The organism is Nocardia sp. NPDC004415 (genome assembly GCF_053602435.1).
Genome location: NZ_JBSGDP010000021.1, coordinates 1 through 55,799, shown reverse-complemented (window position 1 = coordinate 55,799; position 55,799 = coordinate 1). Strand labels below are relative to the sequence as shown.

The following is a 55,799-nucleotide window of genomic DNA, read 5'->3' as shown; positions in this document are numbered from 1 at the left end:
ACGACGCTCGCGCCGCAACCGACCGTGTGGGACATCATCGCCCGGTTGGCGCACGAGGCAGAGCAGCAGGGGCAGCCGTCGCCGGTGCTCAACCACAGCACGCCGAGCGGCCCGCTGACGACCGAGCGGGCGCACACCGTGATGCAGATCCATCGGGCGTGCGAGCGGTGGCAGTGCAGGCAGAAGGCGGCAGCGTGGACGGTGCTGGTCGCGGCGGGCCGGATCGTGCCGCGTCCGGCGAACGGGCAGCTGGCGCCGGGGGTGGCGTGAGCGTGGGCCACCTCGACGACATCAGTCGGCAGCTCGACGAACTCCACGCTGACGCGACGGCAGCGCTCGCCGCGGTCACCCGAGTGGCAGGCATCGAACCCGGTCCGGTCCTGCTGTCCAACGGCCACTGGGCGCACCAGCGGAAACCGCACTGGTGGACTGTGACGACCGACCAGGCGGGCCGGGATCCGCTGCCCCCGTACTGCGGGTCGAGCCTGGCCGCGTGCGAGCGGTGGGCAGGGCGGCACCCACGAAGGCCGAAACCGCCTGCTGCATAACCGCCTCTCGCCCGCCCGGCGCATGATCGGCCGGGCGGGCGAACGGGTCAGATTCCGTGCTGTTTGATCGCGATCTCCGCGGCGCGGCGGCCGGAGTCGATATCGACGTCCACCTCCACCGGCGCGCCGGTCTGCTGTCCGGCGATCAGTTCGTCCAGCTTCTCTCCGAGCAGCTCGAACCCCTTCTCCAGCCCGGCAGTGAACGCGGCCGGTGAGTTGCTGGAGGTGTCGAACCCCTGGAACGTGCCATCCTCCGACCAGCCAGAGGCAACCGCGCTCGCCGCACCGGCCGCGAACGCTGCCGCCCGGTACGCCGACGAGCCCCACGCCGCCGCGGGCACAGCGCGGCCCGGCGTAGACAGCGGGACGCCGTCCCGGTCGCCGAGCTGCGACACCTCCCACGAGCCGAGATGCGCGCCGCTGTTGCCGTCCTGGCCGAGCCCACCGAACCCGCCCATCCCGTACGCCTCGATACCGTCGAGCCCGAACCGCTGGGCGACCTCGGCGAGGATGGACAGCGACCGGGCGCGCTTGGCGGGTGCGAGCGGGATGTACGCCTCGCCGCCGGTGGACGGTTCGGCCCACTGGATGAGGCGGCCGGTCGCCGGTTTGATCTCCGCCTGGTCCGGCAGCTTGCCCACACCGAGCCGGTCGAGGTCGATGCCGCCGTCAGCGCGCCACTCGCCGGGCGCCATCGGCACCGGCCCCTGCTTCTGGGGGCCGGTCGGGCTGCCCGTCCACTCGGCGCGCCGGTCCTGGATCTCGTTCACGGTGTAGGTGCGGATCTGGCGGCCGTCGTTGGCCTTGACGAAATCGTCGATGAGCTGTTGCGCGGCAGCGGTTTCCGCGGTGATCGTGGTCTGTTTCGTGCCGGGGATGTCCTCGACCCGGAACCCGAACTCGCGCAGGCGGGCCTTCGCGTCCTCGGTGACGGCCTCGACTACCAGCGACTTGCCCGAGGGCAGTGCGTCCACCGCGCTACCGAACAGGCGGGTCATTTCCGCGGCGTTGACCGCGGTCTGTCCGGCGTCGGCGACGTGGTCGCGCATGCCCTGGATGGTCGGGCGGGTGCGGTCCAGGGCGTCGGCCATGCCGCGTGCCCGGTCCGCGGCGTCGTCCATCGCCGAGCCGAACCCGTTCGCCATCTTGCCCGCGGACTCGATGGCCTTGCCGATGCCCTCCATGCCGGGGATGTGCTTGATGATCCCGCCGGCCTTTTCCGCGAACGCGCCGAGCGCTTCGATGCCCTTGCCGACTGTGTCGCCGATGCCTTCCTGTAGATCGGCGAAGGCGCGCAGGGCGCCGCTGGTGAATCCGATGATCCCGTCCAGGGTGGCGAACCCGGCGTCCGCCAGGGCGACGAAAAACCCGATGATCTCAGGTTTGTGCGTGGACACCCAATCCGCGGCCTTGGAGATGGTCGGGCCGAACGCTTCGGCTATCGCCAACTTCACGTCGTCCATGCTGGCTGTGATGCTGTTGCGGGCGGCCTGGAGGTGTGCGGCGCTGTTGTCGCCCATCGTCTGCATGGCCTGGTCGACCTCGCCCGCCACATCACCGAAGTCCTTGAGCGCTTCGGACGGGTCCATGTTGGCGAACACGTCGTAGAAGTCGCCCGCGGTGTCGCCGAGCAGGGCCAGGATGGCGGCGTTGCGTTCGGCCGGGTCCTCGATCTCACGGAGCTTGTCGAATATCTGGTCGAGGGTGTCGAATGCGGCCGGGCCGCCAGCTTTGAGCGCGTCGTACATTTCCTGCCCGGACAGGCCGATCGCGTCCAGCCCCTCGACCATCGCCTCCCCCTCTTCGGAGATGCGGCGGCCCAGCTCGCGCAAGCCATCGGCGGCCCGGTCGGTGGAGTCGGCGCCGAGCTTGGCCGTGGACTGGGCGAGCAGGGCCATGACTTCCTGACCGGTCAGACCGGCGTTCTTCCATCCGGAGCTGTACTCCTTAATGGAGTCGATGAGGTCGTCACCGGCCAACCCGACCTTGCGGGAGCCCTGGAGGATGAGGTCGAACGCTTCGTCGGCATCGGCCGCGAGCCCGGTTTTCAGCATGATGCTCGCGGCTTTGGTCGCCTCGACCATGTCGGTGCCAAGCAATTCCGTTACAGCTGTGAGCTTTTCGATGAGCGGTTGCATCTGGCCGGCCGATTCGGTGCCGTCGAGCAGCCCGGATTGCATGAGGGTCTGGGCGGTGTTCAGGTTCTCCGTGACCGACTCGCCCCAACCGTTGGTGAAGGCGTCCCCGGCCGCAGCACCGATGCGCGCCATCGTCTCATCGTCGAGGTCCAGGCGGGCCTGGATAAGGTCGCGGTCGGCTTCCATCTGCATGCCGTCGCTGAGCGCGTCAGCGAGCACGGCACCGGCGGCGACACCAACCGCGGCGACACCGACGAGGGCCATGGCGATCGGGCCGCCCTTGCCGCCCAATCCCTTGATCTTGTCGGCGAAACCGGATTTGAAGTTGCCGCCCGCCTGGCCGCCCGCGTCGCCGACTTCCTCGGCGCGGTCGCCGATCTCGCCGACAGCCTCCGCGGCGCGGCGGGCGTCGGCGGCGAGACTGCTCGGAACCTCGATGCGGCGGGTTGCCTGCCCGGCCTCGTCTGCTGCGCGTTCCATCCGGCGGACCGAATCGCCGGTGTCCCGGAACGACTGGTCGACCTGCTGCCCGGCCCGTTGCGCGGTTTGCCGCAGGGTGGCGAACTGGCGCTCCGAGTTGTCGAGCGTCTTCTTGAATCTGCTGTCATCGAGCGACAATTCGGCGTAGATCTCGCCGACTTTCGTGGACATGGGGCAGACCTCCAGGGGTCAAGAATCGGGGTGTCAGATGGCGCCGTTCGGGCCGCGCCCCGCCCGGATTCTGACCGCCGATAAGTGAGCCTTATCGGCGGTCAGAACATCGGCAGTGTGCCGAAAGCTCCGTCCTGCGTGGGCAATTCGATCGCCGCTCAGGACGCGAGCAGGACTAGATGCCGAACTTGAAGCGGTGCCCGGCGCCACCCAGGCCAAGGGCGTGTCTGCCGAGATCGACGAGCGCGTTCGTGTAGGCACCCGGGCTGTAGGTAGTGCCGTCGATCACGACGCAGGGGGCGTTGCGCAACCCGTGGTTGTCCCAGTCCATGGCGGCCTGCTCGTCGGCAGTGTTGCCGCCGCTGGCGTCTCGCTCGATGACACCGCCGTCGGCCAACACCTGCTTGGCCTCCTGGATCGTGGCAGCGTGCGCCCGGCTGGCGTTGACGATCGCGGCCAGCGCATCGCGGGCAGCCTGGACAAGGGTGGCGAGTTCGTCGGCGGGGAGAACCGGCAGGTTCTGCCGTACGGCGGCCTTCGCGGCCTCCTGCCGCTTGGCGAGTTCCTTCGCGGCCTTGTCCCGCTCTCGTGCGCCGCGGGCGGCCATGTCGACGATGTCGGCTTCGGCCTGGGCGAGGGCGCGGGCTTCGGCGAGCGCGGTCGCGGGGATGTCCTTGCCTGCCAGGATCTCGGTTTCGAGGATGGCGACGCGGGCGTTCGCCTCTTCGAGCTTGCCCCGCGGGGCGGGTTTGGTGTGCACGATGTCGATTCCGGCGCTCTCGGCGATGTGTCGTTCCTGGTCGCTGAGGTCGTGAGTCCAGAGCTGGTTGTCGACGGCGCGGGCTTTGAGGTTGGCGATGGCCTGGTCTCGGGTCATGGTCAGTTCTCCTGGGTGGCGGGGTTGAAGATGTTGGCGAGGCGGCCTGCGCGGCCTGCGGCTACGCGGTCTTCGGCAGGCATGGACCGGTATTCGGTGAGGGTGAATTGGTGGTCGTCGGAGTAGTCGCTGAGTCGTGTGGCGGCAGTGTGGACGCGGCCGAGGACGGTATCGGCGCGACCGTCGCGGACGGCAGCGACACGTTCAGCGGGGGGCAGGGCGGTGTACTCGTCTCGGGTGAGCTGACGGGGAGGGGTGTACATGGGCGACTCCTGTTCGGATATTCGGGTGTTTCGTTGGCTGTTCGGGGTCCATGTGTTCGGCAGGTTCGCCCGAACACGGGTCGGGTCACCGGGGTTTGTTGCCGGTGACCCGGACGCGACGGCGCGAGCGCTTCGCGGCCTGCTTACGTTTGGCCTTGGCGCGGTGGGTGGGCCACACGTCGCCGCGGCTGTAGATAGCTGCGGTGGCGGGGCGTTTGCCGATAAGGAGGCGCGTCGCGGTCAGGTGAGGTTCATGGCGTGGGTTGTCCGTTCGGGGTTGAACCGGCCGGTTCAGGTTGACTCCCTCAACCGGTCGTGACCTGCGGGGTTGACCGGTTGAGGGCTGGCAGAGAAGGGGGGTCTACGCGCGGGAGAGCCGGGATGACGCCGCACGCGGGCTGTCCTTCGGGGCTACGGGACCGTTTCGGGGGCACCGCGCTGCTCCGCCTGCCATTCGCGGTGCATACGAGCCGCCTTCTCCTGCGGGGTTTCGGCGGTCCCGAACTTCGCCCGGCACTCGGACATCAGCCGGGAGCGAATCTCCGCAGATGCAGGCGGGCGGTTAGTGGACGGTGCGGCGGTGAGTTCCCGTGCGGCGCGGGTGCCGCCGCAGAGTTCGGCCAGGCGCTCGTCTCGTTGGTCCTCGCGGTTCTGGCGGTAGTCGCGTGAGACGCTGGCGCGTTCGACGTGATCGTTCGCGGCACGCCGGGCGATGTCGAGCACGTGGACCGGGCGGATCCTGTCCGCGCTGGTTCGGTAGTGCTCGATCACGGCCGCCTGGGCGGCGGGGTAGTGCAGGGTGCCGACGGCGGAGTACCAGGCGAGGATGTCGGATTCGCCGACTGTGCGCTGATCGAAGGACGCCATGATGGCAAGCAGCCTGGCTACGTCGTTCTTCTTCATGACGGAATTGCCTTCTGGGAGTTGAACTTTGCGGCGAGGCCGATCGCTGGCCGGGCGTGAGCGGGGTCGGGTTCGTCGTCCCACTCCGGGCGCCGCTGGGCAAGGGCTATGTGCACGCGTTGGTCGCTCGTCGACATCGGCGGCGGTGCGGTGCGTGCCTTTACCGCGTCGCCGACGAGATGCGGTAGCAGGCCCGGCCCGGCCCCGACGCGGCCCTGCCACGACATCAGGCCGGTCACGATGTCGCGGGGTGCCGTGCCATCGTCGAGGAGCTTGCCGACGATCCGCGCCAGGGACTTCTTCACATCGTCCGGCAGTTCCGGGCTGATGTTCTCCCGGACGAGCTTCCGCGCTTCGAATGACACGGTCGGGTTCACGGTCGCGCGCGCTGCCTTCGGTTCTGGACGGTTCAAGGACGGTTCAAGGGCGGTTTGTATGACATCTGCGTCATGCCGCTCGGTCACCGGTGTCATGTCGTTCGGTCGTGGGTGACATGCCGTTCGGTCATCGGTGTCATGCCGTTCCGGTGACGGGGTGTCACTGGTGTCATCCCGTTTGGTCGACGGGGTGTCAGTGGTGACATGCCGCTGTTCCTGCTCGCCGCGGCCGTCCTGCCGGTCTCGCACGCGGTCGAGCCGGAGGTTCCAGACCACCGGCCGCCGGTCGGGCGGCAGGTGGATCACCAACAGCTGGTCGCCGCGCTCGATGAGCTGTTTGCCTTCGAGCGATTCGATGGACCGGCCGACCGTTCGCACCGTGCAGCGCGCGTAGTTGGCGAGGGTTGCCCAGGACGGGTACGCACCGGTTCCGTTCGCGTCCGCGTGATCGGCGAGCCCGATGAGCACTACCTGTTCACGTCCGCTCACGTCGGGCGCCAGCTTGAGCGCCCAGACGATCGCTTCTACGCTCACTGCTTGGCCTGGCGGCCCGGCGCGGCCAGGTGCTCCGTGGTGGGGGTGAGCGGGTAGCTGTCGTTGTCGCCAGCGCAGGCGAACAGCTGCCCGTGCGGGCCGAACCCGTCCGCCGCCGCAGCGACACCGGACCCGTCGAAGTCACGCCCGCAGCGGTGGCATGCGGTGCCGTCGAGCTGCGCCGCGGTCAGGACGTGTTCGACGGGCTGTTCGTCGGCGACCTTTGCGGGCTTGCCCTCGATGGTGTCGGCCAGCTTGATCAGCGCGGCGGCCACGGCACGGGCTTCCGTGGGGGTCAGGTAGGCGCTGATACCGCGCTCGCTGTCCTCGCCGATATGGTCGATGCTCGCGACCACCTCGCCGTCCTCGGCGCCGACGCTGACCATTTCGCGCTCGGGGCCGACCGTGCGTTCGGTGATCGTCTCCCACGTGGGGGTGAGGTCGACCAGCGACTCACGGGGGGTGAAGGTGAATGCCTGGCCGGGGGTGCTGTCGATGTTCGGGGTGAGGTCGAACATGGACGACGTCGCGGCGCGGGTGATCTGAGCGCAGGTGGGTACGATGGACATTGGATCGCTCCTGACTTGGCAGTGGGGAGATTGATTCGCTTGGGCGGGTCGGTGTTGGTAGCACCGGCCCGCCTGTTCTATTCGCGGCCCTCGATGGCGGAGGAAACTAGGGCCGCTGGGGTTTCTCAGGCCGCAGCGATGAGCCGTTCGAGGTCAGCCGAGACGACGCGGTAGCTGGAACCAGCCTGGATCACCTTGCACGGAAACTGGCCGTTTGCGATGAGGCGGTAGGCGGTGGAAGTCCCGATTCCGAGAATGGCGGCGGCCTGAGGGACACGCAGGGTTGCGGGGGTGGCAGTGGGGAGGGTTGGCACGGCGGGCCTTTCGTTGAATGTCGACCAGTTGGTAGCTGGTCTGTTCACACCGTACCGCACCTGATGGATTTTCCCACCGCTAACCGATACTCTCGGGCTATCTGATGGATAGTCCATCATGACTGGAGATGCCGCGAGGTTCCGTGAGATGACACGAGGTTCCGAAAATTGACCGAAAATTGTGATGCTGATCACGTCCCCTGGAACGAGGGGACGATTCGACGTGTTGTCGACGAGATTCGCCGGTTGCGCGGCGAGCGGTCCACTCAGTGGGTGTCCGACCGCACCGCCGAATTGGGGTGGCGAGTCGGCCGGTCGACGATTGCCGATTTGGAGGCCGGCCGCAGGGCAAAGCTGGAGGTCCCGGAGTTGATAGTGCTCGCCGAGGCATTGGGAGTGCCTCCTGCTGTCCTGCTCTACCCAGACACCCTCGATGGGGCAGCAGAAGTTGAGTATCTGCCTGGTGAGCGACATCCGGCGCGCTGGGCACGTGAGAGGTTCGCTGGCGAGTTTCCCGCGCTCTATCCGGCTGCGAACGTCGAGAATCTGAGGCTCGCGCAGCAGGAGAAGGTACTCACCCACGAACTGAGGCTCAGGGAACGGGCGTACCACGCGGCGGCGCGCAACTTGGAGCATCTGCCCGAAGGCGAAGACCGAAAGTCCTTCGAGGATCTAATCACGATGGCCGCTGTCGTCGTCGAGGATCTCCGCGGTGAACTCATGGTTCTGCGCCATCGATTCGCCAATCCCTCGACAGATGCTTCGAGCCCCGAGGATGGCGAGGCATGACCGACCAGCCTCCGAAGACTCGCCGCGCCGAGCCGATCAACACCCACACCGCCAAGAACGGCACCGTCACCTACTGGTTCAACGCCGACGTAGGCAGCAAACCAGACGGCACCCGCGACCGGCGCCGCTTCACCTACGCCAGTAAGACCGAAGCCCGTCGCGAATACCGGCGCATCACAACCGAAGTCGCCGCCGGACGATACGTCCCACCCACGAAAACCACTGTGGAGGAGTACCTGACTGCCTGGCTCGCCGGGCGCCGCGACGTACGCCGGGTCAGCCGCGAAGGCTACAGCCACGCACTGAAACCCGTGATCACTCGATTCGGCGGCCTGCCCATCCAGAAACTCACCAAGGAGCACTTGGACGAACTCGTGAACTGGCGCCTCACCGAGGGGCGCCAAACCCGGCAGAAGCCAAGCGAACTCGCAGACCAGGTGTTGGCGTTCGTTGCCGAACACCCGGGCGGCGTGCGGTACGTGCAGATCACCGAGAAGTTCGGGGAGAAGGGCGGCCGACACCTCGACCGCCTACGCGCCGCGGGCCGTGTCGAACGGCCGAAGCGCGGCGTATACGTCGCCACCGGTGCTGAGGTCACCGTGCCCGAACCTGCCGGAGTGTCTGCGCGCACCGTGAACACCATGCTCATCCACCTCACCGACGCACTCGACGATGCGCAGAAGCAGGGCCTGGTGGTGCGCAATGTCGCCCGGCTGGTGAAGCGGCCCGACATGGAGGATCCGGAGATGCAGGTGTGGAGCCGCGAACAGGCCGCGATATTCCGCACCTACGTCCGCGAACACCGGCTCCACGCCCTGTTCCTGCTCGCGCTGTGCGGGCTGCGCCGCTCGGAGGTGATGGGGCTGCGCTGGTCGCGCATCGTCGACGGCAACCTGACCGTGTTCCGTGGTCGGGTCGCAGTCGGCAAGGACGTGGAGGAGGACGACCCGAAGTCACGGCGCAGTAAGCGAACCCTGCCGCTACCGCCGGACGTGGCCACTGCGGTGCACCGGCTCAAGCTCAAGCAGAAGGCCGAAGCGCTCGCGGTCGGTGTTTCGTGGTCCGACGATCGGTTGGTGGCCGTGCACGAGGACGGTACTGAGATCCGGCCGGAGTGGTTCACCGACGAGTTCCAGCGGCAGGCGCGGGCGGCCGGGCTGCCTGTGATCCGGTTGCACGATGCCCGGCACACCGCGGCGACGATCTTGCTCGACTCCGGGGTGCAGGTTGCGGTGGTGGCGAAGTGGCTCGGCCACGATCCGGCCGTCCTGCTGCGTCGGTACGCGCACGTCTACGACGAGGCGATGGAAGCGGCGGGCGCGGCGTTGTTCTCGGAGCCGAAACCGGCCGCCGGGGAGTGATCTGACCGGCCGTTGGAGAGTTCTTGGAGAGTTCGCCGGGTGATCCGGTAGCGGGGGATGGGGTGAATGCGGGTGAATAGGTATCTGACCTGCTGTGTCGAGGGTGGGCGCAGAGGGGTTCGAACCCCCGACCGCTGGTGTGTAAAACCAGTGCTCTACCGCTGAGCTATACGCCCGGGCACCGCCGGGGAACCGGCGGTGACGGTTTATGAATCTAGCGCGGCGAGCGCTTTCTCCCAAGCCGCCTGGTCACGGGCCTCTCCGGGGCTGTTCATCTCGGCGAAAGTGATGTAGCCGGACTTGTCGATGACGTAGGTGCCGCGGTTGGGGTAGCCGGACTTCTCGTTGAAGACGTCGTAGGCCTGGGTGACCGCGCCGTGCGGCCAGAAGTCGGACAGCAGGGGGAACAGGTAGCCCTGTTCGGCCGCCCAGATCTTGTGGGTGGGTGGGGGGCCGACGGAGATCGCGAGGATCTCGGCGTCGTCATTCTGGAATTTGGGCAGCTCGTCGCGGACCTTGCACAGCTCGCCCTGACAGATGCCGGTGAAGGCGAGCGGATAGAACACCAGCAGGACATTCTTCTTGCCGCGGTAATCCGACAGGGTGACAGGCTGGTTGTTCTGGTCCTTGAGCGTGAAGTCCGGCGCGAGCGTGCCAACCTCTAGCGGCATACGGGGATCCTGTCGTCGTGTCGGGTCTCAGCCGAGCGTTCTCGTCCGGCTGAGACCTTAGCGAACGCCGGGATCAGCGCTGCTTGGACGGTGCCTTCGGCTGGACCAGGCGCGAGCCCGTCCAGCTGCCGAGGCTGATGGTGGATGTCTGGGTCAGGCCGGCCGTGGGCGCGGCTTCGGCGATCTCGCTCGGATCGACATGGCCCGGATGTCCGGTCTTGGGGGTGAGGACCCAGATGAAGCCTTCGTCGGACAACGGGCTGATGGCGTCCATCAGCTCGTCGGCCAGATCGCCGTCTCCCTCTCGCCACCACAGCAGGACGGCGTCGACGACCTCGTCGGAGTCGACGTCGACCATCTCCGCGCCGCTGACCTCCTCGATCTCGGCGCGCAAAGCGTCGTCGGTGTCTTCGTCCCAGCCCAATTCCTGAACAACCAAGCCGTGAGAAATGCCAAGCTTCTGAGCGTAGTTCTGCGCGTCCGCCGCGGCGACCACGGTGGTGTCCTCCCTAAACTGCCGACAATAAGATAGGTGCAAGCGAACATGGTTATCGGCCGTAGCGCAAGCCGATCGGATGAATCGGTACCGTATGCCGCGTGTCGGAGGGGTGGATTCAGCGGCTCTGGCAGGCGTCGTGCACGGCGGTCCGGGCCTGGTTGATCGCCCTGCTGGCGGCGTTGAGCTTGTCCACCTGGGAGCTGTAGGTCATCTTCCTGGTTTCGGCGGCCAGGGCGCGCGCGGCGATCACGTAGTCGGTGAATTTCGCGGCCAGATCCGCGGGCAGGGCGGCGCCCGCGGCCGTCACCCCGGACTCGACCTCGGTGGCGGCGGTGTCGAGGGTGCTCGCGGCGGCCTCGCGCTTGGCGGCGTAGTCGGCGGCGTTGTTGTCGTGGGCGGTGACGAACTCGTTGAAGGCGGTGACCGCGGCGCCGGTGGTGGTGGGGAAGCGGGTGCAGTTGTCCTCGATCGCGCGCTCCTGCGCGGCGGCCGCCTTGGACGAGGCCGCCGCCGAGGACGAGGCCGCGGCGCTGGTCTTGTAGGCGGCCACCTCGGCGGGATCGGTCGTGGGCGTACCCGGGATCTGCTCGGCGCACCCCGCCACCACCGTGCCCGCGATCACCGCGGCGGCGGCGCAGGCCAGTCCCAACCGGCGCGCGTCCAGCAGCCTCATCGTCGTGCCGATCCCTCTCACTCGCTCCATCGGTGTTTCCCCCGCTGAACTTAGTTGATCACCGACATGCGGTCGTCGGCGGAATACCCGGCAGTACCCGCGGGAGAGGATGACCTGTGCCACCTTTTCGGTAAGGATGGTGGGGCGCCCGAAACTTTCGTGACGGGTGGCCCGCACACCAAGCGGGCAGGCCCGGGGATAGCGACGCCAACAAGCAGTTCAGCCCCCTGTACGAGGAGCAGATTTGACCGACCTGATCCACCCTGTCTCAGCGAATTCCGCGCAGGAGCCGCCCCCGTCCGACGCCGGACCCACCACCGGAACCACCGGCGAGCGCGTTCGGGTGATCCGCGAGGGTGTGGCGTCGTATCTTCCCGACATCGACCCGGAGGAGACCAGTGAATGGCTGGAATCCTTCGACGACATGCTCGACCGGGAAGGCCCGGGCCGCGCCCGCTATCTGATGTTGCGCCTGCTCGAGCGCGCGGGCGAACGCCGCGTCTCGATCCCGGCCCTCACCTCCACCGACTACGTCAACACCATCCCCACCGAGAACGAACCCTGGTTCCCCGGCGACGAGGAGGTCGAGCGCCGCTACCGCGCCTGGATCCGGTGGAACGCCGCGATCATGGTGCACCGCGCGCAGCGCCCCGGCATCGGTGTGGGCGGGCACATCTCGACCTACGCGTCCTCGGCGGCGCTCTACGAGGTGGGCTTCAACCACTTCTTCCGCGGCAAGGACCATCCCGGCGGCGGCGACAGCGTCTTCATCCAGGGCCACGCCTCGCCCGGTATCTACGCCCGCGCGTTCCTGGAGGGCAGGCTCGGTGCCGACCGGCTCGACGGCTTCCGCCAGGAGTACAGCCACGGCGGACTGGGCAAGGGCCTGCCGTCCTACCCGCATCCGCGCCTGATGACCGACTTCTGGGAATTCCCCACGGTCTCGATGGGGCTGGGCCCGATGAACGCCATCTACCAGGCCCGGTTCAACCACTACCTGCACGATCGCGGCATCAAGGACACCTCCGACCAGCACGTGTGGGCCTTCCTGGGCGACGGCGAGATGGACGAGCCGGAATCGCGCGGGCTGATCCAGGTGGCCGCCAACGAGGCCCTGGACAACCTGACCTTCGTCATCAACTGCAACCTGCAGCGCCTGGACGGGCCGGTGCGCGGCAACGGCAAGATCATCCAGGAGCTGGAGTCGTTCTTCCGGGGCGCGGGCTGGAACGTCATCAAGGTGGTCTGGGGCCGCGAGTGGGACGCGCTGCTGGGCGCCGACCGCGACGGCGCGCTGGTGAACCTGATGAATACCACCCCCGACGGCGACTACCAGACCTACAAGGCCAACGACGGCGCCTACGTGCGCGATCACTTCTTCGGCCGCGACCCGCGCACCAAGGCGCTGGTGCAGCACATGTCCGACAACGAGATCTGGAATCTCAAGCGCGGCGGGCACGACTACCGCAAGGTCTACGCGGCCTACGCGGCGGCGATGGCGCACAAGGGCCAGCCGACGGTGATCCTGGCCAAGACCATCAAGGGCTACACCCTGGGCAAGCATTTCGAGGGCCGCAACGCCACCCACCAGATGAAGAAGCTGGCGCTGCAGGACCTCAAGGACTTCCGCGATCTGCAGCGCATCCCGATCACCGACGCGGAGCTGGAGAAGGACCCGTATCTGCCGCCGTACTACCACCCCGGCATGGACAATCCGGCCATCCAGTACATGCTGGCCCGCCGCCAGGCGCTGGGCGGTTTCGTGCCGGAGCGGCGCTCGCCCGCCAAGCCGCTGACGCTGCCCGGTGACGAGGCCTACCGCTCGGTGCGCAAGGGCTCGGGCAAGCAGAAGGTCGCCACCACGATGGCGCTGGTGCGGCTGATGAAGGAGCTGCTGCGCGACAAGGAGATCGGCAAGCGGATCGTGCCGATCATCCCGGACGAGGCCCGCACCTTCGGCATGGACTCGTGGTTCCCGACGCTGAAGATCTACAACCGCAACGGCCAGCTCTACACCTCGGTCGACGCGGAACTGATGCTCGCCTACAAGGAGAGCACCGTCGGCCAGATCATGCACGAGGGCATCAACGAGGCCGGGTCCACCGCGTCGTTCACCGCGGCGGCCACCTCCTACGCCACCCACGGCGAGCCGATGATCCCGCTCTACATCTTCTATTCGATGTTCGGTTTCCAGCGCACCGGCGACAGCTTCTGGGCCGCGGCCGATCAGCTGGCGCGCGGGTTCGTCCTCGGGGCCACGGCGGGGCGCACCACGCTCACCGGTGAGGGCCTGCAGCACAACGACGGGCAGTCGCTGCTGCTGGCCTCGACCAACCCGGCGGTGGTCACCTACGACCCGGCGTTCTCCTTCGAGATCGCGCACATCGTGCGCGACGGGCTGCGCCGGATGTACGGGGGCGGCACGGCGGCGCCGAGCAAGCTGCCGGGCGCGCATCCCCAGCCCACCGGCACCTTCGGCGGCGAGGACATCTTCTACTACATCACCCTCTACAACGAGCCCTACCAGCAGCCGGCCGAGCCGGAGGGGCTGGATGTGGCCGGGTTGCTCAAGGGCCTGTACCTGTACCAGGCCGGTGGTGAGGGCGAGGTGCGCGCGCAGATCCTGGTCTCCGGTGTCACCGTGCCCGACGGGTTGCGGGCCCAGGAGATCCTGGCCGAGCAGTGGGGTGTGGCCGCGGACGTGTGGTCGGTGACCTCCTTCGGCGAACTGCGCCGCGAGGCGCTGGACAAGGAGATCGCCGCGCTCGAGCGGCCGGACCAGGAGCCGGGCGTCCCGTACGTCACCGAGGCGCTGGCCCCGGCGCGGGGACCGGTGGTGGCCGCGACGGACTGGATGCGTGCGGTCGCCGACCAGATCCGCCAGTGGGTGCCCGGTGACTACACCACCCTGGGCACCGACGGGTTCGGCTTCTCCGACACCCGGCCCGCCGCGCGGCGCGTGTTCAAGGTCGACGCCGAGTCGATCGTGGTCGCGGTGCTGGAGGGCCTGGTGAAGGACGGCACGTTCGACAAGGCCAAGGCGGTGGAGGCGGCCGAGAAATACCGCATCCACGACGTGGCCGCCGCGCCGAAGCCGAGTGCGGACGCGGGCGAGGAACTCGCGTAGCGGACTATTGGACTGTGGAGCGTAAACCGCCGCGGCCCCGCCGGATCACCGAGGGAACCAGCGAGCACGAGGTCTATCTGCCGACCGGGGCACTGTCCCCGAACCGGCAGACCCGTGATCCGCTGCCCGACACGCTGCTCAAGCGGGTCAAACAGTTCTCGGGACGGCTGTCCACCGAGGCGGTGGGGTCGATGCAGGACCGGCTGCCCTTCTTCGCCGATCTCGACGCCGCGCAGCGTGCGGGCGTGCAGATGCTGGTGCAGACCGCGGTGGTGAACTTCCTGGAGTGGTTGCAGGACCCCGACTCCGATATCCGCTTCAGCCTGGACGCGTTCCAGGTGATCCCGCAGGATCTGGCGCGGCGGCTCACGCTGCGCCAGACCGTGGACATGGTGCGGGTGGCCATGGACTTCTTCGAGCAGTGGCTGCCCGCGCTGGCCCGCAACGACCGGCAGCTCGTGGCGCTCACCGAGGCGGTGCTGCGCTACGGGCGTGAGCTCGGCTTCGCGGCCGCCTCGGTGTACGCCAGTGCCGCCGAATCGCGAGGCGCGTGGGACACCCGCCTGGAGGCCCTGGTGGTCGACGCGGTGGTCCGCGGGGACACCGGCCCGGACATGCTCTCCCGGGCCGCCACGTTGAACTGGGACGCCACCGCGCCCGCCACCGTGCTGGTCGGTACACCCCCGCCGGATCAAGGGGTGTCCACGGTAGGCGCGGTGCACACCATCGCGAGCAGACACGGCCGGGCCGCGCTGGCAGTGGTGCAGGGGGCGCGGCTGGTGATGGTGGTCAGCGGGCACCTCGGTGACGCGGGCATCGGCTCGGCGTTCCTCACCGATCTGCTCATCGATGTCTTCTCCGACGGGCCCGTGGTGATCGGGCCGACCATGCGCACCCTGGGCGCCGCGCACGCCAGCGCGATCGAGGCCTTGGCGGGCATGGAGGCCGTGGTGGGCTGGCGGGGCGCGCCAAGGCCCGTTCACGCCTCGGAATTGCTGCCCGAACGCGCCCTGCTGGGCGATAGAGCTGCGGTGGAGGCGCTGAACGAGTATCTTGTCGTCCCGTTGGCCTCGGCCGGATCTTCGTTGTCCGACACACTCGACGCCTACCTGGATTGTGGTGGAGCAGTAGAAACGTGCGCGCGTCAGCTGTACGTCCATCCAAATACCGTTCGGTACCGACTCAAACGAATCGGCGAGATCACGGGACGGGATCCGATGAATCCGCGTGACGCTTATGTGCTCCGAATCGCGGCCACAGTGGGCCGTTTGACACGAACGCATAACGAATCGTCACCCCCCGTCACAGAAACCCCGCCTGCCCCAGTGGGTCAAGAGCCCCTGTAACGCGATCGGGGAATCGGTCGATCAGGACAGCCCACCTCGGATTTTGTGGAACCCCTACAAAACCCATCGGAAAGCTTCATTCGCGCCGACATCTCGTGCGGCGGGGGTCACAGTGTTTTCTTAGGGAGTGATCGCGTTGTTCACCCCTGGACAGGGGTCCCAGACTCCCGGCATGCTCGCGCCTTGGCTCGCCCTTCCCGGTGCGACCGACCGTCTCGAGCTGTGGTCGAAGGCCGCCGGCCTCGACCTGGTTCGTCTCGGCACCACCGCGACCGCGGAGGAGATCGTCGACACGGCGGTCACCCAGCCGCTCGTCGTCGCGGCCGCGCTGCTCGCGTTCGCCGAAATCGCCCCGGAAACGCTGCCGGCGGATACCATCGTCGCCGGACACTCGGTCGGCGAATTCGCCGCAGCCGCTGTCGCCGGCGTCATCACCGCCGACGAGGCGGTCTCTCTCGCCGCCATCCGCGGCCGGGAGATGGCCAAGGCGTGTGCGCTGGAACCGACCGGCATGTCCGCGGTGCTCGGTGGCGACGAAGCCGCCGTGCTCGCCCGGCTCGCCGAACTCGATCTCGTCCCGGCCAACCGCAACGCGGTCGGCCAGATCGTCGCAGCGGGCCGGATGGACGCTCTGGCGGAGCTCGCCGCGAACCCGCCGGAGAAGGCACGGGTCCGCGCATTGCCCGTCGCCGGTGCGTTCCACACCGCCTTCATGGCCCCGGCGCAGGAAGCTGTCGCCGAGGCCATCGCCCAGATCACGCCGCACGACCCGGCGCGCACCCTGCTGTCGAACTTCGACGGCAAGCCCGTCACCTCGGGCGCCGACGCGATCGACAAGCTCGCCGCGCAGGTCACCCGCCCCGTGCGCTGGGACCTGTGCACCGAGACCGTCCGCGCCGCCGGTGTCTCGGCCGTGGCCGAACTGCCACCGGCGGGCACCCTCGTCGGTATTGCCAAGCGGGAGCTGAAGGGCACGCCCAATCTGGCCCTGAAGACTCCGGAAGACCTCCCCGCGTTGGTCGAACTGACCACCTCCGGCTAGCTTTCCCCCCGGCGGTCACGCACGACGAAGTGCCGACCGTCCACGACCCCTATCAATGAGAACAAGAAGGGAGCCACCAAAGTGGCCGCTCTGACCCAGGAACAGATCGTCGAAGAACTCGGCAAGATCATCGAAGAGGTGACGGGTATCGAACCCTCCGAGGTGACCATCGAGAAGTCCTTCGTCGACGACCTGGACATCGACTCGCTGTCCATGGTCGAGATCGCTGTGCAGACCGAGGACAAGTACGGCGTCAAGATCCCCGACGAGGATCTGGCCAGCCTGAAGACCGTGGGCGACGCCGTTGCCTACATCCAGAAGCTCGAGGCGGAGAACTCCGACGCCGCCGCGGAGCTCAAGGCCAAGTTCGACGCCGAGTAGGGCCGACACTGTGACCACTCCTTCCACCTTGAACGGGAATTTCCCCAACGTCGTCGTCACCAGCATGGCGGCGACCACGTCGATCGCGGGTGATGTCGATGCGACGTGGAAGGGACTCCTCAACGGTGAGAGCGGAATCGACGTTCTCGAGGATTCCTTCATCGAGGAATACGACCTGCCGGTGCGCATCGGCGGTCACCTGAAAGTCAGCCCCGACACCCTGCTGAGCCGGGTCGAGATCCGCCGCATGGCGTATGTCGAGCGCCTGGCGACCGTCCTCGGTCGCGAGGTGTGGAAGAACGCGGGCAGCCCGGAGGTCGACCCCGACCGCCTGGGCGTCGCGATCGGCACCGGCCTCGGTGGCGGCGACGCGCTGATCGACTCGGTCGACAAGCTGAAGAACGGTGGCTACCGCAAGATCTCGCCACTGGCTGTTCAGATGGTCATGCCGAACGGTCCGTCGGCCGTCGTCGGTCTCGAGCTGAAGGCCAGGGCGGGAGTGGTCACTCCGGTCTCGGCGTGCTCGTCGGGTTCGGAGGCCATCGCCAACGCGTGGCGGATGATCGTGATGGGTGACGCCGACATCGTCGTCACCGGCGGTGTCGAGGGCTTCATCGACTCGGTGCCGATCGCGGCGTTCTCCATGATGCGCGCGATGAGCACCCGCAACGACGATCCGAAGGGCGCCTCGCGTCCGTTCGACAAGGATCGTGACGGCTTCGTCTTCGGCGAGGCCGGTGCGCTCATGGTCATCGAGACCGAAGAGCATGCCAAGGCTCGCGGTGCCACCATCCACGCGCGTCTGCTGGGTGCCGGCATCACCTCCGACGGCTTCCACCTGGTCGCTCCCGATCCCGAGGGCACCGGTGCGGCCCGGGCGATGACCCGCGCGATGCAGACCGCCGGTCTGACCAAGCGCGACATCACCCACATCAACGCCCACGCGACCGCGACCCCCATCGGCGACACCGCCGAGGCCAACGCGATCACCAAGGCCGTGGGCAACCACGCTTCGGTCTACGCGCCGAAGTCGGCACTGGGTCACTCGATCGGCGCCGTCGGCGCGCTCGAGTCGGTACTCACCGTGCTCGCGATCCGGGACGGCATTGTCCCGCCGACGCTGAACCTGGAAAACCAGGACCCGGAGATCGACCTCGATGTGGTGCACGGGCAGGCCCGCCACCAGGAGATCGAGTACGCGATCAACAATTCCTTCGGCTTCGGTGGGCACAACGTCGCGCTCGCCTTCGGTCGGGCCTAGCCGCACCGATCGACTGCATCACGATCCCCGGTGGGGGTCGCGCCAACTGAATGGTTCGACCCCCACCGGCGGTTCGCCACACGCAGCCGCCGCAGCGGCCAGAATCTCACACGAAGGTAGGAGTAAACGCGATGACCATCATTGCTCCCGCGTTTCAAGACACGACGACCGATCCGCGTGACCCGCTCGGTCGGCTCCAGCGATTCTTCGACCCCGGCACCGTCCTACCGCTGCACCCGCGGGACAAGTCCGGTGTCCTGGCCGCGATCGGCGAGGTCGACGGTGTGCGCACCGTGGCCTACTGCTCCGACGCCACCGTCATGGGTGGCGCGATGGGCGTCGACGGCTGCAAGCACATCGTCGACGCGATCGACACCGCCATCGATTCCGGCATCCCGGTCGTGGGCCTGTGGCACTCCGGTGGCGCCCGCCTGGCCGAGGGTGTCGAGGCCCTGCACGCGGTCGGCCTGGTCTTCGAGGCCATGGTCCGCGCGTCCGGTCTCGTCCCGCAGATCTCGGTGGTGCTCGGCTTCGCCGCCGGCGGCGCCGCCTACGGCCCGGCCCTGACCGACGTCGTCATCATGGCGCCCGAGGGCCGCGTCTTCGTCACCGGTCCGGACGTGGTCCGTTCGGTGACCGGCGAGAACGTCGACATGGAGACCCTGGGCGGTCCCACTACGCACTACAAGAAGTCCGGCGTGTGCCACATCGCCGCCGACGACGAGGCCGATGCCATGCACCGGGCCCGCCGCCTGGTGTCGATGTTCGCCGAGCAGGGCGAGTTCGACCTGGTCGCGGCCGAGCACGGCGACGTCGACCTCAAGGCCATGCTGCCCGAGTCGGCCAAGCGCGCCTACGACGTGAAGCCGATCATCCACGAGCTGCTCGACAACGTCGACGGTGAGTCCTCGTTCGAGGAGCTGCAGGGCGGTTACGCGCGCAGCATGGTCGTCGGTCTGGGCCGGCTCGGTGGCCGCACCGTCGGCGTACTGGCCAACAACCCGCTGCGCCTGGGTGGCTGCCTCAACTCCGAGAGCGCCGAGAAGGCCTCGCGTTTCGTGCGCCTGTGCGACGCGTTCGGCATCCCGCTGATCGTGGTCACCGATGTGCCCGGGTACCTGCCGGGTGTCGGTCAGGAGCTCGAGGGCGTGGTCCGCCGCGGTGCCAAGCTGCTGCACGCCTTCGCCGAGGCCCGCGTCCCGCGCGTCACCCTGGTGACCCGCAAGATCTACGGCGGCGCCTACATCGCGATGAACGCCCGCTCGCTGGGTGCGACCGCGGTGTACGCCTGGCCCGGTTCCGAGGTGGCCGTCATGGGCGCCAAGGCCGCGGTCGGTATCCTGCACAAGAAGGCACTGGCCGCCGCGCCCGAGGACGAGCGCGAGGCCCTGCACGAACGCCTCACCGCCGAGCACGAGAAGATCGCGGGCGGCGTCGAGCGCGCCGTCGCCATCGGCGTGGTCGATCAGGTCATCGACCCGGCCAAGACCCGCAGCATCATCGCCGCGGCCCTGGCCTCCGCCCCGGCCCGCAAGAGCCACCACAAGAACATCCCGCTGTGACCTGACAGCACCGCACCACCTTCGGGCCCCGGACGACCTCCGGGGCCCGAACCCGTTTCCTGGGCATAATCGGGGGGTGCGCTATGAGGAGTTGGCGGAGGTTCCGTGTTCGATCACGCGGGGGTTGGTGATCTTCGGGGATCGGTGGACGTTGCTGATCCTGAAGTATTGCTTCGCGGGGGTGCGGCGGTTCAATGGGTTGCAGGGGGCGTTGGGGATTTCGCGGAGCCGGTTGGGGGATCGGCTGGATCGGTTGATCGAGCACGGGATTCTGGTGAAGGGGCCGGTGGCGGGTGGGGCGTACGAGGAGTACCGGCTGACCGAGAAGGGGCATGCCATCTATCCGATTCTGATGGCGATCCGGGAGTGGGGTGACGTGTACACGGCACCGGACGGGCCGCCGGTGGAGTACCGGCATCGTGACTGTGCGGGGGAGGCGCATGTGCATCTGACCTGCGATGTCTGCGCGGCCGAGCTCACCGCCCGCGACATCGTCCCCGAACCGGGGCCGGGGCTCACCCGCTCCTGAGCCGGGAGTTCAGGCGGTGTGCCAGGTGACCTGGTCGTCCAGTGGCGCGCGGGCGGTGCGGAAACCGTTGACGGGATGGTCGGGATCGGGGTGGCCGAAGGAGACACCGAAGACCACCTTGCGGTGCTCGGGGATGCCGAAATACTCGTGCAGGAACGGCGAATACGAGGCCAGCGCCGCCTGAGGTGCGGCACCCAGACCCAGCGCCTGGGCGCCGAGCAGGAAGTTCTCCAGCCACAGCCCGCAATCGATCGCGCCGTACACACCGAGATCGGCCTCGGAGGTGACGATCGCGACGTGCGGGGCGTCGAAGAACTCGAAGTTGCGCACCATCTGGCGCATCGTCTTCTCGTGGTCGCCCTTGACGATGCCGAGCGAATCGTAGAGCTGGAACCCACAGGCCCGCCTGCGTTCCTTGTAGACCCCGGCGTACTCGGCGGGGAACTCGAAATCGGGTGCGGTGCCGTGGCTCTGAATGTTGGTGAGCAGTTCCTTGCGGAAGCGTTCGGTGCCCTCGCCTTCGGTCACCACGACCTGCCACGGCTGGGTGTTGCACCACGAGGGGGTGCGCTGGGCGAGTCCGAGCAGGCGCTCGATCGTGGCCCGCTCGACCGGCTCGGGCAGGAACTGGCGGCAGGTCCAGCGGTCGTCGGCCAGCCGTCGCAGGGTGGCGAAATCGGAGTCGGTCGGCGCCATCGTGCGGCCCCCTCGGTGCAGAACTGGTCTCTTTTCGAGACCAAAGTAGCACCCGGGTCGCGCACGCGGAACCCCGTCGGCACCGCGAATTCCGGTGCCGACGGGCGAAATCGACGAATTCAGGCGCGTCGGCGCACGATCCAGACGGCGAGGCCCAACCCGGCCAGCAGCACGACACCGGCCGCGCCGAGGGCATAGGCCGTCCACGGCCGGGCGGTGGCGGGGGCGCCGCTCACCGACGCGGGCGGGGTCTGCTCACCGAGGACGTCCGCGCTCCCGGCCACGTAGACCGGTCCCGGCTCCGGTGTGCCCGCGACGGTCAGGTCGAGCCGCACCGGCGTCGGCGGCATGGCGTCGGCACCCAGGGGCAGCCCGACCTTGACCGCGAGGTAGTGCCACCCCGCCACCGACTGCTGCCGCACCGTGGCGTCGTTCGCGTCCCGGTTGGCGTAGCGGACGGGGATCGAGGCCACCTCCAGGTCGGTGGTGGAACGTCCGGTGTAGGCATTGGTGTCGGACTCGATCTCGCGGCCCAGCGGCGAGTACAGCGCGGTCTCCACATTGGCGGCCGAGGTACGGCCCGCGCCGCCGGTCTCGGCGAAGTGGACCCGGTAGGCCAGGCCCTGGCCCCAGTCCAGGCGCACCTTGTAGAAGACGTACTCGCCCGGCCGCACCGTGTCGGTGTAGCTGCCGCTGCCGTCGAGTTCGGCCGCCACGGTGAAGGCGCCACCACCGCTGACGGGGCGCGGCTCGCCGCCGGGAGCGGTGAACGGTGTGGCGCGGGTGTCGGCGGGCGGGCCCGCGTCGGTGACACCCGGTTCGATGCCGACCAGCAGCTCCACCGGCAGCCGGGCGGGCGCACCGGTCGGCGCGAGGTCCCAGTTCAGTTCGTAGTAGTAGCGGCCCGCGCCCACGCAGTCGCCCGAGCCGTCCTCGGCCGCGCCCTCGAAGGTGTTGGCGACCGTGAGCGCCACTCCGTCACCGGCCCTGGTCTCCAGTTCGCGTTCGCGAATATTGCAGGAGGTGCCGTTGCGGCCGTAGACGCGCAGTTCCAGGGCGGCGAGGTCCTCGGTGATGGAGACCTCGGGCGCACGGGGGAAGGAGACGATGCCGGTGAAGTAGGCGGTGGCGCCCGCGGGCACGTCGACCGCGTAGAAGCGCTTCTCCTGCCGGCCGATGGTGTCGAGGTACTGGCCGGGCTCGGCGACCGGCGCGGTGGCAAAGCTGGCGGTGCCGGTGATCGGGGTGCCGGTGGCCTCGTAGTTGCGCAGGGCGGCCGCGCTCACCCGGGGCAGGACGCGTTCGAGCGCGGCGCCGTCGGCGGCGTCGGTGTAGGTGCCGCCGGTGGCCTGGGCCATGCAGGTGAGCTGGGCGCGGGCCTTGTCGTCGACGGCGAAACCGATCGAGTGCACGACCAGATCCACCCCCTGCCGCTTCAGCTCCGCGGCGACCTCGCACGGGTCCGGTGGCGCGCAGGTGTCGTCACCGTCGGAGACCAGCACGATCGAGCGCGGACCCGCGTCCGGCAGCGCGTCGGCGGCTTGGCGCAGCGCGGTGCCCATCGGGGTCCAGCCGCGGGCTTGGATGCCGTCGACGGCGCTGGTCAGGCCGGATTTGTCGAGGGCGGTCGGTGGGTGCAGCACCTGCACGTCGCGGCAACCGGCGGCCTTGTCCGTCTCGGCGTTCGAGGTGCCGGTGCCGTAGGCGGTGAGGCCGACCGACGACTCCGCCGGCGCCGATTCGACGAAACCGCGCACCGCCCGTTTCGCCGAATCCATCATGGTGCCGCCCTGATCCGGGCGTTGCATGGAGCCGGAGGCGTCGAGGATCAGCATGGTCGGCGCGTACTGTCCCGGGTCGGCGTGCGCGGGGATCGCGGTGGGCGCGACGGCGATCGCGGCGGCGGCGAGCGCGATGGTCAGCGGGCGGAATCTCGGCATTGTCCTCGACTTCGACGATCCAGGGTGAAACCGGACAGACGTTACCGATCGTGCGGGGCGGCCTCCAGCCCCGAAACCGGTGGCACAGCCCACCGTTTGCCGGACGAAATGCCGTTCGGGCTGGTGACGCGGGCTTTTTCCGGCACCGTCGCGCACAATCGACCCATGGCTTCGCAGGCCCGTGCCGCTCAGGAGCGCAAGCGGCACGGCAGGCACTACACGCCGCCGGACCTCGCGCGGTTCCTGGCGCGCCGGGCTCTGCGGCATCGCCCGCCCGGCGCGGAACTGCGGGTGCTCGACCCGGCCTGCGGCGACGGGGAACTGCTGCTGGCCGTGCGGCGCGAGCTGGCGGTGAGCGCGCCCGAGGTGCAGGTGCGGCTGACGGGCTACGACCTGGATCACCCGGCCTTGCGCCGGACCGCGCGCCGCGCCGCGGACGAGGGCGTCGAGATCGACTGCCGCCCCGGCGACTTCCTCGCCGCCGCACCACACCTGCCCATAGGCTCGTTCGACCTGATCATCAGCAATCCGCCGTACGTGCGCACCCAGCAGCTCGGCGGCGCGACCGCCCGCCTGCTGAGCAAACAGTTCGGCCTGCGCGGCCGGATCGACCTCACCCACCCGTTCGTGGCGGTCGCGCCGCGGCTGCTCGCTCCCGCCGGGGTACTCGGATTGCTGTGCGCCAACCGGTTTCTCACCACCAGGGCGGGCGCCAACCTGCGCCGCATCCTCACCGCCGAACTGACCCCGGTCGAGCTCTACGACCTCGGCGACACCAAGCTGTTCACCGCCGCGGTGCTCCCGGCGATCACCGTCGCCACCCGCGACACCCGGCCGGGACCGTGCCGGTATGTCTCGGTCTACGAGCAGGTCGGCGCCGAAGCCGAGGGCGGCACCGAGCTGTTCGACGCGCTGGCCGGCGACGACGGCTGCCTGGTCGGCGCCGGTGGGCGGGTGTTCGCGGTCGAGGTCGGCGTCCTCGCGACCGGCGCACCGATAGGGCGCAGCGTCACCGAGTCCGCGACGATCGCCGGGGTCGATGGGGCGAGTGCGCGCATGGCCGCCGCAACCGAATCGGGGGCCCGTGCGGTCGGCGGCGACACTGCACGCACGGCCGCGATCGAACCGGGGGCTCGGGCGGTCGGCGGCGGAAGCGGGAAGGCGGTCGCGCGCTTGAAGCCCGTGCGGCGGGACCGCGCGGACGATCGGCACGCACAGAGCGAGGACGCCTGGCGGATGTCGCGTCCGGATCTGGACCGGTGGCTGGCCCGGATCGGGAATCGCACCTGGCGCTCGTTCGGGGACACCGCGCGCATCCGGGTGGGAATCAAGACGACCGCCGACCGGGTGTTCATCTCCGATCGCTGGGAGCAGAAGGAGCCCATGCCGGAGCCGGAACTGTTGCGGCAGTTGATCACTCATCACGATCTGCAACCCTGGCGGATCGCACGGGATCGCGGCACCCGCGTGCTCTACCCCTACGATCTGGCCCAGCCCCGCCGCACACCGATCGACCTGGCCGAATTCCCGGACGCCGCACAGTATCTGCGCTCCCACGAGCAGGCGCTGGCCGGGCGGCGCTATGTGCTCGACGGTGGCCGCCAGTGGTTCGAGATCTGGGTGCCGCAGCGCCCGCATCTGTGGGGCGCGCCCAAGCTGGTGTTCCCGGATATCAGCGAGCGGCCCCGTTTCGCGCTGGACCGCTCCGGCGCGGTGGTCAACGGCGACTGCTACTGGATCTCGCTGACCGATCTCGGCGACGACGACCGAGCCACCGATCTGGCGTATCTGCTGATGGGCGTGGCGAATTCGGCGCTGGGGCTGCGCTTCTACGACGCGGTCTGCGGCAACCGGCTGTATTCGGGCAGGCGCCGCTGGATCACCCAGTACGTGGCGCGGCTGCCGCTGCCGGACCCGGGCGGGCCCGCGGCGCGGGAGATCGTGCGCCGGGTGCGCGCGGTGCTCGACGAGGGGGTCGGCGCCGCGGGCATCGATGAGGCGGTGGCCGCCGCGTTCGGCGTGCCGGTTCAGTGAGCGGTGCGGATGCCGACCATCGGGAGCAGGGTGCGCCGGGCGAACTCGCGACCCGCGGCGGCGTCGTCCAGGGGGATGAGCCCGTCGGGGGTGAGGGCCAGCGAGAGTGCCAGGCGGGCGAGCACCTCGGCGACCAGGTCGGGGTCGAAGGTCAGCTCGGGCATGTCGGCCTGGAGCTCGCGCAGCTTCTCCGCGAGATAGGCGCGCCCGACCGCGAGGATGGGCCCGGCGTCGGTGGTGAGCCGGGGCAGGATCATCTCCGGTTCGGTGCCCAGCAGCCGTCGCAGCAGCTCGTTGCCCGCGATGGTGCCCACGAACGCGACGAAGATCTCGACGAGCTGGTCGTCGGGTTCGGTGACGGCCCGGACCCGCTCGTCGATCTCGGCCACATAGCGCTGGGCCTCCCGCACGCCGACCGCCTCGACCAGCTCGTTCTTGGATTCGAAGCGCCGGTACAGGGTGGCCGGACTGATCCCCGCGCGCCGCGCGATCTCGCCCATACTCGTGCGTTTGATCCCGAAATCCAGGAACGCCGACAGCGCGCTGTCGAGCAGCTTCTCACCGTCGGACCCGGGCTTCTCCAGTATCCGCGCGAGGATGGACGAAACGGTAGGCATCGCCCCATTATCCCCGGGGGGACAGATCCAGGGCGACCATCTCCTGTTCGATCGCGTTGGCGGCGAAGTGCACGCCGCGGGAACGTAGTTCGTGGACGCGGCACCGTAGTGCCTCGATCCCGCCGGGCTGGGCCGCGATATCGGCCACGCTGAGCGGTCCCCCCGCTCGGTGCACACCGGAGTGCCTGTATGCCACCGTGATACCTCCTGCCTCGCGTTACCGGCCCGGCCGCGGAACCTGGTGGCCGGGCACGATACGCAGGGAAAATGCTATCAGGTATCCCTACTGGTCGCTTGATCAGTGTGGCGTGTCACAAGATCTCGGCGTCGCGGTGGGTGGCGAGATTGTGCAGGTACACCGCCGCGTTGAGCTTGATCCCGTCCTGCTGGGCCTCGTTCAGCTCCCGGCGCACCTTGCCCGGCACGCCCGCCACGAGCGAACCGGGCGGGATCTGGGCGCCCTCGGGAATCAGGGCGTTGGCCGCGATCAGGCTGCCCGCGCCGATCACCGCGCCGTTGAGCACGGTGGCGCCCATGCCGACGAGCACGTCGTCACCGATGGTGCAGCCGTGCAGAATCGCGTTGTGCCCCACCGAGACTCCGGTGCCGACGGTGAGCGGGAAACCGGGGTCGGCGTGCAGCACGCAGCCGTCCTGGATATTGGTGCGCGCGCCGATGCTGATCTGCTCGAGGTCGCCGCGCAGCACCGCCGAGTACCAGACGCCCACCTCGGCGGCCAGGTTCACCCGGCCGATCACGGTCGCGTTCGGTGCGACCCAGGCAGTGTCGTCGATTTCCGGCGTGAATCCGCTCACCTTGATGATCATGAGGACAGTATGACGCCCCGGAATTGGGCCCGATGGGCGGCCGGGCTGGTGCCGAGCGTGCGGTGGAAATGGTGGCGCAGGCTCACCGCGCTGCCGAATCCGGTGTCGGTGGCGATCCGGTCGACGGTGTCGTCGGTGGATTCCAGCAGCAGCCGGGCGTGATCGATGCGCTGTTGCAGCAGCCACTGCTGCGGGCTGGTGCCGGTGCGTTCCCGGAAGCGCCGGGTGAAGGTGCGCCGCGACATGTGCGCCCGGCGCGCCCAGCTGTCCAGGTCGACCACGGTGTCGAGATTGCCGCGCGCCCAGACCATCGCGCACTCGATCGGGTCGTCGGTGGCCGCGTCGGGCACCGCGACCGGGATGAACTGGGCCTGTGAGCCGCTGCGGTGCGGGGCGGTGACCAGCGTGCGGGCCAGGTCGGTGGCGGCGCGGGCGCCGAGATCGCCGCGCACGATGTGCAGGCAGCAGTCCAGCGAGGCCGCGACGCCCGCGGAGGTGATCACGTCGCCGAGGTCGGTCCAGAGGGTGTCGGCGCGCACGCGGACCGCGGGGAAGGCCGCGGCCATGGCCTCGGCGGTGGCCCAGTGCGTGCTGAGCTCGCGCCCGTCGGCCAGGCCGGTGGCCGCGATGGCCCACGCGCCCAGGCACAGCCCGACCAGCCGGGCGCCGCCCGCGTACGCGGTGCGTACGGCGTCGAGCAGGGCCGGTGAGGGATCGAGGTCGAGCTGCCAGCCGGGGAAGACCACCAGGTCGGCGGTGGCCACGGTGTCCAGGCCGTCGCGCACGGTGATGTCGAATCCGGCGGCGGTGGTGAGGGTTCCGGGGTGTTCGGCGCAGACGTGGACGTCGTAGGGCCAGTCGGGGTCGTCGATCCCGGTGCCGCGGCGGCCCAGGACCAGGGTGGGTACCGCGAGGTGGAACGGGCTGATCCCGTCGAAGGCGACGACCGCGACCTTGTACATGGCCCGATCTTAGCGATGGATGGCCTGCAGGCCGCTGTCCGGTGTGGGCGGTGTCGGCCAGAGTTGATCGCATGACCGAGATGCTCACCCGCCCCGCCCTCGCGGCCGCCCTGCACATCGGCGGCCCGACTCTGCGCTTCCGCTACGCCGGACTGACCTGGCTCACCGACCCCACCTTCGATGAGCCGGGCGTGTATCCCGGCCCGGTCACCCTGCGCAAGCTCAGCGGTCCCGCGGTGCCGCCCGAGGATCTCGGCGTGATCGATGTGGTGCTGCTGTCGCACGATCAGCACGCCGACAACCTCGACACGGCGGGCCGCGCGCTGCTGCCGCGGATCGAGACCGTGCTGTCGACGCCGGACGCGGCGAGCCGGATCGAGGGCGTGCGCGGGCTCGAGCCCTGGGAGACGGTGCCGGTCGGCGCCGTGGAGGTGACGGCGGTGCCCGCGCTCCACGGGCCGGAAGGGTGTGAACCGGATACCGGGGTGGTCACCGGGTTCGTGCTGCGGGCGGCGGGGGAGCCCACGGTCTACGTCTCCGGGGACAACGCGTCGGTGGAGCTGGTGCGCCGGATCGTCGAGCGGGTCGGCCGGATCGACGCGGCGGTCCTCAATATCGGCGCCGCCAATGCGGGCCTGTGGGGTGACACCGACGCGACGCTCAACGCCCGCACGGCCGTGCAGGCGGCCATCGCGCTGGGTGACGCCGTGATCGTGGCCGTGCACGCGGAGGGCTGGGCGCATTTCAGCGAGTCGCTGGACTACCTCGAACGCACCTTCGCCTACGCCGATCGCGCCCATCAGCTCTACATCCCGGTCCGGGGCGAGCTGTTCTCGGTCTGAGGTCGTCGTTGTCCGCTCCCGCGCCGACGTGGATCGGCGCGGGATATCCGTTGTGTGAGAAGAGGTTCGCAGTGCTGAACAGGGAACAGGGCAGGCGCGGGGCAGCTCGGCTGCTGCTGGCCGTGCTCGCGCCGATGCTGGTGCTGGCCGGGTGCTCGTCGGGCGGGGACGGCGACGACGGGTCGGTGTCGAGCACGGTCTCGGCCACGTCGGTCGCGCGCACGACGACAGCGGCGAGTTCCACTCCCGCCCCGGCCGATCCGGGCGGCGCGGCACCCGGGACATCGTCGGCGACCCCGCCCGCGCCGGGCACCCCGGACGCGCAGGCCCCCTCCGAGATCCCACCCGGCTACAACTGCGTGCCGGGACCGGACTGCGGCACGGACACCTGCGGCCACAACGAATGCGGCGTCCCGCAGATCCCACCGGGCCACAACTGCGTCCCCGGCCCCGACTGCGGCACCGACACCTGCGGCCACAACGAATGCGGCGTGACCACACCCCCGGCCACCACCACCCCGGCCCCGGCGACCACCACCCCACCACCACCGACCTCCACGGTGACCACCTCACCCGCCACCCCGTCGACCACGGCCCCCGCCGCGGACACCACCACCGCGCCCGCTCCACCTCTCCCGGCTTGACCGTGTTGCCTGCTTCCGGTCGGCACGGTGCCGCCCCGGGCTAGATGTGGCTGCCATGCCGACCTCACCGCGCCGGACCGACACGCACCATCGTCGGGCCGGTTCGTCGTCGTCACCGTCCTAGGCTGGGCGGATGACGCGAACTGGCGGGATCGTGGGTGTGCCGAGGGAGGTCAAGCCGCAGGAGTTCCGGGTGGCGCTGACCCCGGCAGGCGCGGCGGAGCTGCGGTCGCACGGGCACGAGGTGCTCGTGCAGGCCGGGGCGGGCGTCGGGTCCGGTTTCGCCGATGACGACTATCTGGCCGCCGGCGCGCGCATCGCGGACACCGCCGCGCGGGTCTGGGGTGAGGCCGATCTGGTGCTGAAGGTGAAAGAGCCCATCGCGCAGGAGTATTCGCTGCTGCGGCGCGGGCAGGTGCTGTTCACCTATCTGCATCTGGCGGCGTCGAAGGAGTGCACCGACGCGATCCTCGCCGCGGGCATCACCGCCATCGCCTACGAGACAGTGCGGGCACCGGACGGCTCGCTGCCGCTGCTCGCGCCGATGAGCGAGGTGGCGGGCAAGCTCGCCACCCAGGTGGGCGCCTATCACCTGATGGCGCCGCTGGGTGGCGAGGGCGTGCTGCTCGGCGGCGTGCCCGGCGTCCGGCCCGCCGACGTGGTGGTGCTCGGCGGCGGGGTGGCCGGGACGAACGCGGCGAGCATCGCGGTCGGCATGGGCGCGCGGGTGACCGTGCTCGACACCGACCTGGCTCGCCTGCGCGTGCTCGATGCCCGCTTCGCCGGTCGGGTCGGCACCCTCGCCTCGCACGCGCTCGAGATCGACCGTGCCGTGACCGGCGCGGATCTGGTGATCGGCTCGGTGCTGGTGCCGGGGGCCAAGGCGCCGAAACTCGTCTCCGACGACCTCGTCGCGCGCATGCGGCCCGGCGCGGTGCTCGTCGACATCGCCGTCGACCAGGGCGGCTGCTTCGCCTCCACCCGCCCCACCACCCACGCCGACCCCACCTTCCCGGTGGCGAACGCGCTGTTCTACTGCGTGGCCAATATGCCCGGCGCGGTCCCGCACACCTCCACCGTCGCCCTGACCAACGCCACCCTGCCCTACGCCCGCCGCATCGCCGACCGGGGCTGGCGCGCCGCCTGCACCGCCGACCCCGGCCTGGCCGCCGGGCTCACCGCCGACGCCGGCCGGCTCCTCTCCGCCGAAGTGGCCGCCGCCCACGGGTATTCGCTGGAGGCGTGAGCCTCTCAGCGTCCGCCGCCCAGATACCAGTCGGGGGCGCCCTCGACCGGCAGGTCGCGCAGCTTGTCGGGATTGCGCACGACATTGATGGCCACGATGTGCCCCCGGTCGACGACGAAGGAGAACACGCCGATATTGCTGCCGTCGAAGACGACCAGCCCGGGCAGTCCGTTGACCAGCACCGCGCGGCCCCAGCCGTCGGTGGCCGAGGGCGCGTGGTACCAGCCCAGCAGCAGCTTGGCGATGAGTTCGGCGCCGCGCACCGGCTGCCGGATGGCGGGCACCTTGCCGCCGCCGTCGGCGGTGAGCACGACCTTCTCGTCGAGCACGCCCAGCAGTGCGCTCAGGTCGCCCGAGCGCCAGGCCAGCGCGAAGGCCGAGACCACCTGTTCCTGTTCGACGGGGGAGGCGGGGAAGCGTGGCGTGCCGTTCTCGACGTGCTTGCGGGCCCGCGAGGCGAGCTGACGCACCGCGGCCGGGGTGCGGCCGACGACCTCGGCGACCTCGGGACCGGTCATCCCGAACACGTCCTGGAGCACGAAGGCGGTGCGCTCGGCGGGGGACAGCGATTCCAGCACCACCAGCAGCGCGGTGGTGACCCGCTCGTCCTGGGAGAGCCGGTCGGCGGGGTCCTCCCAGGTGGTGACCTCCGGTTCGGGCAGCCACTCGCCGACGTACTGCTCGCGGCGGGCCCTGGCCGAGCCGAGCTGGTCGAGCGCGAGCCTGCCGGTGACGGTGCTGAGCCAGGCGCGCAGATTGTCGATCTCCCCGGCCCGGCCCGCCTCGTGATGGCGTTGCAGGCGCAGCCACGCGTCCTGCACCACGTCCTCGGCGTCGCTGAGACTGCCCAGCGTGCTGTAGGCGAGGCGGCGCAGGTAGGGGCGGTGCTCCTCGAAGCGGCGGGCCAGTTCGGCCTGGTCGAGGGGGTGCGGTGCGTCGGTCATCGTGGTCGCCGTTCGGTCGTGAGGCCCGGTGTGGGTGAGTGTAGGAGTGCCGTCACAGTGAGGACGAACCATCACTGCCGGGTGTGACATTCCCGCGTTCGGGCTACTCTCGCCCGGTGCAGAAGGGGACATCGACGGCGGCCGGGTTGCTGCTGGGATTCACGCTCGACCGGGTCTTCGCCGATCCGCGCCGCTGGCATCCGGTAGCCGGATTCGGCACGGCGGCAGTGGCTTTGGAGCAGCGCACCTATCTCGACGCCCGGTGGGCCGGGATCGTGCACGAGGTCGTCGCGGTGGGGTCGGTGGTCTGTGTGGGGGCGCTGGCCGCGCGGGGCGGCACGGTGGCCACGGCGCTGGCGACCTGGACCGCGCTGGGCGGCCGGAGCCTGGCGCGCGCCGGTCACGCGATGGCCGACGCCCTCGACGCCGACGACCTGACCGCCGCCCGCGCACTGCTCCCGTCGCTGTGCGGCCGCGACCCGTCCGTGCTCGACGCCGACGGTCTCGCCCGCGCCGCCCTGGAATCCATCGCCGAGAACACCTCCGACGCGACGGTCGCCCCGCTGCTGTGGGGTGCTCTCGCCGGGGTGCCCGGCCTGCTCGGCTACCGCGCGGTCAACACCCTCGACGCGATGATCGGCTACCGCAACGAGCGCTACCGCAAGTTCGGCTGGGCCGCCGCCCGCGTCGACGACGCCGCCAACCTGGCCCCCGCCCGCCTCACCGGCATGCTGACCGTGGTGCTCGCGCCGCTGGTGGGTGGCACGCCGACGGCCGCGTGGCGGGCCTGGCGCCGGGACGCGGCCAAGCATCCGAGCCCGAACGCGGGCGTCGTCGAGGCGTCGATGGCCGGTGCGCTCGGTGTGCAGCTGGGCGGCCGAACCCGGTACCGGCACGGAGTCGAACTCCGGCCGACCTTGGGCGACGGGCGCCCGCCGACGACGACGGATCTGCGCCGGGCGGTGCGGATGTCCGAAGCGGTGCAGTGGGGAGCCCTGGCCGTCGCGGTGCTGACCGCGGCGCTCCCACGGGGTTCGGGCTCCTGACACCCGGGAACTAGATCGGAACACACCCCGGCAGCATGGCGTCGCCCGCGCTGATCGTGCCGTAGGTCAGCAGCGCGTTGAGCAGGCACTCCGGGTTGCCGAAGTAGCCGGCCGAGCCGGTGCCCGTGTCCGCGGCAGCCATCGTGGAGGCGCCGATCACGAGCCCCGCCGCCGCGACCGCCACAAACGTGGTTCGCGTGAATTTCCGCATGGTGACTTCCTTTCCCCGGTGTCCGCGATCAACTTAGAGGAACCTGCGGCGGTGGGCCTGCCCCCAGTTTCCCCGGCGGTGGGTGGAGGCGGCGGGGCCACCGGTCAGCGATTGCGGCCGTAGCGGTCGGCGAGGCGGGACTCGGTGGTGGTTTCCGCGGGGGCAGGCTCGGTGGCGGTCTCGGAGTCCGGGGTGGCGGGGGTTTCGGCGCGTTCGCGGCGGCGGGCGCGGAGCTCGGCGAAGACGAAGTAGCCGAGGCCGAGCGGGGCCATGATGCCGAAGGCCAGCCATTGCAGGCCGTAGGAGAGGTAGGGGCCCGCGTCGAGCTGGGGGAGCGGGGACGGGGTGAAGGCGCCGGGCTGGCCCTCGTCGAGCTGGAGGTAGCCGCCCTTGTCGGTGCCGGTGGGGACGGGGGTGAGCGCGATGTCGAGGACGGCCGATTCCTGGGTGGTGTCGACCGTGTAGACCTGGCGATAGCCGTCCTGCGTGCTCGGTGCCTTGTCGGGGACCACACCCTCCGACGCGCGCACCCGCGCCTCGAGCCGCTGCGGCCCGGCGGGCGGTTCGGCGATCGTGGGCGGACGGGTGCCGTCCACGGCGGCGACCAGGCCGCGGTCGATCAGGACGGTGCGGCCGTCGTCGAGCCGGAACGCCGACAGCACCGCGTACCCGGGCGCGCCGTCGAGGTGGCGCAACCGGACCAGCACCGTCGAATCCGGCACATAGCTGCCGGTCGCGGTCACCTTGCGCCATTCGGTGTGGGTGTCCGGATCGCCGGCGAGCACCTCCGTCACGGCCAGCGGGTCGGCCTGGACGGAATCGGCGATCAGCTGGTTGCGATGCTCGGTGCTGGTGTTCTTGCCCAGCTGCCAGGGCGCCAGCACGGTGAAGCACAGGTAGGCGAACGCGGCCACGATCACCGCGAGAATGAGCCAGCTGGGTCGCAGCAGGAACGTGAGGCGGCGCATCAGTGCGGCGCGTCCGCGGGCGTGCGGGCGTCGAGCGCGGCGCGCACCCAGTCGAGCAGGCCGGGGACCGCGGCCTCGATCTGGTCGCGGACCAGGTCGAATCCGGCCTGGTCGCCGTAGTAGGGGTCGGGCACGTCGGCGCCGTCGGCGTCGGGGTCGAAGCTGCGCAGCAGCCTGCGGCGCTCGCTCGGGACGCCGCGGTGGGCCAGTTCCCGGTCGTGTCCGGTGTCGAGGGCCACGATCAGGTCGGCGTCGCGGTGCTCGTCGCCGAAGGTGGCCGCGATGTGCTCGGTGGCGTAACCGGCCCGGCGCAGGGTCGCCTCGGTCCGCGGGTCGGCCGGATCGCCGACATGCCACGAGCCGGTGCCCGCGCTGGTGACCCGCACGCGATCGGCCAGACCCGCCCGGTACAGATGGGCCGCGAACATGTTCGCGGCCATCGGCGAGCGACAGATGTTCCCGGTACAGACAAACGTCACGTGAATCGCTCCCACGCGACCCATTGTCGCCCGTGCCGCCGGATCGCCGCCACGTAGGGTGTTCAGTTGTGTTCGAGGACTCGGTCGACCCCGCGATGCTGCGCCACCACGGTGACGTCGACGCGCGCCCGGGCATGCTCGACTTCGCGGTGAACGTCCAGGGCCTGGCCCCACCGGCCTGGTTGCGCGAGCGCCTCGCCGCCCGCCTCACCGACCTCGGCCGCTACCCGGGCGCCGACGACGACCGCACCGCCCGCACCGCCGTGGCCACCCGCCACGCCCGCACCCCCGACGAGGTGCTGCTGCTGGCGGGCGCCGCCGAGGGCTTCGCCCTGCTGCCGCGCCTGCGCCCGCGCCTGGCCGCCGTGATCCACCCGTCCTTCACCGAGCCCGAACTGGCCCTGCGCGAGGCAGGCGTCCCGGTCACCCGCGTGCTCCTGGAACGCCCCTACACCCTGGACCCCGCCCTGGTCCCCGACGCGGCCGACCTGGTCGTCGTCGGCAACCCCACCAACCCCACCTCGATCCTGCACCCCGCCGCCACCCTCCACGCCCTGCGCCGCCCCGGCCGCCTGCTCGTCATCGACGAAGCCTTCGCCGACGCGGTGGCCGGCGTGGGTGAACCCGAATCCCTGGCCGGGATCGCCGCGCCGGACGTGCTCGTGCTGCGCAGCCTCACCAAGACATGGGCGCTGGCCGGATTGCGCTGTGGCTATGCCCTCGGCGCGCCCGAGGTGCTCGCCCGGCTGGCCCACGGCCGTCCGCACTGGCCGCTGGGCACCCTCCAGCTCGAGGCCGTCACCGCGACCGCCGAACCCGCCGCCGTCGCCGAGTCCCGGCGCTACGCCGCGCGCATCGCCACCGACCGCACCGCCATGATCGAGCGCCTGACCGCCCTCGGCCTCGATGTGCACACCCCCGCCACCGGCCCCTTCCTCCTGCTGCGTGTCCCGGACGGTGCCCTGCTGCGCAAACGCCTCGCCGACCGCGGCATCGCCGTCCGCCGCGCCGACACCTTCCCCGGCCTCGGCCCGGACCACCTGCGGCTCGCGGTCCGCGGACCCGCCGAGGTCGACCGGCTCGTCGCAGCCCTACGCGAAGCACTGTGGTGAGCGCGCCGCGCCACCCGGGTACGCCGCGCAGCACGTGCATCCTGACCGGCGACCTCCGACCGCGACCGTGGCGCCGTAGTCACGGCGAGGTGCGGACTCCCGGTCGGTGTCCGCGTCGGCGCCGTGGCACACGTCGGATACCGGTCCCGCCTGCTCGCGTGGGCCCGGTCGGTCCCTGTGGCGGGGCACCGGGGACCCTGGACAGGCGGTCGACCATGCTTGGTGCGCACCGGATTCGGGGCGTGCGACCATGACGGCAACTCGGGTGGAGCGAAGGAGACAGTGGTGACCGACCTGGCCGAACTGATCGGGGTGCTCGACGCGGCGTATCCGCCGAAGCTGGCCGAGTCGTGGGATTCCGTCGGACTCGTCTGCGGTGACCCCACCCAGGAGATCACCAAGGTGGTCTTCGCCGTCGACGCCACCGCCGCCGTGGTCGACGAGGCGATCGGCTGGGGCGCACAGGCTCTCGTGGTACACCATCCGCTGCTGCTGCGCGGGGTCGACACCGTGGCCGCCGACACACCGAAGGGCGCGCTGCTGCACCGCCTGATCCGTTCCGGCTGCGCCCTGTTCTCCGCGCACACCAACGCCGACTCCGCCGACCCCGGTGTCTCCGACGCGCTCGCGGCCGCCGTGGGCCTCACCGTCACCGGCCCGCTCGACCCCAAACCGCTGGTGCCGGTGGACAAATGGGTCATCCAGGTCCCGCAGACCCACACCGCCTCACTGATGTCGGCCCTGTTCACCGCGGGCGCGGGAGCGATCGGCGACTACCGCGAGGCCGCCTGGTACACCTCCGGCACCGGCCAGTTCCGGCCGGTCGCGGGCGCGAACCCGGCGATCGGCGCGATCGGCACGGTGGAGACCGTCACCGAGGACGCGGTGGAGGTGGTGGCCCCGCCGACCTCGCGCCTCGCCGTGCTGGCCGCCCTGCGCGCCGCGCACCCCTACGAGGAACCGGCCTACCACGTCACCGAACGCGCGCCCCTGCCGTCCTCGCTCGGCATCGGCCGCATCGGCGAACTGCCCGCACCCGAAACCCTGCGCGCCTTCACCGAGCGCGTCGGCGCGGGCCTGCCCCGCACGGTCTGGGGCGTGCGCGCCGCGGGCGACCCCGACCGCCTCGTCCAGCGTGTGGCCGTCTGCGGCGGCGCGGGCGACTCGTACCTGAACGCCGCGATCCGCGCGGGCGTGGACGCCTACCTCACCTCCGACCTGCGCCACCACCCCGTCGACGAACACCTGCGCCGCGGCGGCCCGGCCATCATCGACGCCGCCCACTGGGCCACCGAGTTCCCCTGGTGCGCCCAGGCCGAACAGTTCGTCCGCGCCGCCCTCCCCACCCTCACCACCCGCGTCTCCACCCTGCGCACCGACCCCTGGACCGTCACCGGCTGACCGGCCCGACGCCCGCGCGACGTCTTCACCACCCCACGACGGGTACCTGGGTGTGTTCGGCCGCATCGTGCAGCGGGCATCCGGGCGACCCCACCAAGTCGCGTCGACCCATTGTGAGCGCCGAACCACGAGACGGCGCCGGACAACCGCCCCGTGTCAGCGGGCTCAGCTCAGCCTCGACCAGGCCAGCGCGAAGTCGGGGTGAACCCGGAGCGTGACCGCGCTCGCGTCCGGCGCGATCGAGGCAGCGAGATAGCGGTCCATCCGAGCGAAGACCGTGGGCCCGAGCACCACCGCGAGGGTCAGCACCAGCAGCCCGGCGGCCCCGGTGAGCAGCGCGAACGACGACGGCGCGGCGAAGTACAGGCCCACACCCAGCACCAGCGGGAACAGACTGCACACGTAGTAGGCGATCAGTGCCTTGACGCGGGTGTCGTGCCGCGCCGCGCATCGCCCGCACGCGGGCCAGGAGGCCTTGATCAGCGCCGTCGGCTCGTTGCAGTCCTCGACCAGCTTGCCGAGGATCAGGCTCTTCACCGTTTCGAAGGTCCTGCGTCCGAATCCCTCCTGGCGATACGCCCCCGGCTTGCCCCAGAACCGCAGGTACTCGTCCCGGGGCCCGGTCGCCGGTCGGCCGTGGGCGGGACACACCGACGGCAGCGCCTTGGCCAAGGTCAGCTGGAGCTGTCGCTGCTCGCCGTGCGGATCGAACCTGTGCGGGCGCAAGGGCAGGACCACGTCTGTGGCGGTAGTCGAGGAGGTCACACCGTATTGGACGCTCGCGGGCCGCGATCGGTTCCCTCCCACACCCGGGTCCTTCGGGTCCTGGCATGACCACCCCCCTCGGCGCGGTACGGTTGACCAACCCATCCGTCCACCGTGTTCAGGAGTTCGTGCGCGTTGAATGTCGAACCGTCGGTCCAGTCCAAGCTGTTGCAGCTCGCCGCCGTCGATGCCGAGTTGACGCGGATCGCCCATCGCCGCACCGCGCTGCCCGAACAGCAGGAAGTGGCCCGGCTGGCGGCCGAGCGCACCGGCTACAAGGACGCCGCCGTCGCGGTGGAGATCGGCATCGACGACCTGGATCGCGATATCCGCAAGCTCGAGGGTGAGGTCGACGCGGTGCGCAAGCGGGAGGACCGCGACCGCGGCATGCTCACCGCAGGCACCGTCGCGGCCAAGCAGCTCTCCGAGATCCAGCACGAGCTGGGCAGCCTGGAGCGGCGCCGCTCGGTTCTCGAGGACGAGCTGCTGACCGTGATGGAACAGCGCGAGGCGATGGCCGCCGACCACGATCACGCCGGGGCCCGGCTGAGCAAGGCCGAACAGGACCTGGCCGACGCCGAACGCCTGCGCGACGAGGCCATGGCCGACCTGGCCGTGGCCCAGCAGCGCTGCGAGACCGACCGCGAAGGGCTGATCGGCCTGTTCCCCGGCGAACTGCTCGCCGTCTACGACAAGCAGCGCGCGGCGCACGGTGTGGGCGCGGCCCTGCTGCAGGCCCGCCGCTGCGGCGCCTGCCGGATCGAGATCGACCGCGGCGAGCTGCAGCGCATCGCCAAGGCCGCCCCCGACGCGGTGCTGCGCTGCCCCGAGTGCAGCGCGATCATGGTGCGCACCAAGGAATCCGGGCTCTGACGTGCCGGTGACCGAGGTGATCGTCGAGGCCGACGGCGGCTCGCGCGGCAATCCCGGCCCGGCGGGCTACGGCGCGGTCGTCTTCGACACCGACCGCGCGCGGGTGCTGGCCGAGCGCAAGGAGTACGTGGGCGTCGCCACCAACAATGTGGCCGAATACCGCGGTCTGCTCGCCGGTTTGGCCGCCGCGGCCGAACTCGGTGCGCGGGTGGTCTCGGTGCGGATGGACTCCAAGCTCGTCGTCGAGCAGATGTCGGGACGCTGGAAGGTCAAGCACGCGTCGATGATCCCGCTCGCCGAACAGGCCCGCGCGCTCGTCGCCGGGTTCGACCGGGTGAACTTCACCTGGATTCCGCGCGCGCAGAACTCCCACGCCGACCGGCTGGCCAACGAGGCGATGGACGACGGCGCGCTCGTCGGCACGGTCCGCGAGGCCGTGGCGGCGGGACACGCACCGGGCGACCAGGAGCCCGCCGTCACCGATCCCGCGAAAACCACCGCCGCCCAGCCGCTGTCGTCCCCGGGCTGGACCGGCGCCGTCGGGAGGCCCACCCGCCTGCTGCTGCTGCGCCACGGCCAGACCGCGCTCTCGGTGGAACGCCGCTACTCCGGCCGCGGCAACCCGCCGCTGACCGAGCTCGGCCGCGAACAGGCCGAACGCGCGGCGAAGATGCTGGCCGCCAAGGGCGATATCGCCGCTGTCGTGAGCTCGCCGCTGCAGCGCGCCCGGTCCACCGCCGACGCCGCGGCCACTGCGCTCGGCCTGCCCGTGCGCGTCCTGGACGGACTCACCGAAACCGATTTCGGCAGTTGGGAAGGACTCACCTTCGCCGAGGCGGCCCAGCGGGACCCGGAGCTGCACAGCGCCTGGCTGGGTGACCCGTCGCTGTCCGCGCCCGGCGGCGAGAGCTTCGACCAGGTGCGTGAGCGCATCGAGGCCGTCCGCCGTGACCTGGTGGCGCTGTATCCGGAGCAGAACGTGGTGGTGGTCAGCCACGTCACCCCGATCAAGACCCTGCTGCAACTGGCGCTGGGCGTCGGCCCGTCGCTGCTGTACCGCCTGCACCTGGACCTGGCCTCGCTGTGCGTGGCCGAGTTCTATCCCGACGGCGGCGCCTCGGTGCGGCTGGTCAACGACACCTCGTACCTGGCCGGTTAGCCGCGCCCACCCCCGCGGGGTACGGTCGGCCCTGGCCTGCGGCCTGCGTAACGATCACGCGCGCGCACCCGAAAGGTTCACGGGCGCGCGGAATGCCGCGGCCATCGAGAAAGGTACTTGATGAGGTTTCTACGGATGGCGGCGTTCGCGGCGGCCATCGCGGGGGCGCTCACCGCATCCGCCGGTGTGGGTAGCGTGTCGGCCGACCCGAGCGTGGTGCTCGGCGCGGCCTCGGGCATCGTCTTCGACAACAACTCCGGCTGCTCGCTGACCACCATCGGGCACGACAACGCGGGCAGGCTGGTCGGCATCACCGCCGGGCACTGCGCCCCGACCGGGGCGAAGGTCGGCGCCGAGCAGGCGCTGCACGCCGGCGTGATCGGCACCGTTGCCTTCTCCGACGACGGCGAATACCTGGATTTCGCGGTGCTGCAACTGGACGCCGCCAAGGTGCTGCCGGTGCGCACGGTCGGCCAGACCACCGTCGCCGGGATCGGCTCCGCGCCCGCCCCCGGCACCACGGTGTGCTCGGACGGCCGGACCAGCGGTCGCAGCTGCGGTGTGGTGTGGGGTGAGCTCGAGGGCACCTCGATCAACCAGTACTGCTCGCAGCCCGGTGATTCCGGCGGCCCGGTCGTGGTCGGCGATCGTCTGGTCGGCATGAACCAGGGCAGGCTCACCGGCCTCGGCCCGATCGATTTCGACGTCCCGTGCACCGGCGGCGCGAACCCGATCCACTCGCCCGCCTACTTCCAGCCCATCCAGGTCATCCTCGATGTGCTCAACCGCGCGGGCGGTGTCGGCGCGGGCTTCCAGCCCATCTGACCGGCGAACCCCACCGGGGGCGCGGCGGCCGAACGAGGCTGCCGCGCCCCCGGTCTCGTTCAGGGGCGCAGGACCGAGACCAGGAAGTCGGTCTGGTCGCGAACGACCTGCTCGAACACGTCGTCGAAGTAGACGTCGAAGTGCCCGACCGGATACTGCTTGACCACCGCGTGCTTGGTGCGCTCGGCGGCCTTGCGGGTGGGGGCGGGCGGGGCGATCGAATCGTGCTCGGCGATCGCGTAGAACACCGGCACCTTCACCGCCTTGGCCCGGCGGCCCGGCGCGTCGAACAGCGTCGAGAACGCCACGCGCGCCGAGACCTTCGGCTCGTAGGTCGCGCTCTCCTCGGCCAGCCTGCCGTAGCCCTCGGGCACGTCCGAGGCGCTCATCAGCGCCGCCGAGCGCTTGCGCCCGGCCAGCCGGATGCCGATCGGCTTGCGCCGGATCGGGCCCACCAGCAGGTCGGTGGCGGCGAGGGTGGCCACCTTGGTCAGGCTGATCGGGCCCTTGGCCATCGACGAGGCCCAGCCGCTGGTGAACGGCACCTGCGCGACCACCGCGGCGATGTAGTCGTCATCCGGTGCCACCGCGAGCACGTGGCCACCGCCGAACGAGGTGCCCCACAACGCGATCCGGGTGGCGTCGAAGCCACGGATGCTGCGCGCGTAGGCGATCGCGGCCTTCCAGTCCTCGCGCTGGCGGGCGATGTGCAGCAGCTGGCGCGGCGCGCCCTCGCTGGCCCCGAAATGCCGGTAGTCGAACGCCAGCACCCCCATCCCCGCCGCGACGAACCGCCGCGCATACCGATCCAACCCCATTTCGCGGGTTGCCCCCAGCCCGTGTCCCATGATCACCAGCGGGCGCGGCCGGGGCGCACCGTCGGGCAGGTAGAGCCAGGCAGCGCACTGCTGGTCACCCGAGGGGAAACTGACGTCGACACGTTCCATGAGAGCTAACCGTACCGAGTAGGCTGTCACTGCGGACGAGTCGGCCGGGCGACCGCGGCGACGGGAACGGGTACACAGTGCCGCTGCCCGTGGCCGAGGAAAGTCCGGACTCCACAGAGCAGGGCGGTTGTCAACGGCAACCCGGGGCGACCCGCGGGACAGTGCCACAGAAAACAAACCGCCGCGCGCATGCGCGGTAAGGGTGAAACGGTGCGGTAAGAGCGCACCAGCGCCCCGGGTGACCGGGGCGGCTAGGTAAACCCCGCCCGGAGCAAGGTCGAAGGTCGCACCTCGCGGTGCGGCTGCGCAGGTGTTCGAGGGCTGCTCGCCCGAGCCTGCGGGTGGACCGCTCGAGGCACCCGGCGACGGTGTGTCCAGATGGATGGTCGCCCCCCGGTGCGAACCGGGGACAGGATCCGGCTTACAGGCCGGCTCGTCCGCCCGCACAGCCGAGGCGGCGCGCCCCACCCGGGGAGCGCCGCCTCGTGTGCGTCGGCCTCAGCACATGAACTTGGACATCTCGTAGATCGCCTGCGCCTCTTGGGTGGTCGCGGTGGTGGTGCCGTTGGTCGCGTTCTTCTCGATCCCGGCGACCACGTCGTCCTTGGATTTGCCCGCGGTGATGTCACCACAGGTCTTCGAGAGCAGTCCGCTCAGCGCGGCGTCGTCGCGGCCCTCGGCCAGTTTCGGGAAGGCGTTGCGGTAACTCACCACGAACATGCCCGCCTTGCTCGCGTCGAGCTGGGCGGTGGCGGCGGGGGTGGTGGTCGGCGCGGACTCGGTGGCCGCGGAATCGTCGCCACAGCCGGCCAGCAGCAGGGCGAAGACGGTGGCACTGGCCGCGAGGGCGGCGGTAGTTCTACTCACGAGGCGGGATGCTAATGGCCCGGAAAACGCGCCGCCTCCCGTCGGATGAACGGGAGGCGACAGGTCGAAGATCTGTTAGGCGTCAGCTATGCGGGGTTGATCACCAGCAGCTGGGCCCAGTACGCAGCCTGGTCCGGGCCGAGGATCGGCAACAGGTAATCGAAAAGCAGCGACGACATACGCTCGGAACTCCCCTTTATCGAAGTGGGTGCTGCACGGCCCCGGCGTCTGCCGGGGGTGCCGCCGACACAGTAACAACTGCCGCCGCACGTGTGTCGGGTCGGTGAATATGCGCGGGAACTCGCCGGGAACGTGAGGGAGGTCATAGAGTGTTCGCCGTCGGTCCGTCTCGCCGCCGATCGTGGCGAGTCCAACACATTCGATCGCGGAAGCAGGTCACATTCACATGCGGGTAGTTCGTTCCATTGTCGCCGGTGCACTGATCGCCGGAGCCGCTGCGGTTCTCACCTCGCTGGGCGCGGGCTCGGCGAGCGCGGTCGCGGTGACCCCGCTCTCCGGTGGGGTCCAGGTGGACCTCAGCCCGGCCGATACCGCCTGGGTCCACCAGACCCGGTTCGGCCTGACCGTCGCGGGTCTGCCGCATCCGTCGGCGGCCTCGTTCGGTCAGGCGCTCGACGCCGCGGCCGCGGTGTCCTCGTCGGTGCCCAACGGCCGGGTCACCTTCACCGTGTACGGCCCGTTCGACCAGCTCAACGGCACCATGCTGGCGCTGCAGTAATACGCTGCACGGATGGAACTCCATCCGCGGATCGTCTCGGCGCCGGTCGACTTCGGCGCCATCCGTTCCGAATTCGGGCTGGCCTCGGACTATCCGGCCGAGGCCGTCTCGGAGGCCCGCGACGCGGTCGACGCGTTCGCGGGCACCCGGGTCGACCGGACCGACATCGAGTTCGTGACCATCGACCCACCCGGCGCCATGGATCTGGACCAGGCGCTACATCTCGTCCGCACCGATACCGGCTTCACCTTGCACTACGCCATCGCCGATCTGGGCGCGGTGATCGTGCCGGACGGTGCGCTCGCCCGCGAATCACTCGCCCGCGGCCAGACCTTCTACCTTCCCGACGGCACCGTGCCGCTGCATCCGCCGGTGCTGTCCGAGGACGCCGCCAGCCTGCTGCCCGGCCGCGACCGGCCCGCCGCCCTGTGGACGATCGAACTCGACGCGGCCGCCATTCCCCGCTCCGTCACCGTGACGCGCGCGCTGGTGCGCTCCCGGCAGCGGCTGGACTACGCGCGCGTGCAGGCCGACGCTGACGCGGGCACCCCGCATCCCTCGATCGCCGCGCTGCCCGAGTTCGGCAAGCTGCGCGTCGAGGACGGGTTCGACCGCGGCGCCATCTCGCTGCGCCTGCCCGCCCAGGACGTGGTCCGCGACGGCGGGAACTGGCGGCTGGAGCTGGAACCGCGCACCGAGGCCGACGACTGGAACGAGCAGGTCTCCCTGCTCACCGGCCTGTGCGCGGCCCGGATCATGCTGGAGCACAAGGGAACTCCGCTGGGCCTGCTGCGCACCATGCCTCCGCCCCCACCGGGCGCCGTCGAGTCGATGCGCCGCACCGCCGCCGCCCTCGGTGTCGCCTGGCCCGAGGGGATGCCGGTGGGCCGGTTCCTGGCCGGGCTCGACGCCAACTCGGCAGAGTCGCTGGTACTGATGTCGGAGGCCACCTCGCTGCTGCGCGGCGCGGGCTACACCCTGCTCGCCGAGCTCGACGACCCCAGCCCGGATCGCCTGACCCACAGCGCCATCGGCGCCCCCTACGCCCACGTCACCGCCCCGCTGCGCCGCCTGGCCGAGCTTCACCACCGAGATCTGCCTGGCCCACTGCGCGGGCACCGAGGTCCCCGGGTGGGTCCGTGACGGCCTCGGGGCAGCGGTGGACACCATGCGCCGCACCGACGCCGTCGCGGGCAAGGTCGACCGTGCCTGCGTCGACCTGACCGAGGCCACCGTGCTGCGCCCCCGGCTGGGCACCCCCTTCGACGCCGTCGTCCTGCGCGCCGCGGAGGGCTCGCGCGAAGCCGAGATCTTCGTCGCCGACCCACCGATCCTGGCCCGCTGCACCGGCGCACCACCCGAGGGGCACACCGTCCGGGTCCGTCTCACCGCCGCCGACCCCGCGACCCGCACGATCGCCTTCGCCTACGGGGACTGATCGTCACCGCCCACCTGTCGGTGCCCGTGGTTATAGTGACCGCCGAAGGGGTTCCGGGAGGACAACAGGGGGCACGATGACTGTCGGCGCGCAGCAGACGACGGGAACACTCACCACCACACAGGTACTGGCCTGGCAACCGGCCACGCTCACCGCACGCGGTGACACCTGGTCGGCCCAGGCGGGCGAGCTCACCGCTTTCGACGACGCGAGTCATCGCGCGGTTGACGCGAGCCGCGACTTCTGGCAGGGCAGCGCCGGTGACGCCATGCGCACCGCGCACGAGCAGCGGCGCACCACCACCAGGACGTTCCTCACCGCACTGCAGGACGGTGCGACCGCCGCGCGGTCGGGGGCGGGCAGCCTCGACGCCGCCCGCACCGCGCTGGCCGACGCCATCCGCTCGGCGGAGGGCAAGGGCTACACGGTCGCCGAGGACGGCACCGTCAGCCTGTCGGCGAGCACGCACCAGACCCTGCTCTCCCAGCTGCCCGACGCCTCGTCCTACACGACCGCCGCCGGTGCGCTACAGGTCGACGCCGACGCCGACGCCGCCACCGCCTCGGTGAAGCAGGCGCTCGAATCCGCGCGTACCGCCGCCGAATCGGTGGCGAGCGCCGTCGAGAAGGCTTTCGCGGGCCTGCCCGAGGGCGACTCGCCGATCCAGGCCGAGGTCCCGATCAGCCCGGCCCCGATGAACGATTCGGCCCGGCGCGAGGCGTCGGCGGCGGCATTCCGCAAGGTCTTCGGCCGCGACCCGTCGAGCAATGTCGACTGGGAGACCGCGCTGGCGCTGAACCCGGAGAGCACCGACCCCAAGTACAAGGGTGTCGACGCCGAGATCAAGGTCGTGCGCATCGAACCGGTGCCGGGGCAGGGAGTGGTGCGTACCTCGCAGTGGATCGAGCAGGAGAAGGTCTTCAATGTGCCGAAGGACCTGGGCGACAACCGGACCAACGATCCGAACTTCGATCCCGAGCACGCCAGGGTGACCACCTACGTCGACTACGAGAACGGCATCGTCGTCGTGCGGCAGAATCCGTCGGTCTCGACCAGTGGCGAGGTCGACGTGAAGGCGCCCGACGCCACGGTGTGGCAGGCCGCCGACGGTTCGGTGCGCGTGGACTACGACGCGGGCAATCCGCATTCGCCCGATCCGTCCGGCATCTGGACGGTCAACGGTGACCTGGTCTTCGTGCCGGGCCAGAACGGCGGTGATGTCACCGTGCACGGCACCCGCACCGATTACCCCTCCCTCGAGGTGTATCAGGAACGGCAGGACGGCAGTGTCAAGGAGATCGCCGTCGATCCGGCGGTGACCGGCGGCGAACACGGACCGGTCGCGAATCTGCCCTTCCACCACGAGGTCCCGGGTTCGGATATGAAGGTCTTCGACAAGTTCAAGGCCATCCAGCAGTTCCCCGAAGGCGATCCGGGCCCCGGGTATCCGGGTACCTACGATCTGCCCGGTACCAAGGCGGGCGGCACCGACAATCCGCCGGTGGTCCGCAAGATCACCCCGAGCGATATGCCGCTCGGATGAGCGCGCTGATTCCGCCGCAGCAGCGGTACTGGATGAGCGCGACCCTCGCGCTGACCGTGTTCGCCGTGCTCGCGTACGCGCTGGCGTTCGTCACCGGCGCGTTGCTGGACGGCACGACCGGCTTGCCGGAGCGGTGGGCGCTGCCGCTCGGCTCGCTCACCGGCGTGCTCGTCGCGGTGCCCGTGGCGGCGCTGCTGCGCCGCTGGGACGGGCGGGTGGTCGCGCGCGGGATCGCGCTCGGGCTGCTGGTCGCCTGCGGGCTGAATGTGGTGGTCGGTATCGGCGCCGGAATCCTGGGGTAGACGGATGGACGACAACGAGACCGACGAGACGGTTCAGCTGCGAGCTTTCGGGCCCTACGGCTTCGGCACCGCCGCGGTGGTGTTCCCCCTGGCCGCGCTGTCCACGCTGGTCGGCGGCGACATGGACCTGCCGGAGGTGAGTATGCCGATCTGGGCGGCGATCGCCGTCGGCTGGCTGGTGGCGCTGCGGGTCGGCGGCCGGGCCCGCGAGATCGCTGTCGGCCTGCTGCTCGGCGCTTTCGGGATGATGCTGCCCGCGCTGCTGTATCCGGCGATCCTCGTGCTCGTCATCGCCCTGCCCGCCACCGTCGTGTGGGCGGTGGTGACGGCGGTGCGTCGCCGGGGACATGCCGGGACACGGGCATCCCCGGCCGGTTAGCGGGCCCTGAAAACCGGGCCAGGGTCAGGGGATTCCGGTGATGAAGGCCGCGGCGGCGGGATACCGCGCCAGGGCCTGCCCGGCGGCGGCTTCCTCGGAATCGGCCAGCAGTTCGAACACGGTGGCGCCGGTGGGGGACAGGTCGGCGGCGGCCGCCTGGATGGCCTCGCGGGATTCGACGGCATCGCGGTGATCACCCAGGACGGTCTGCAGGCGTTTGGCCTGTGCGCCGAGATCGGTGGCGGCGTCGCCGAGGACCGGGCTCGCCGCATCGCAGGAATATCGTAAACGCTTGGCGCCCTTGCGGATGTCGTGCAGCAGTTCGACGCGGTCGGCGGGGTCGGCGTCCGGTTCGGTGAGGACCAGCGCGCGCAGGTGCTCGCGGTCGCGCCGCAGTACCCGCTCGAACGCGTCCACGGCCTCGGTGTGCGCCGCGTCGTCGGTGAGTGGGGGATCGGTGCGCCACGCGGTGAGCGTGTCGGCCAGGCGGCGGTAGCGGGGGCCGTCGAGGGTCGTGAGGATCTCGGCGTGGCCGGTGGCGTACACGTGCCGCGACGCGCCGACCAGGGCCCGGATCACCTCGACCGGGACCTCGTCGTAGTCGCGCAGCAGGGTCCGGAAGCGGGCCGCGCGGACCTCGGCGTCGCGGGCCACGCCGAGCAGATCGGCCAGCCATTTCAGTTCGCGCGCGGTGGCTTTCGCGTGCTTGCCGGTGAACAGCGCGCGGTAGGAGCGCAGCACGCTGCGCAGCCGCCGGGTGGCCACCCGCATCTGGTGCACCGAGTCGTCGGCGTCGGCGCGCACGTCCGGTTCGGCGGCCAGCAGCCGGTCGATGTCCTCGCACAGGGCGCTGCGCAGGGCGGTTGCGGCCGTGGTCGCCATGATTCAGTCTCGCTTCCCGAACGCGTCGGTCGCCGCCACCAGATGGTGGGTGATGCCGGGCTCGTGCGCGGTGTGCCCCGCGTCCTCCACGATGTGCAGCGTCGAGCCGGGCCACGCGGTGTGCAGGTCCCAGGCGCTGACGGCCGGGCACACGATGTCGTGGCGGCCCTGCACGATCACCCCGGGGATGTCGGCGATCCGATCGATGTCACGCAGCAACTGTCCCTCGTCGAGGAATCCGCCGTGCCGGAAATAGTGGTTTTCGATGCGCGCGAAGGCGAGTGCGAAGCGCGACTCGCCGGTCTCGGCGATCCGATCCGGTTGCGGCAGCAGCGAACTCGTCGCGCCCTCCCAGGTCGACCAGGCCACCGCGGCGTCGAGCGCGACCTGCGGATCGTCGGCGTGCAGCAGCCGGTGATACGCCTCGACCAGGTCGCCCTCGCGCTCCTCGACGGGTACCGGAGCCAGGAACTTCGCCCATTCGGCCGGGTAGACATTGCCCGCCGCGCCGTTGTAGTACCAGTCGATCTCCTTGCGCCGCAACAGGAAGATGCCGCGCAGCACCAGCTCGGTGACCCGCTCGGGATGCGCCTGCGCGTAGGCCAGGCCCAGTGTGGAACCCCACGACCCGCCGAACACCTGCCAGCGTTCGATCCCGAGCCGCGCGCGCAGCAGTTCCATGTCGGCGATCAGATGCGCGGTGGTGTTGGTCGCCAGGCTCGCGCCGTCGGCGATGTGCGGCACCGACTTTCCGCAGCCGCGCTGATCGAACAGCACGATCCGGTACACCGCCGGATCGAAGAAGCGCCGCTGCAACGGGCCGGTGCCACCGCCCGGTCCACCGTGCACGAAGACCACCGGCTTGCCGTCCGGATTTCCGCTGACCTCCCAGTACACCGACTGGCCGTCGCCCACGTCGAGCAGGCCGTCCTCGAACGGCTCGATCCCGGGATAGAGCTCGCGCATCAGAAGGCCAGTCCCGCAGCCAGATTCGGCAGTTCCAGGGCGGTGAGCGCCTCGGTGCGGACCTCGGCGCAGGCGGCGGTGGTGACCCGGTCGACGATCGCCTTGTCGGCCAGCACCTGCCCATTGATCCCGCCGTTGCGCAGCGCCCACTCGTGCACCATCGCGTTGAGCGAGAACCGCCCCAGCGTCGGGCCCTGCACCCGGAAGTTCGACAGCTCGGGGCGGATCATCTCGCACAGTTCGGTGGCGGCGGCGTCGCTGATGGTCACCTCGCCGGGCTTGGCGGCCGTGGTGGTCGCGACGGTGGCGGTGGTGGTCGCCGCCGCGTCGTCCTGGGCGGGTTGCGCACCGCCGCAGGCGGTCAGACCCGCGACGGCGAGCGCTGCGGCCGGCGAGACGACGGTTCGGAAAATCCAGCGGCGATGCATCGATACCTCATGACTGGTCGGCGAATGTCGCCGTCGAGTCTGCCAGGAGCACGGCTGTTTGTCGGAGCGCCTAGCCCCGCTCCGTGAGGTCGCCGGTGCGGGGTTCGGAGTGCGGTCAGCTCAGAAGCTGTGTTCCGGCCCGGGGAAGGTGCCCTGGCGGACTTCCTCCGCGTAGGCGGCCGCCGCGGAGCGGAGTTCGTCGCCGACATTGCCGAAGCGCTTGACGAACTTGGCGGTCTTGCCGCTGGTGTAGCCGGCCATGTCCTGCCAGACCAGCACCTGCGCGTCGCAGTCGGCGCCCGCGCCGATACCGACGGTGGGGATGGTGAGTTTGTGGGTCACCTGACCGGCCAGTTCGGCGGGCACCATCTCCATGACCACCGAGAACGCACCGGCCTCCTGTACCGCGATGGCGTCGGCGATGAGCTGTTCGGCGCCGTCGCCGCGGCCCTGCACGCGGAAACCGCCGAGGGTGTTCACGCTCTGGGGAGTGAAGCCGATGTGGGCCATCACCGGGATGCCCGCGGCGGTGATGAGCGCGATCTGCTCGGCGACGCGTTCGCCGCCCTCGAGCTTCACCGCGTGCGCCTGACCCTCCTTCATGAAGCGGGTGGCGGTGGCCAGCGCCTGCTGCGGGGAGGACTCGTAGGTGCCGAACGGCAGATCGGCCACGACCAGCGCGTGCGGGGCGCCGCGCACCACCCCGCGCACCAGCGGGATCAGCTCGTCGACGGTGATCGGCACGGTGGTGTCGTAGCCGTAGACCACATTGGCGGCGGAATCGCCGACCAGCAGCACCGGAATGCCCGCCTCTTCGAACAGGCGCGCGGAGGAGTAGTCGTAGGCGGTCAGCATCGACCAGCGCTCGCCCTCGGCCTTCATCTGCTGCAGATGCTGGACGCGAGTCTTGCGGCGAGGCCGCTCGGTCGAGGCGGTTTCGGCGGGAGCGGCACCGTAGGCAGGGGACTGCTCATCGGAGACGGACATCATCGTCCCTTTCGTCTGGTTCCTCGAGGCCCGTAGCGGGTCCCCGGGTTTTTCTGACGAATCCAGTGTGCCACCCGCGCCGGGGGCCGCTTAAGGGGCCGGGCCGGTGTGATCGGTCACACCAGCGGCTCGGCTACCGTGACACCAGAGCCCTGTCGCGCCGATCGGGCGCATCGTGCTGTGCGCCCCCGCGGCGCGGAAAGGTGGGCCACTGTGCAGCGAGGCAGGCTCGTCGTCACCCTCGGCGCGCTCTGCGCGCTGGTCGTCACCGGATGCTCCGCCGAGCAGGCGACCCCGAGCGCGCCGCTGCCGCCACCGCCCGCCGGGCTGGACCGCTTCTACCAGCAGCAGGTCGACTGGGGTTCGTGCACGGACTACGGCAGCCCCGACGACCGGCTGCCACCCAATGCCCAGTGCGCGCGGGTCACCGTGCCGGTCGACTACGCGCGACCCGACGGCGAGACCGCCCAGATCGCGCTGTCGCGCATCCCCGCGACCGGCAAGAACAAGATCGGCTCGCTGCTGCTCAACCCCGGCGGACCCGGCGTCTCGGGCCTGTCGATGGTCGGGATCGGCAACCGCACCCCGCTGGCCGAGCGCTTCGACCGGGTCGGATTCGATCCGCGCGGCGTCGGCTCGTCGCTGCCCGCGATCGTCTGCCTGACCCCGCAGCAGGCCGACGCCGAACGCGCCGAACCCCCGCTGGACAACACCCCCGAGGGCATCGCCGCGGCCGAGGCCGACAACCGCGAGTACGCCGGTCGCTGCGCCGAGCGCACCGGCACCGACCTGCTCGCCCACGTCGGCACCCGCGAGGTGATCCAGGACATGGACGTCATCCGGGCCGCGCTGGGCGACGCGAAGCTCAGCTACCTGGGCTACTCCTACGGCACCCGCCTCGGCTCGGCCTATGCCGAGAAGTTCCCGCAGAACGTGCGCGCCCTGGTCCTCGACGGCGCGGTGGACTCCTCCCAGGACCCGGTGCAGGAATCGCTGCGCCAGGCCGCGGGCTTCCAGGGCGTGTTCAACGCCTACGCCGCCGACTGCGCCACCCACACCGAATGCCCGCTCGGCACCGACCCCGCCCAGGCGGTGGCCCGCTTCCGCGAACTGGTCGGTCCGCTGGAGACCACTCCCGCCGCCACCGCCGACCCACGGGGGCTCAGCTACGGCGACGCGATCACCGGCGTGCAGCAGGCCCTCTACACCGACGACCTGTGGAACGTGCTCACCCAGGGCCTGCTCGAACTGCGCGAGGGCAAGGGCGACACCCTGCTGCAACTGGCCGACATGTACGACGGCCGCCGCGAGGACGGCAGCTACGCCAACACCCAGGACGCCTTCAACGCCATTCGCTGCGTCGACGACCCGCGCGTCACCGATCCCGCCGTGACCGGCCGTCAGGACACCGAATACCGCAAGGCCGCCCCCTTCCTCGACGACGGCAAGGGCACCGGCGCCGCGCCGCTGGAACTGTGCGCGTCCTGGCCGGTCCCCAACACCAGCACCCCGCACCGCATCTCGGCCCCCGGCCTGCCCACCGTGGTCGTGGTCTCGACCACCGAGGACCCGGCCACGCCGTATCAGGCGGGCGTCGACCTGGCCGCGCAACTGGGCGCCGAGCTGATCACCTTCCGCGGCAACCGGCACACCGCGGCGCTGGTCGCGGGGGACAGCTGCCTCGACGACGCGGTCATCGACTACCTCGTCGAACTCACCACGCCCGCCTCCGATCTCACATGCTGAGAGGTCCCGGGGCGGCGTCGTGGCCGGTGAGGGGCATGCGCACCGCGATCGGAACGCAAACCCACGCGTGTATGTAACACGGATTTAACGCCAGGTGCTTACGCTCGCCGTATGGATCGCCAGAAGGAATTCGTGCTGCGGACGCTCGAAGAGCGGGACATCCGCTTCGTACGTCTCTGGTTCACCGACGTGCTGGGCTACCTGAAGTCCGTCGCGATCGCTCCCGCCGAGCTCGAGGGCGCCTTCGAGGAGGGCATCGGCTTCGACGGCTCGGCGATCGAGGGCTTCGCACGGGTGTCCGAGGCGGACATGGTCGCGCGTCCCGATCCGTCGACCTTCCAGGTGCTGCCCTGGTCGACCTCCAAGGGGCACCAGCACTCCGCGCGCATGTTCTGCGACATCACCATGCCCGACGGTTCCCCGTCCTGGGCCGACCCGCGCCACGTGCTGCGCCGTCAGCTCAACAAGGCCGCCGACGTGGGCTTCAGCTGCTACGTGCACCCCGAGATCGAGTTCTTCCTGCTGGAGAACAATCTCAAGGACGGTGCCCCGGTCCCGGCCGACAACGGCGGCTTCTTCGACCAGGCCGTGCACGACTCGGCCCCCAACTTCCGCCGCCACGCCATCGACGCGCTCGAGTCGATGGGCATCTCGGTGGAGTTCAGCCACCACGAGGGCGCCCCCGGCCAGCAGGAGATCGACCTGCGCTACGCCGACGCGCTGTCGATGGCCGACAACGTGATGACCTTCCGCTACCTCATCAAGGAGGTCGCGATCGACGAGGGCGTGCGCGCGACGTTCATGCCCAAGCCGTTCTCCCAGTACCCGGGTTCGGCCATGCACACCCACATGAGCCTGTTCGAGGGCGAGTCCAACGCCTTCGCCGACCCCGACGACCCGAACAACCTCTCGCTCACCGCGCGCTCGTTCATCGCGGGCATCCTCGAGCACGCCCCGGAGATCAGCGCGATCAGCAACCAGTGGGTCAACTCCTACAAGCGCCTGATCCACGGCGGCGAGGCCCCGACGGCGGCCTCCTGGGGCCGGTCCAACCGCTCGGCGCTGGTGCGCGTGCCGATGTACACGCCGAACAAGTCCTCCTCGCGCCGCGTCGAGATCCGCAGCCCCGATTCGGCCTGCAACCCCTACCTGACCTTCGCGGTGCTGCTGGCCGCCGGTCTGCGCGGGATCGAGAAGGGCTACACCCTGCCGCCCGAGGCCGAGGACGACGTGTGGGCCCTGACCGACGCCGAGCGGCGCGCCATGGGCTTCCGCTCGCTGCCCGGCACCCTCGACGAGGCGCTGCAGGCGATGGAGCGCTCGGAGCTGGTGGCCGAGACCCTCGGCGAGCACGTGTTCGACTTCTTCCTGCGCAACAAGCGCCGGGAGTGGGCCGACTACCGCAGCCAGGTCACCCCGTGGGAGCTCGAGGAGTACCTGAGCCTCTGACGGCGTGACGACTTCGTAGCCCGGACCCTGTAGTTTTATCGGCATGGTCCGGCCTCCGACTGCCCGCTCCGCTGTTCCCGGCGTCGGCCGGCTAGGTCTTCTCGAACCGACAGCGGCGGCATCCCTGCGCGAGCTCGGCTGGGACAATGTCGACGGCGTGCCCGTGCTCTGGGCGCTGTCGCGTTCCCCCGACGCCGATCTGACGCTGTCCACGCTCATCCGGCTGCGCGAATCGCTGGAAGACGGGTGGGCCGAACTGGATTCGGCCATCCGCGCCGAGACGCGCCTGCGCGGCAGGCTCTTCGGGCTGCTCGGTTCCTCCACCGCGTTCGGCGACCACCTCGTCGCCGCGCCCGCCGCGTGGAAGATCCTGCGCCGCCCGGAACTTCCGCCGCGCGAGGAGCTGATCGCCGATCTGCTCGACGCCGTCGACGCGAAACCCGAGACCGGTCCGCACGCCGGGCCCATGCTGTTCCGGGCCGGGATCGCCGGGCCGGAGGCGATCGCGTTGCTGCGCAGCAGGTATCGCGATCAGCTGATGCTGCTGGCCGCCGTCGACCTGGCCTCCACGGTCGAGAACGAGCCGGTGCCGCCCTACACCGTGGTCGGTATGCACCTGTCGGATCTGGCCGACGCCGCGCTCACCGCCGCGCTGTCGGTCGCGGTGGCGCGGGTCTGCAAGAACGGCGAGGTGCCGGTGCGCCTCGCGGTGATCGCGATGGGCAAATGCGGTGCGCGCGAACTGAACTACGTCAGCGATGTCGACGTGGTGTTCGTCGCCGAACCCGCCGACGCCACCGCCACCCGGCTGGCCGCGGAGATGATGAGCGTGGCGGGCTCGGCCTTCTTCGAGGTCGACGCGGCCCTGCGTCCCGAGGGCAAGGCGGGCGCGCTGGTGCGCACCCTCGACTCGCACCTGGCCTACTACAAGCGCTGGGCGCGCACCTGGGAGTTCCAGGCCCTGCTCAAGAACCGGCCGATGACCGGCGATCTGGAGCTCGGGCAGCAGTATCGCGACGCGCTGATGCCGATGGTGTGGACCGCCTCGGAGCGGCCCGACTTCGTCGCCGACGTGCAGGCCATGCGCCGCCGCGTCGAGGATCTGGTCCCCGCCGACATGCGTGAGCGGGAGCTCAAGCTCGGCGCGGGCAGCCTGCGCGATGTCGAATTCGCCGTGCAGCTGCTGCAATTGGTGCACGGGCGGGTCGACGAGTCGCTGCACGTCACCAACACCGTCGAGGCGCTGGCGGCGCTGGCCGCGGGCGGGTATGTCGGCCGCGACGACGCCGCCAACCTCACCGCCTCCTACGAGTTCCTGCGCCTGCTCGAACACCGCCTGCAACTGCAACGGCTCAAGCGCACCCACACCCTGCCCGCCGCCGACGACGAGGAAGGCATGCGCTGGCTGGCCCGCGCCGCCCACATCCGTCCCGACGGCCGCCAGGACGCCGTGGGCGTGCTCGACACCGAGATCCGCCGCAACGCGGTGCGGGTGCGGCGCCTGCACGCCAAGCTGTTCTACCGGCCGCTGCTCGACGCCGTGGCCCGGATGGACTCCGACGCGCTGCGCCTGAGCCCCGACGCCGCCGTCCGTCAGCTCGCCGCCCTCGGCTACGCGGCACCGGAGAACGCCCTGGGCCACCTCAAGGCGCTCACCGGCGGGGTCTCGCGCAAGGGCCGCATCCAGGCGCTGCTGCTGCCGACCCTGCTGGAATGGCTCGGCGACACCCCCAATCCCGACGCGGGCCTGCTGGCCTACCGCCGGGTCTCGGAGGGCCTCGACGACCAGATCTGGTTCCTGCGCGAACTGCGCGACGAGGGCGCCATCGCGCAGCGGCTGATGATCGTGCTCGGTTCCTCGGAATACCTGCCCGATCTGCTGATCAATGCCCCCGAGACGATCCGGATGTACGCCGACGGGCCCGGCGGCCCGCAGCTGCTCGGTCCGCAACCCGACGATGTGGCCCGTGGCATCCAGACCGCCGCGGCCCGCTACGACGACCCGCGCCGAGCGGTGGCCGCGGCGCGTTCGCTGCGCCGCCACGAACTGGCCAGGGTCGCCTCGGCTGATCTGCTCGGCATGCTGGACGTGCCGCAGGTGTGCGCGGCGCTGTCCTCGGTGTGGGTCGCGGTGCTCGAGGCCGCGCTGCGGGCGGTCATCCGCGCCTCGGAGGCCGAGCGCGGCGCCCCGGCGCCCGCCGACTTCGCGGTGATCGGCATGGGCAGGCTCGGCGGCATGGAACTGGGGTACGGCTCCGACGCCGACGTGCTGTTCGTCTGCGATCCGCGTCCCGGCGAGGACGAGACCACCGCGGTGAAGTGGGCGATCGGCGTGGCCGAGAAGGTGCAGCGGCTGCTGGGCGCGCCGAGTACCGACCCACCCCTGCAGGTCGACGCGGGCCTGCGCCCGGAGGGCCGCAACGGCGCCCTGGTCCGCACGCTCGCGGCGTATCAGGCCTACTACGACCAGTGGGCGCAGCCGTGGGAGGTGCAGGCGCTGCTGCGCGCGCACCAGGTGGCAGGCGATCAGGATCTGGGGGTGCGCTTCCTGCACGTCATCGACCCGATCCGCTATCCGGCCGGCGGGGTGTCGGCCGACGCGGTGCGCGAGATCCGCCGGATCAAGGCCAGGGTCGACTCCGAGCGGCTGCCGCGCGGGGCCAACCCGGCCACCCACACCAAACTCGGCCGCGGCGGCCTGGCCGACATCGAATGGACCGTGCAGCTGCTGCAGTTGCGCCACGCCCACGAGGTGCCCGCCCTGCACAACACCTCGACCCTGCAGTCACTCGATGTGGTCGAGGCCGAGGGCATCCTCGAACCCGACGACGTGGCGCTGCTGCGCGAATCGTGGATCACCGCCACCGCCGCCCGCAACGCGCTGGTGCTGGTGAAGGGCAAGGCCACCGATCAGCTGCCCGGTCCCGGCCGGTTGCTGTCGGCGGTCGCGCGGGTGGCGGGCTGGCCGACCGACGACGGTTCGGAGTTCCTCGACAACTACATGCGGATCACCCGGCGCGCCAAGGCGGTCGTGGAGCGGGTCTTCGGCGGGGAGTGAGAACGAGAAGGTGACGAATTCCTGGGTCTTCGGGTCGGGATCGACGGGGCTGAAGATGCCGT

At 70.4% G+C, this 55,799-nt stretch carries 54 protein-coding genes, 1 tRNA gene, 1 other RNA gene and 1 pseudogene; 29 read left to right on the top strand and 28 right to left on the bottom strand.

Annotated elements, in window-relative coordinates; genetic code table 11:
* Positions 1-45 precede the first annotated feature (45 nt).
* Entirely contained in the window at positions 46-270 is a 225-nt protein-coding gene (locus tag ACWEMY_RS13010; protein WP_452390177.1) for a hypothetical protein, read from the top strand.
* Positions 271-595: 325 nt separating this feature from the next.
* Here ACWEMY_RS13010 and ACWEMY_RS13005 read toward each other — a convergent pair whose 3' ends face one another.
* The 7 genes from ACWEMY_RS13005 to ACWEMY_RS12975 form a co-directional block, all read right to left on the bottom strand.
* A complete protein-coding gene (locus ACWEMY_RS13005; RefSeq protein ID WP_452390176.1) occupies positions 596-3,337 on the bottom strand; it encodes a phage tail tape measure protein in 2,742 nt (913 codons plus the stop codon).
* A 175-nt stretch (positions 3,338-3,512) separates the two neighbouring features.
* Complete coding sequence (locus ACWEMY_RS13000; protein WP_452390175.1) at positions 3,513-4,214, bottom strand: hypothetical protein; 702 nt, start codon at positions 4,212-4,214, stop codon at positions 3,513-3,515.
* Between the two features lie 2 nt (positions 4,215-4,216).
* Entirely contained in the window at positions 4,217-4,477 is a 261-nt protein-coding gene (locus ACWEMY_RS12995) for a hypothetical protein (protein WP_452390174.1), read from the bottom strand.
* Between the two features lie 411 nt (positions 4,478-4,888).
* On the bottom strand, positions 4,889-5,380 hold the full coding sequence (locus ACWEMY_RS12990; RefSeq protein WP_452390173.1) for a hypothetical protein: 492 nt from the start codon (positions 5,378-5,380) through the stop codon (positions 4,889-4,891).
* A complete protein-coding gene (locus ACWEMY_RS12985) occupies positions 5,377-6,291 on the bottom strand; it encodes a helix-turn-helix domain-containing protein (RefSeq protein WP_452390172.1) in 915 nt (304 codons plus the stop codon). The genes ACWEMY_RS12990 and ACWEMY_RS12985 overlap by 4 nt, the downstream gene beginning before the upstream one ends.
* Positions 6,288-6,860, bottom strand: a complete 573-nt coding sequence (locus ACWEMY_RS12980; RefSeq protein ID WP_452390171.1) for a hypothetical protein — start codon at positions 6,858-6,860, stop codon at positions 6,288-6,290. The genes ACWEMY_RS12985 and ACWEMY_RS12980 overlap by 4 nt, the downstream gene beginning before the upstream one ends.
* Positions 6,861-6,985: 125 nt before the next feature.
* The gene (locus ACWEMY_RS12975; RefSeq protein ID WP_452390212.1) at positions 6,986-7,291 is read right to left on the bottom strand and encodes a helix-turn-helix transcriptional regulator; all 306 of its coding nucleotides are present in this window, start codon (positions 7,289-7,291) and stop codon (positions 6,986-6,988) included.
* Positions 7,292-7,447: 156 nt separating this feature from the next.
* On the opposite strand from ACWEMY_RS12975, the gene ACWEMY_RS12970 reads away from it, so the two are divergent.
* Positions 7,448-7,963, top strand: coding sequence for a hypothetical protein (locus ACWEMY_RS12970; RefSeq protein WP_452390170.1), 516 nt, complete (start codon positions 7,448-7,450; stop codon positions 7,961-7,963).
* Positions 7,960-9,324, top strand: a complete 1,365-nt coding sequence (locus ACWEMY_RS12965; RefSeq protein ID WP_452390169.1) for a tyrosine-type recombinase/integrase — start codon at positions 7,960-7,962, stop codon at positions 9,322-9,324. The genes ACWEMY_RS12970 and ACWEMY_RS12965 overlap by 4 nt, the downstream gene beginning before the upstream one ends.
* A 104-nt stretch (positions 9,325-9,428) precedes the next feature.
* On the opposite strand, the gene ACWEMY_RS12960 is transcribed toward ACWEMY_RS12965, so the two are convergent.
* From ACWEMY_RS12960 to ACWEMY_RS12945, 4 genes are all read right to left on the bottom strand, one after another.
* Positions 9,429-9,500, bottom strand: a tRNA-Val gene (locus ACWEMY_RS12960).
* A 30-nt stretch (positions 9,501-9,530) separates the two neighbouring features.
* On the bottom strand, positions 9,531-9,995 hold the full coding sequence (locus ACWEMY_RS12955) for a peroxiredoxin (protein WP_452390168.1): 465 nt from the start codon (positions 9,993-9,995) through the stop codon (positions 9,531-9,533).
* A gap of 73 nt (positions 9,996-10,068) precedes the next feature.
* Entirely contained in the window at positions 10,069-10,491 is a 423-nt protein-coding gene (locus tag ACWEMY_RS12950) for a DUF3052 domain-containing protein (protein WP_336083461.1), read from the bottom strand.
* Between the two features lie 118 nt (positions 10,492-10,609).
* The gene (locus ACWEMY_RS12945) at positions 10,610-11,167 is read right to left on the bottom strand and encodes a hypothetical protein (protein WP_375936006.1); all 558 of its coding nucleotides are present in this window, start codon (positions 11,165-11,167) and stop codon (positions 10,610-10,612) included.
* A gap of 244 nt (positions 11,168-11,411) precedes the next feature.
* Between ACWEMY_RS12945 and aceE the strand changes: the two genes are divergently transcribed.
* The 7 genes from aceE (at position 11,412) to ACWEMY_RS12910 (ending at position 20,415) form a co-directional block, all read left to right on the top strand.
* Positions 11,412-14,294, top strand: coding sequence for a pyruvate dehydrogenase (acetyl-transferring), homodimeric type (aceE, locus tag ACWEMY_RS12940; protein ID WP_452390167.1), 2,883 nt, complete (start codon positions 11,412-11,414; stop codon positions 14,292-14,294).
* Positions 14,295-14,338: 44 nt separating this feature from the next.
* The gene (locus ACWEMY_RS12935) at positions 14,339-15,640 is read left to right on the top strand and encodes a PucR family transcriptional regulator (protein WP_452390211.1); all 1,302 of its coding nucleotides are present in this window, start codon (positions 14,339-14,341) and stop codon (positions 15,638-15,640) included.
* A gap of 127 nt (positions 15,641-15,767) precedes the next feature.
* Positions 15,768-16,682 carry an ACP S-malonyltransferase gene (locus tag ACWEMY_RS12930; protein WP_452390166.1) on the top strand — a complete coding sequence of 305 codons (915 nt, stop codon included), beginning with the start codon at positions 15,768-15,770 and terminating at the stop codon, positions 16,680-16,682.
* 81 nt (positions 16,683-16,763) lie between these two features.
* Positions 16,764-17,063, top strand: a complete 300-nt coding sequence (gene acpM, locus ACWEMY_RS12925) for a meromycolate extension acyl carrier protein AcpM (protein ID WP_043649469.1) — start codon at positions 16,764-16,766, stop codon at positions 17,061-17,063.
* A gap of 10 nt (positions 17,064-17,073) precedes the next feature.
* The gene (locus tag ACWEMY_RS12920; protein ID WP_452390165.1) at positions 17,074-18,324 is read left to right on the top strand and encodes a KasA/KasB family beta-ketoacyl-ACP synthase; all 1,251 of its coding nucleotides are present in this window, start codon (positions 17,074-17,076) and stop codon (positions 18,322-18,324) included.
* A 131-nt stretch (positions 18,325-18,455) separates the two neighbouring features.
* Positions 18,456-19,886, top strand: coding sequence for an acyl-CoA carboxylase subunit beta (locus ACWEMY_RS12915; protein WP_375935990.1), 1,431 nt, complete (start codon positions 18,456-18,458; stop codon positions 19,884-19,886).
* 76 nt (positions 19,887-19,962) lie between these two features.
* Positions 19,963-20,415: a winged helix-turn-helix transcriptional regulator gene (locus ACWEMY_RS12910; protein WP_375935988.1), complete on the top strand. Its 453-nt coding sequence runs from the start codon at positions 19,963-19,965 to the stop codon at positions 20,413-20,415.
* A 9-nt stretch (positions 20,416-20,424) separates the two neighbouring features.
* On the opposite strand, the gene ACWEMY_RS12905 is transcribed toward ACWEMY_RS12910, so the two are convergent.
* Together ACWEMY_RS12905 and ACWEMY_RS12900 are read right to left on the bottom strand one after the other, a co-directional pair.
* Positions 20,425-21,111: a nitroreductase gene (locus ACWEMY_RS12905; RefSeq protein WP_452390164.1), complete on the bottom strand. Its 687-nt coding sequence runs from the start codon at positions 21,109-21,111 to the stop codon at positions 20,425-20,427.
* 119 nt (positions 21,112-21,230) lie between these two features.
* Positions 21,231-23,051 (bottom strand): vWA domain-containing protein, encoded by a 1,821-nt coding sequence (locus ACWEMY_RS12900; protein WP_452390163.1) that lies wholly within the window; start codon positions 23,049-23,051, stop codon positions 21,231-21,233.
* 165 nt (positions 23,052-23,216) lie between these two features.
* Here ACWEMY_RS12900 and ACWEMY_RS12895 point away from each other — a divergent pair, with 165 nt between their 5' ends.
* Positions 23,217-25,085, top strand: coding sequence for an Eco57I restriction-modification methylase domain-containing protein (locus ACWEMY_RS12895; protein WP_452390162.1), 1,869 nt, complete (start codon positions 23,217-23,219; stop codon positions 25,083-25,085).
* On the opposite strand, the gene ACWEMY_RS12890 is transcribed toward ACWEMY_RS12895, so the two are convergent.
* The 4 genes from ACWEMY_RS12890 to ACWEMY_RS12875 form a co-directional block, all read right to left on the bottom strand.
* Positions 25,079-25,702, bottom strand: a complete 624-nt coding sequence (locus ACWEMY_RS12890) for a TetR/AcrR family transcriptional regulator (protein ID WP_375935975.1) — start codon at positions 25,700-25,702, stop codon at positions 25,079-25,081. The two genes, ACWEMY_RS12895 and ACWEMY_RS12890, sit on opposite strands and share 7 nt — an antisense overlap.
* 7 nt (positions 25,703-25,709) lie before the next feature.
* Positions 25,710-25,898 (bottom strand): hypothetical protein, encoded by a 189-nt coding sequence (locus tag ACWEMY_RS12885; protein WP_375935972.1) that lies wholly within the window; start codon positions 25,896-25,898, stop codon positions 25,710-25,712.
* 115 nt (positions 25,899-26,013) lie between these two features.
* Positions 26,014-26,529, bottom strand: a complete 516-nt coding sequence (locus ACWEMY_RS12880; protein WP_375935969.1) for a gamma carbonic anhydrase family protein — start codon at positions 26,527-26,529, stop codon at positions 26,014-26,016.
* Entirely contained in the window at positions 26,526-27,491 is a 966-nt protein-coding gene (locus ACWEMY_RS12875; RefSeq protein ID WP_452390161.1) for a GlxA family transcriptional regulator, read from the bottom strand. Before ACWEMY_RS12875 ends, ACWEMY_RS12880 begins: the two co-directional genes overlap by 4 nt.
* A gap of 71 nt (positions 27,492-27,562) precedes the next feature.
* Between ACWEMY_RS12875 and ACWEMY_RS12870 the strand changes: the two genes are divergently transcribed.
* From ACWEMY_RS12870 to ald, 3 genes are all read left to right on the top strand, one after another.
* Entirely contained in the window at positions 27,563-28,333 is a 771-nt protein-coding gene (locus ACWEMY_RS12870) for an MBL fold metallo-hydrolase (RefSeq protein WP_375935963.1), read from the top strand.
* A 71-nt stretch (positions 28,334-28,404) separates the two neighbouring features.
* The gene (locus ACWEMY_RS12865; RefSeq protein WP_452390160.1) at positions 28,405-28,977 is read left to right on the top strand and encodes a hypothetical protein; all 573 of its coding nucleotides are present in this window, start codon (positions 28,405-28,407) and stop codon (positions 28,975-28,977) included.
* A 133-nt stretch (positions 28,978-29,110) separates the two neighbouring features.
* Positions 29,111-30,223 carry an alanine dehydrogenase gene (gene ald / locus ACWEMY_RS12860; protein WP_452390159.1) on the top strand — a complete coding sequence of 371 codons (1,113 nt, stop codon included), beginning with the start codon at positions 29,111-29,113 and terminating at the stop codon, positions 30,221-30,223.
* Between the two features lie 5 nt (positions 30,224-30,228).
* Here the strand turns inward: ald and sigJ are convergent, their stop codons facing one another.
* The gene (gene sigJ, locus ACWEMY_RS12855; RefSeq protein WP_375935954.1) at positions 30,229-31,167 is read right to left on the bottom strand and encodes an RNA polymerase sigma factor SigJ; all 939 of its coding nucleotides are present in this window, start codon (positions 31,165-31,167) and stop codon (positions 30,229-30,231) included.
* Positions 31,168-31,283: 116 nt separating this feature from the next.
* Here sigJ and ACWEMY_RS12850 point away from each other — a divergent pair, with 116 nt between their 5' ends.
* The gene (locus tag ACWEMY_RS12850; RefSeq protein WP_452390158.1) at positions 31,284-32,213 is read left to right on the top strand and encodes a cobalamin biosynthesis protein; all 930 of its coding nucleotides are present in this window, start codon (positions 31,284-31,286) and stop codon (positions 32,211-32,213) included.
* 10 nt (positions 32,214-32,223) lie between these two features.
* Here ACWEMY_RS12850 and ACWEMY_RS12845 read toward each other — a convergent pair whose 3' ends face one another.
* The 3 genes from ACWEMY_RS12845 to ACWEMY_RS12835 form a co-directional block, all read right to left on the bottom strand.
* On the bottom strand, positions 32,224-32,424 hold the full coding sequence (locus ACWEMY_RS12845) for a hypothetical protein (protein WP_452390157.1): 201 nt from the start codon (positions 32,422-32,424) through the stop codon (positions 32,224-32,226).
* A 104-nt stretch (positions 32,425-32,528) separates the two neighbouring features.
* Complete coding sequence (locus tag ACWEMY_RS12840) at positions 32,529-33,392, bottom strand: SURF1 family cytochrome oxidase biogenesis protein (RefSeq protein ID WP_452390156.1); 864 nt, start codon at positions 33,390-33,392, stop codon at positions 32,529-32,531.
* Complete coding sequence (locus tag ACWEMY_RS12835; RefSeq protein ID WP_375935945.1) at positions 33,392-33,895, bottom strand: low molecular weight protein-tyrosine-phosphatase; 504 nt, start codon at positions 33,893-33,895, stop codon at positions 33,392-33,394. Before ACWEMY_RS12835 ends, ACWEMY_RS12840 begins: the two co-directional genes overlap by 1 nt.
* Positions 33,896-33,939: 44 nt before the next feature.
* Between ACWEMY_RS12835 and cobC the strand changes: the two genes are divergently transcribed.
* Together cobC and ACWEMY_RS12825 are read left to right on the top strand one after the other, a co-directional pair.
* Positions 33,940-34,983 carry an Rv2231c family pyridoxal phosphate-dependent protein CobC gene (gene cobC, locus ACWEMY_RS12830; protein ID WP_452390155.1) on the top strand — a complete coding sequence of 348 codons (1,044 nt, stop codon included), beginning with the start codon at positions 33,940-33,942 and terminating at the stop codon, positions 34,981-34,983.
* A gap of 285 nt (positions 34,984-35,268) precedes the next feature.
* Positions 35,269-36,384, top strand: coding sequence for a Nif3-like dinuclear metal center hexameric protein (locus tag ACWEMY_RS12825; protein WP_452390154.1), 1,116 nt, complete (start codon positions 35,269-35,271; stop codon positions 36,382-36,384).
* Positions 36,385-36,549: 165 nt separating this feature from the next.
* Here the strand turns inward: ACWEMY_RS12825 and ACWEMY_RS12820 are convergent, their stop codons facing one another.
* A complete protein-coding gene (locus tag ACWEMY_RS12820) occupies positions 36,550-37,149 on the bottom strand; it encodes a hypothetical protein (protein WP_452390153.1) in 600 nt (199 codons plus the stop codon).
* A gap of 135 nt (positions 37,150-37,284) precedes the next feature.
* Here ACWEMY_RS12820 and ACWEMY_RS12815 point away from each other — a divergent pair, with 135 nt between their 5' ends.
* From ACWEMY_RS12815 to ACWEMY_RS12805, 3 genes are all read left to right on the top strand, one after another.
* Complete coding sequence (locus tag ACWEMY_RS12815) at positions 37,285-38,022, top strand: zinc ribbon domain-containing protein (RefSeq protein WP_452390152.1); 738 nt, start codon at positions 37,285-37,287, stop codon at positions 38,020-38,022.
* Between the two features lie 7 nt (positions 38,023-38,029).
* Positions 38,030-39,181, top strand: coding sequence for a bifunctional RNase H/acid phosphatase (locus ACWEMY_RS12810; RefSeq protein ID WP_452390210.1), 1,152 nt, complete (start codon positions 38,030-38,032; stop codon positions 39,179-39,181).
* Positions 39,182-39,316: 135 nt separating this feature from the next.
* The gene (locus tag ACWEMY_RS12805) at positions 39,317-40,006 is read left to right on the top strand and encodes a S1 family peptidase (protein ID WP_375935931.1); all 690 of its coding nucleotides are present in this window, start codon (positions 39,317-39,319) and stop codon (positions 40,004-40,006) included.
* A 59-nt stretch (positions 40,007-40,065) separates the two neighbouring features.
* Here the strand turns inward: ACWEMY_RS12805 and ACWEMY_RS12800 are convergent, their stop codons facing one another.
* A complete protein-coding gene (locus ACWEMY_RS12800) occupies positions 40,066-40,953 on the bottom strand; it encodes an alpha/beta hydrolase (protein ID WP_375935928.1) in 888 nt (295 codons plus the stop codon).
* Positions 40,954-40,989: 36 nt separating this feature from the next.
* Here ACWEMY_RS12800 and rnpB point away from each other — a divergent pair.
* An RNA gene (gene rnpB / locus ACWEMY_RS12795) (RNase P RNA component class A) lies at positions 40,990-41,393 on the top strand.
* A gap of 58 nt (positions 41,394-41,451) precedes the next feature.
* On the opposite strand, the gene ACWEMY_RS12790 is transcribed toward rnpB, so the two are convergent.
* The gene (locus ACWEMY_RS12790; RefSeq protein ID WP_452390151.1) at positions 41,452-41,820 is read right to left on the bottom strand and encodes a hypothetical protein; all 369 of its coding nucleotides are present in this window, start codon (positions 41,818-41,820) and stop codon (positions 41,452-41,454) included.
* Positions 41,821-42,226: 406 nt separating this feature from the next.
* On the opposite strand from ACWEMY_RS12790, the gene ACWEMY_RS12785 reads away from it, so the two are divergent.
* From ACWEMY_RS12785 to ACWEMY_RS12765, 5 genes and pseudogenes are all read left to right on the top strand, one after another.
* A complete protein-coding gene (locus ACWEMY_RS12785; RefSeq protein WP_375935922.1) occupies positions 42,227-42,559 on the top strand; it encodes a hypothetical protein in 333 nt (110 codons plus the stop codon).
* Between the two features lie 12 nt (positions 42,560-42,571).
* Positions 42,572-43,997, top strand: a pseudogene (locus ACWEMY_RS12780) (RNB domain-containing ribonuclease).
* A gap of 76 nt (positions 43,998-44,073) precedes the next feature.
* Complete coding sequence (locus ACWEMY_RS12775) at positions 44,074-45,540, top strand: WXG100 family type VII secretion target (protein ID WP_452390150.1); 1,467 nt, start codon at positions 44,074-44,076, stop codon at positions 45,538-45,540.
* The gene (locus ACWEMY_RS12770; protein ID WP_452390149.1) at positions 45,537-45,842 is read left to right on the top strand and encodes a hypothetical protein; all 306 of its coding nucleotides are present in this window, start codon (positions 45,537-45,539) and stop codon (positions 45,840-45,842) included. The genes ACWEMY_RS12775 and ACWEMY_RS12770 overlap by 4 nt, the downstream gene beginning before the upstream one ends.
* Before the next feature lie 4 nt (positions 45,843-45,846).
* Positions 45,847-46,221, top strand: coding sequence for a hypothetical protein (locus tag ACWEMY_RS12765; RefSeq protein ID WP_452390148.1), 375 nt, complete (start codon positions 45,847-45,849; stop codon positions 46,219-46,221).
* 24 nt (positions 46,222-46,245) lie between these two features.
* Here the strand turns inward: ACWEMY_RS12765 and ACWEMY_RS12760 are convergent, their stop codons facing one another.
* The 4 genes from ACWEMY_RS12760 to panB form a co-directional block, all read right to left on the bottom strand.
* Positions 46,246-47,103: a CHAD domain-containing protein gene (locus tag ACWEMY_RS12760; protein ID WP_452390147.1), complete on the bottom strand. Its 858-nt coding sequence runs from the start codon at positions 47,101-47,103 to the stop codon at positions 46,246-46,248.
* A gap of 3 nt (positions 47,104-47,106) precedes the next feature.
* Positions 47,107-48,069, bottom strand: a complete 963-nt coding sequence (gene pip / locus ACWEMY_RS12755) for a prolyl aminopeptidase (RefSeq protein WP_452390146.1) — start codon at positions 48,067-48,069, stop codon at positions 47,107-47,109.
* Positions 48,069-48,497, bottom strand: coding sequence for a hypothetical protein (locus tag ACWEMY_RS12750; protein WP_452390145.1), 429 nt, complete (start codon positions 48,495-48,497; stop codon positions 48,069-48,071). Before ACWEMY_RS12750 ends, pip begins: the two co-directional genes overlap by 1 nt.
* Positions 48,498-48,617: 120 nt before the next feature.
* The gene (panB, locus tag ACWEMY_RS12745; RefSeq protein WP_452390144.1) at positions 48,618-49,484 is read right to left on the bottom strand and encodes a 3-methyl-2-oxobutanoate hydroxymethyltransferase; all 867 of its coding nucleotides are present in this window, start codon (positions 49,482-49,484) and stop codon (positions 48,618-48,620) included.
* A gap of 213 nt (positions 49,485-49,697) precedes the next feature.
* On the opposite strand from panB, the gene ACWEMY_RS12740 reads away from it, so the two are divergent.
* The 3 genes from ACWEMY_RS12740 to ACWEMY_RS12730 all read left to right on the top strand — a co-directional run bounded on the left by ACWEMY_RS12740 (position 49,698) and on the right by ACWEMY_RS12730 (position 55,737).
* Complete coding sequence (locus ACWEMY_RS12740) at positions 49,698-51,230, top strand: alpha/beta hydrolase (RefSeq protein WP_452390143.1); 1,533 nt, start codon at positions 49,698-49,700, stop codon at positions 51,228-51,230.
* 111 nt (positions 51,231-51,341) lie between these two features.
* Positions 51,342-52,679: a type I glutamate--ammonia ligase gene (gene glnA / locus ACWEMY_RS12735; protein ID WP_452390142.1), complete on the top strand. Its 1,338-nt coding sequence runs from the start codon at positions 51,342-51,344 to the stop codon at positions 52,677-52,679.
* A gap of 43 nt (positions 52,680-52,722) precedes the next feature.
* Positions 52,723-55,737 carry a bifunctional [glutamine synthetase] adenylyltransferase/[glutamine synthetase]-adenylyl-L-tyrosine phosphorylase gene (locus tag ACWEMY_RS12730; protein ID WP_452390141.1) on the top strand — a complete coding sequence of 1,005 codons (3,015 nt, stop codon included), beginning with the start codon at positions 52,723-52,725 and terminating at the stop codon, positions 55,735-55,737.
* Positions 55,738-55,799: the final 62 nt, after the last annotated feature.

Excerpts from the sequence above, each read along its gene's own strand:
- ACWEMY_RS13005 (WP_452390176.1), bottom strand. The coding sequence starts at position 3,337 with ATGTCCACGAAAGTCGGCGAGATCTACGCCGAATTGTCGCTCGATGAC.
- ACWEMY_RS13000 (WP_452390175.1), bottom strand. The coding sequence starts at position 4,214 with ATGACCCGAGACCAGGCCATCGCCAACCTCAAAGCCCGCGCCGTCGAC.
- ACWEMY_RS12995 (WP_452390174.1), bottom strand. The coding sequence starts at position 4,477 with ATGTACACCCCTCCCCGTCAGCTCACCCGAGACGAGTACACCGCCCTG.
- ACWEMY_RS12990 (WP_452390173.1), bottom strand. The coding sequence starts at position 5,380 with ATGAAGAAGAACGACGTAGCCAGGCTGCTTGCCATCATGGCGTCCTTC.
- ACWEMY_RS12980 (WP_452390171.1), bottom strand. The coding sequence starts at position 6,860 with ATGTCCATCGTACCCACCTGCGCTCAGATCACCCGCGCCGCGACGTCG.
- ACWEMY_RS12975 (WP_452390212.1), bottom strand. The coding sequence starts at position 7,291 with ATGGACTATCCATCAGATAGCCCGAGAGTATCGGTTAGCGGTGGGAAA.
- ACWEMY_RS12965 (WP_452390169.1), top strand. The coding sequence starts at position 7,960 with ATGACCGACCAGCCTCCGAAGACTCGCCGCGCCGAGCCGATCAACACC.
- ACWEMY_RS12955 (WP_452390168.1), bottom strand. The coding sequence starts at position 9,995 with ATGCCGCTAGAGGTTGGCACGCTCGCGCCGGACTTCACGCTCAAGGAC.
- ACWEMY_RS12945 (WP_375936006.1), bottom strand. The coding sequence starts at position 11,167 with ATGAGGCTGCTGGACGCGCGCCGGTTGGGACTGGCCTGCGCCGCCGCC.
- ACWEMY_RS12915 (WP_375935990.1), top strand. The coding sequence starts at position 18,456 with ATGACCATCATTGCTCCCGCGTTTCAAGACACGACGACCGATCCGCGT.
- ACWEMY_RS12905 (WP_452390164.1), bottom strand. The coding sequence starts at position 21,111 with ATGGCGCCGACCGACTCCGATTTCGCCACCCTGCGACGGCTGGCCGAC.
- ACWEMY_RS12900 (WP_452390163.1), bottom strand. The coding sequence starts at position 23,051 with ATGCCGAGATTCCGCCCGCTGACCATCGCGCTCGCCGCCGCCGCGATC.
- ACWEMY_RS12895 (WP_452390162.1), top strand. The coding sequence starts at position 23,217 with ATGGCTTCGCAGGCCCGTGCCGCTCAGGAGCGCAAGCGGCACGGCAGG.
- ACWEMY_RS12890 (WP_375935975.1), bottom strand. The coding sequence starts at position 25,702 with ATGCCTACCGTTTCGTCCATCCTCGCGCGGATACTGGAGAAGCCCGGG.
- ACWEMY_RS12880 (WP_375935969.1), bottom strand. The coding sequence starts at position 26,529 with ATGATCATCAAGGTGAGCGGATTCACGCCGGAAATCGACGACACTGCC.
- ACWEMY_RS12875 (WP_452390161.1), bottom strand. The coding sequence starts at position 27,491 with ATGTACAAGGTCGCGGTCGTCGCCTTCGACGGGATCAGCCCGTTCCAC.
- ACWEMY_RS12870 (WP_375935963.1), top strand. The coding sequence starts at position 27,563 with ATGACCGAGATGCTCACCCGCCCCGCCCTCGCGGCCGCCCTGCACATC.
- ald (WP_452390159.1), top strand. The coding sequence starts at position 29,111 with ATGACGCGAACTGGCGGGATCGTGGGTGTGCCGAGGGAGGTCAAGCCG.
- sigJ (WP_375935954.1), bottom strand. The coding sequence starts at position 31,167 with ATGACCGACGCACCGCACCCCCTCGACCAGGCCGAACTGGCCCGCCGC.
- ACWEMY_RS12845 (WP_452390157.1), bottom strand. The coding sequence starts at position 32,424 with ATGCGGAAATTCACGCGAACCACGTTTGTGGCGGTCGCGGCGGCGGGG.
- ACWEMY_RS12840 (WP_452390156.1), bottom strand. The coding sequence starts at position 33,392 with ATGCGCCGCCTCACGTTCCTGCTGCGACCCAGCTGGCTCATTCTCGCG.
- ACWEMY_RS12835 (WP_375935945.1), bottom strand. The coding sequence starts at position 33,895 with ATGGGTCGCGTGGGAGCGATTCACGTGACGTTTGTCTGTACCGGGAAC.
- ACWEMY_RS12805 (WP_375935931.1), top strand. The coding sequence starts at position 39,317 with ATGGCGGCGTTCGCGGCGGCCATCGCGGGGGCGCTCACCGCATCCGCC.
- ACWEMY_RS12800 (WP_375935928.1), bottom strand. The coding sequence starts at position 40,953 with ATGGAACGTGTCGACGTCAGTTTCCCCTCGGGTGACCAGCAGTGCGCT.
- ACWEMY_RS12785 (WP_375935922.1), top strand. The coding sequence starts at position 42,227 with ATGCGGGTAGTTCGTTCCATTGTCGCCGGTGCACTGATCGCCGGAGCC.
- ACWEMY_RS12775 (WP_452390150.1), top strand. The coding sequence starts at position 44,074 with ATGACTGTCGGCGCGCAGCAGACGACGGGAACACTCACCACCACACAG.
- ACWEMY_RS12770 (WP_452390149.1), top strand. The coding sequence starts at position 45,537 with ATGAGCGCGCTGATTCCGCCGCAGCAGCGGTACTGGATGAGCGCGACC.
- ACWEMY_RS12765 (WP_452390148.1), top strand. The coding sequence starts at position 45,847 with ATGGACGACAACGAGACCGACGAGACGGTTCAGCTGCGAGCTTTCGGG.
- ACWEMY_RS12760 (WP_452390147.1), bottom strand. The coding sequence starts at position 47,103 with ATGGCGACCACGGCCGCAACCGCCCTGCGCAGCGCCCTGTGCGAGGAC.
- pip (WP_452390146.1), bottom strand. The coding sequence starts at position 48,069 with ATGCGCGAGCTCTATCCCGGGATCGAGCCGTTCGAGGACGGCCTGCTC.
- ACWEMY_RS12750 (WP_452390145.1), bottom strand. The coding sequence starts at position 48,497 with ATGCATCGCCGCTGGATTTTCCGAACCGTCGTCTCGCCGGCCGCAGCG.
- panB (WP_452390144.1), bottom strand. The coding sequence starts at position 49,484 with ATGTCCGTCTCCGATGAGCAGTCCCCTGCCTACGGTGCCGCTCCCGCC.
- glnA (WP_452390142.1), top strand. The coding sequence starts at position 51,342 with ATGGATCGCCAGAAGGAATTCGTGCTGCGGACGCTCGAAGAGCGGGAC.
- ACWEMY_RS12730 (WP_452390141.1), top strand. The coding sequence starts at position 52,723 with ATGGTCCGGCCTCCGACTGCCCGCTCCGCTGTTCCCGGCGTCGGCCGG.